Source organism: Nocardia sp. NPDC049935 (assembly GCF_055586645.1).
This window is the reverse complement of sequence record NZ_JBVJHV010000009.1, coordinates 111,622-168,918: the sequence shown is the minus strand read 5'-3', so window position 1 is coordinate 168,918 and position 57,297 is coordinate 111,622. Positions and strand designations below refer to the sequence as shown.

Here is a 57,297-nt window from a genome sequence, read left to right as displayed (position 1 = left end):
CACTGAATCCGACCAGCAGGAACGCACCCAGCAGTACCGCGATGGGTTCACGATGCCAGGGCGACCAGCGCACCCTCGAGCGGCGCTCCTTCAGCCCCTGGGCCACATTCCGCAATTCGATCTCCAGCGCCGTATCGCGCGCGTCCTCGGTATCCGACGATTTCACCACTACGTCCTGGGCCCGCTGGATCTGGTCGGCGACCATCTGCCGGGCCACCGGGTCGTGGATCGCCGACTCGGCCACATGCCGGATCCGGGAGAGTTCGTCACGCGCCGTGGCATTGCGCGACTCGGCCTGCAGTTCCCTGCGGACCTCCGCGAGCCGGCGCAGCATGAATTCCTCGCCGACCACGTCGGTCGCCCCGCGGCTGTCGGTGATGTCGAAGGGCCGCCGGTTCTGCCGGGGGACGAGATCGATCATGTTCTCGACCCGCGACAGCCACGCCGCGAAGTCGTCCGGGACGGCATCGTCGAGAGTGGGAGGGATGCCCAGTTCTTCCTTGATATTGTTCCGGATGGCTTCCCGGTTCTCCGGCGAACCATCTCGTTCTTCCCGCGACTCTCTGCGGCCCAACGCATTCCTCCCACACTGACCGGTGCTTGCCGGACCAGAGTACGGGCTCCGCGGCGCCACGGCGACGGGATCCTCACTCGCGCAGCAACTCCCAGGCCACCGCCGCGGGCCACGATGTGTCGTGGCCCGCGGGTCACACCCGGGCCGAGGTCCGCGCCCGCACCGGTCGCAGCGTTTTGCGCAGGTCGGTGCGCAGTACCGCGGCCGAGTCGAGGAGGTAGTTCTGCCGGACCTTCCAGGGGTGGCGGTCGCCCTGACGCGGGAACGCGCCGATCGAACGCTGGACGTACCCGGATGTCAGGTCCAGCAACGGCCGCTCACCCAGCGCGCCCCGGGCCTCCGGGACCAGCGCCGGATGGCCCCGCTCGTCCATGAAGTTCAGCACCTTGCAGACCAGGCGGGAGGTGAGATCGGCGCGCAGCGTCCACGACGAGTTCGTGTAGCCGATACAGACGGCGAAGTTGGGCACTCCGGTCAGCATGGCGCCCTGCCAGACGAACTGTTCGGGCAGGGCGACCTTCGCACCGTCCACCGACGGTTCGATCCCGCCGAAGGCGAGCAGTTCGAGACCGGTCGCCGTGACGATGACATCGGCGGGCAGCACCCGGCCCGATCGCAGCCGGATCCCCTCGGGTACGAACCGATCGACGGTATCGGTCACGACCTCGGCCCGGCCCTTCTTCATGGCGCGGAAGAAATCGGCGTTCGGTACCGCGCAGAGCCGCTGGTCCCAGGGGTCGTAGCTGGGGGTGAAATGTTCGGCGACCAGTTTCTCGTCGCCGAGGATGCGAGTGGTGAGACCGGTGAGGAATTTGCGGGCGGCCGCGGGACGCCGGCGGCAGTACTGGTAGAAGCCGATGGAGAACAGGATGTTCTTGGTGCGGATCACCCGGTGCGCCAGGTTCGGCGGCAGCAGCGCGCGCAACCGGTCGGCGATCTTGTCGCGGCCGGGTACGGCGCTGATCCAGGTGGGGCTGCGCTGCAGCATGGTGACGTGTTCGGCGTCCTCGGCCATGGCCGGCACCAGGGTCACGGCGGTGGCGCCGCTGCCGATCACCACCACCCGTTCCCCGCGGTAATCGAAACCCTCCGGCCAGAATTGAGGATGCACCACCGTACCGGCGAAATCCTCGGCGCCCGGGAATTCCGGGGAATGGCCGTGGTCGTAGTTGTAGTAGCCGGCGCAGCTGTAGAGGAAACCGCACGTCATCGTCGACCGGGTGACGGCGCCCGTGCCGTCGCGGTGTTCGAGGGTGAGGGTCCAGCGCAGGGTCTCCGACGACCAGTCCGCGCCGAGCAGCGTCGTCCGGTAGCGGATTCGGCGATCGATGCCGTGCTCGCGGGCGGTCTCGGTGATGTACCGGAGAATCGACGGACCGTCGGCGATGGACTTCGCCTCCCGCCACGGTTTGAACGGATACCCGAGGGTGAACATATCCGAGTCGGAACGGACACCGGGATAGCGGAACAGGTCCCAGGTGCCACCGAGCGCGTCGCGGGCCTCGAGGATCGCGTAGCTCTTGCCGGGGCATTCGGTCTGTAAACGGTAGGCGGCGCCGATACCGGAAAGTCCGGCGCCGACGATCACCACGTCGACGTGTTCCGGTGTGGCGCCGAGATCCAAGCCATCGCTCATAGGGCTATTCTGCCCAGCGTTCCGGCTGCGCTCTTGATTTTTCACGACAAAGATTTGATTCTGGACGACATGTCCGTGATTCGCTCCGCCGGCCTGCGCGGATTCCGGGCCACCGTGGCCGAGCTGGGGGGCGATGCCGAAGCGCTGGCAACGTCCGCCGGCCTGCCCACGGCCGCCTTGGACACCGACGATCTGCTGGTACCGGACCACGCCGTCGCCGCCGTGCTCGAACTGGCCGCGTACCGGCTCGGCTGCCCCGATCTCGGATTGCGGATCTCGGCACGGCAGGACCTGGATATGCTCGGCCCGCTCGCCCTGGCCATCCGCAATTCGCCGACCCTGGCCGAGGTGATGGAGTGCACGGCGCGGTACCTGTTCGTGCACGCGCCGTCCCTGAACATCGGTCTGGCGCCGGACCCCTACGACGACGCGAACGTGGTCGCGCTGCGCTACGAGGTGCGCTCGGGTGACAGGCCCACCCCGCTGCAGAGCACCGATCTCGGGCTCGGATTCGTCCATCGGGCGATCCAGCGGCTGGTGGGTGAACGCTACGGGCTGCGGTCGGTGGAGCTGCCGTACCGGCCGCCCGCCGCGACGGCGGTCTACGAACGGTTCTTCGGCGCCCCCGTACGCGTGGGGCGGCCCGCCGCGGTGCTGCGGGTTCCGCGCGAACTGCAGACCCGGTCGCTGACCGGCGGTGACGAGACCCTGCACCGTCTGGCCATGGCATTCCTGGCCGCGCAGACCGCGGGCGACGGCCGGGCGACGGCACCGCGCGTGCGGACCACTCTGCGACAACTGCTGGGCACTCTCCCGCCCGATATCGCGACGGTGGCCGAACTGCTCACCGTCCACCCCCGGACACTGCAGCGCAGGCTCGCGGTGGAGGGAACGAGCTTCGCCGCGATCCTCGACGAGGTCCGCCGCGAGCGGGCGCACCACTACCTCACCACCACGACGATGCCGCTCGCTCAGATCACCTCGCTGCTCGGCCTGGCCGAACAGGCCACGCTCACCCGCTGCTGCCGGCGGTGGTGGAACGAGACCCCCAGCACCCGGCGCCGGAGATCCGGCGAGGTCCCGCCGTGACGTGCGCGGACAGGTCGCTCAGGCGACGAGCAGGACACCGGCGAGCGCCAGCCCCGCGACCCAGACGGTGGACAGGGCGGCCAGCACGATCGGGCGCGGCCCCACCGAACGCAGCAGTGCCACCCGGACGCCCAGTCCCAGGGCGAACATCGCCGTGGTGAGCAGTGCGGTCTGCAGTATCTGGGCCTGGTCGATCACGACCTGCGGCAACAGTCCCGACGACCGCAGCGCGACGCACGCGAGGAACCCCAGGACGAAGACCGGGACGAGCGGCGGCCGCGCGCCGGCCGTATCGCCGGTGTTCATCCGACGCCGGCGCGCGCCCAGGTAGGCCATCACCGGAGCAAGCATCAGCACCCTCGCCAGTTTCACCACCGTGGCGACGGCGAGTGCCCCGCCGCCGATGATGCCGCCGGCCGCCACCGCCTGCGCCACTTCGTGGATCGAACCGCCGGCCCACATTCCCGCCGCCCGCTCGGGCAGGCCCAGCACACCGGCGAGCAACGGGACGGCCGGGATCATCAGCGTCCCGAACACGACCACCAGCGCGACCGCGGTGAGCAATTCCTCCTCGTCGGCGTCGATCACCCCGTCGGCCGCCGCGACCGCCGCGGCGCCGCAGATCGAGAAGCCGCACGCGATCAGCACCCGCTGCGTCCACGACAGTCCCAGCAGCTTGCCCGCGTACATGGTGCCCGCGATGCCCAGGACCACGATGGCCACGACGACCGCGATCACCCCCCAGCCGAGACCGACGACATCACTGAACATCAATCGCAGCCCGAGCAGCGCCACGCCCACCCGGAGCAACCGCTTGGACGAGAAATCCAGCCCCGGCCGCAGCCGGCCGGGCACGGTGACGAGATTGGCCAGCAGCGCCCCGCACACGATGGCGATCAGCAGCGGGCTCACCGCGGGCACGAAATGCCCGATCACCATCGCGACGGCCGCGCCGGCCGCGCACAGTCCGATCCCGGCCGCGAGGCCCGCGCCCCGGGCGTGTTCCGGCCGGGCGGTGCGCTGCTGCGGTGGATCGGCGACCTGTCGGACATCACTGGGCATACCCGGAACTCTGCTGCCCCGGCCCCGCCTCCGGTAGCGGGCAATCCGCTATCACCACATATCACTCTGATATGTCTCAGGCCCAGGTCATATAATCTGCGCATGTTCACTCGATGGCCGGAGCTCGGGGTGCTGGAACTTCTCGTCGGAGTCGACGATCACGGAAGTCTGGGCGCGGCAAGCAGAATCGCCGGTATCGCCCAGCCGAACGCCAGCCGGGCGATCAAACGCCTCGAGGCACAGGTCGGCACACCGCTGCTGCAGCGCAGGACCACCGGTTCGACACTCACCCCGGAGGGCACGGTGATCGCCCACTGGTCCCGCAAGGTCCTCGAGGACGCCCGGCGGCTGCTCGACGTCGCCGCGGGTATGCGGGAGAAGCGCGCCGCCGAGCTCACCGTGAGCGCGAGTATGACCGTCGCCGAACATCTGATGCCCGCGTGGCTGGGGCAGTTCCGGCGGACGGCTCCCGATGTCACCATTCACCTGCAGGTCCGTAATTCCCTGCAGGTATGCGACGACGTCACCGCCGGGCACTGTGATGTCGGGTTCGTCGAATCACCGGCGGTGCCCGCGGCACTGCACAGTGTCGCGGTCGCCCGCGACCGGCTGGTGGTCGTGGTCGATCCGCGCCATCCCTGGACGCGCCGCAGGCGGCCCTTGACCGTCGCCGAACTCGCGCGGACCCCCCTGGTGGTGCGTGAACCCGGATCCGGCACCCGGACCACACTCGACCTGGCGCTGCAGGAGTACGAGCGGGCGGCGCCACTGCTCGAACTCGGCAGCGGCGCCGCCATCCGGACCAGTGTGCTCGGCGGCGTCGGACCGGCGGTCCTGAGCACCCTCGCGGTCTCGGCCCAGGTGGACTCGGGTGAGCTGAAGGTGGTCGAGGTGGAGGATCTGCACCTCGACCGCACTCTGCGCGCCGTCTGGCGCCCGCCGCGCCAACTGGAAGGACCGGCCGGCGACCTCGTCAGGCTCGTGCGGCGGGTTCGCGCGTGAGAACCTTCCCGAACGGCCCCGGGTTCACTTCCGGCTGTCGCACAGGTCGCCGACTTTCAGCGGCGCCGCCGTGACCGCGCGCACGAACTCCGGCGTCACACCCGGTGCGCATTCACGCAATACCAGGCCGTCTCCGGTGACGTCGACGACGGCGAGGTCGGTGATGATGCGGTGCACCACCGCCTGCCCGGTCAGCGGCAGGGTGCAGGTCCGCACGATCTTGGGCGCACCGGATCGGTCCGTGTGCTCCATCAGCACGATGACCCGGCGGGCGCCGTGCACGAGATCCATCGCCCCGCCCATCCCCTTGACCATCGCGCCCGGCACCATCCAGTTCGCCAGATCCCCGGACTCCGACACCTGCATCCCGCCCAGCACCGCGGTATCGATATGCCCGCCCCGGATCATTCCGAACGAGAGCGCCGAATCGAAGAAGGAGGCTCCGGGGTCGACCGTGACGGTTTCCTTGCCCGCGTTGATCAGATCCGCGTCCACGTGGTCCTCGTCCGGGTACGCCCCGGTGCCGAGGATGCCGTTCTCGCTGTGCAGCACCACATCGAGGCCGGGTCGCAGCTGGTCGGGGATCAGCGTCGGCAACCCGATCCCGAGATTGACGTACTCACCCGGAGACAGTTCGGCCGCGGCCCGCGCCGCCATCCGATCCCGGGTCCATCCGATCGCTTCCCCGCGTGCCGAGGTCATGCCGGAACTCCCTTCGCGGCCAGGGTGCGCTTCTCGATCTGCTTGTCCTGGGTGCCGGTGCAGACGACACGGTCGACGAAGATCCCGGGCAGCTGGACCGTCCCCGGATCCAGCGTTCCCGGTCGCACCAGGGTCTCGACCTGCGCGATACAGACCCGGCCCGCCATCGCGGCCAGGGGGTTGAAGTTCCGCGCGGACAGATTGAACACCAGGTTGCCGTCGGTATCACCGAGTGCCGCGTGGACCAGCGCGAAATCCGTGCGGATCGCCTCCTCCAGCACGTACCGCCGGCCCGCGTACTCGCGGATCTCCTTCGCTGGGGAGGACACCGCGACCGATCCGTCCGGCGCGTACCGCCACGGCAGCCCGCCTTCGGCGACCAGGGTGCCGACACCGGCGGGCGTGAAGAACGCGGGAATCCCGGCACCGCCCGCGCGCAATCGCTCGGCCAGGGTGCCCTGCGGCGACAGCTCCACCTCGAGTTCCCCGGCCAGATACCGACGCGCGAATTCCTTGTTCTCGCCGACATAGGAGGCGATCACCCGGCGTATCCTCCCGTCTCGCAGCAGAATCCCCAGTCCGTGCGAATCGGTCCCGCAGTTGTTCGAGACCACCTCTAGCCCGGTGGCCGGACCGGCGGCGATCGCCTCGATCAGCGCGTCCGGGATACCGCACAGCCCGAACCCGCCGACCGCGATCGAGGCCCCATCCGGGATATCGGCGACCGCGGCGACCGCCGAGCCGAACACCCGGGTCACGACGCCACTCGTCCGGCTACCGGGATCAGCTCCCGCACCAGCTCTTCGGCGCGCGGCCAGTACCCGTATCCGGATGCCGGATTCAGATGACCGACCGCGCCCAGCTCGGCCACCCGGCTGCCCCAGGTCTCCGCCATACCGGCGATCCGCCGGTGGGAGCCCAGCGGGTCGTCGCTGCTGGCCGCGACGATGCTCGGGAACGGCAACCGGCGGCGCGGAATGGGATTCCACCCGCCGCGTTCGAGCTCCGCCGTCGTCGGATAGCCTTCGGGCAGCGGGCTTTCCAGATCCGCCGGTGTCGCGAGCACAGCCCCCAGGATCGGACGGGACGGGCGCTGCGCCCAGTGCACGGTGGTGATCACGCCCGCACTGTGGGCGACCAGGACGACGGGTCCGTCGATCTCGGTGAGTACGGCGTCGAGCGCCGCGACCCGGGCCCGGCGGCTCAGTTTCTCGTGCTCGAGCGGCGGCACGGTGCGGACTAGGGTCAGCCGGTCGGCGAGCAGGGTCTGCCAGTGCTGCGCGACGTGATCGCGGAGTCCGGGCACGATCACCACGGTCGGGTCGGCGGTGCTGTTCATGGGTCTCCTAGGCCGGAGTCGGAATGCTGAAAGTGCCACGGACGCGACGGGGCACGACGTGTCACCGCCGTGCCCCGCGCCGGCGCCCTCGGATCAGGCGTGCTGGGTGAATCCGACCTGGCCGGGCCGGCGATTCGGGGCGTATCCGAGCGCCGCCAGAGTTTCGCCGGCACCGGCGTAGGTCGTCCCGATCCGGTAGATCTCGCGGGCCTCCTTACCGGAGGCGACCTCCCGGCCGAGCTCGCCGGCCAGCCGGACCAGCTGCCGGATCTGCTGTACCGAGGTCATCTTCTCGACCTTACGCCCCCACAGCGTGTCCTCGTTACCGCACCGGGTGTGCAGACCCATCGCGACCGCCATCGCGTTCACCGGAAGTACGCTGCGCATCAGGGTTTCGAGGGTCAGGCACGCACCGTCGGGCACCCGCTGGACGAAGTTCATGATGTTGTACGGATTCGGCCCGTCGAAGCCGCCGCCGATCCCCACCCACGTCAGGTTCAGCGGTCCCGTGTACACGCCACGGCGGATCAACCGCTCGACCGTCTCGAGCTGCGGAATGGACGACAGCTGGAAATGCGGCTGGATCCCCGCCGCCTGCAACCGGCGCAGATGTTCGGCCACCCATTCCGGGCCGGCCGGCACCGTCATCTCCCGGTAGGCGGCCGCCAGTTCGGGGCGCTCCATCGACGTCCCCGCGATATCGTCGGGGGTCATCAACTCCATGATGTTCATCTGGCTGGTGTTGATCGCGATCGTCACCTGGTCCGGTTTCGGATCGAGTTCGGCCAGCATATGGCGGGTATCGTCGGACAGCCATTTCGCGTCCGACCCCTCGCCTTCCGGCGCGAACGAGATCGACCCGCCGACCTGCAGGATCATCTCCGGTACCGCCTCACGCAGGCCCGCGAGCAGTTCGTTGAACTTCGACAGCCGCTTACTGCCCTTGCCGTCCAGCTCGCGGACGTGGATATGCAGGACCGTCGCCCCGGCCTCGTAACAGTCCACCGCCTGCTGGATGTGCTCCTCCATCGTCAGCGGCAGATCCTCGCGGAAATCGTCCGGCTCCCACTCGGGTCCGTACGGGGCGCAGGTGATGACCAGTTTCTCCTGGTTCTCGGGGAAGAGCGCATCGTCGTGGAAATGCATGGGTGACTCCGTTTCTCGATCGATGATGAATTCGCGGAATGGGAAACAGCGAGAGTGGGTTTCAGAAGGGCCGGTCGCCGACGATCCCGGCGCGCTCCATCTTCCGGACGGCCGGCCAGTAGTCCTGGACGGCGTAATGCTGGGTCGACCTGTTGTCCCAGATCGCCACACTGCCGGGCGTCCACCGCCATCGCACCTGGTACTCCGGGATGGTCGCCTGACTCATCAGGTAGCGCAGCAGATCACCCGCGCCGGGCGCGTAATCGATTCCGCAGCGCACGTTCTCCGCGGTGTGATAGTTGGTCAGATGCGTCGCGAAGCTGTTGACGAACAGGATTTTCTCGCCGGTCTCCGGATGGGTGCGGACCACCGGGTGTTCCGCGTCCGGGAATCGTTCGGCGAGGTCGAGACGCTGCGCGATCGGCATCCGCGCACCGAACGAGGCCTCGATACTGTGCCGCGCGCGGAGACCCTCGATCTGCGCTTTCACACCTTCTGGCAACTTCTCGTAGGCCAGAGCCATATTCACCCAGACGGTGTCGCCGCCCACCGCGGGACCCTCGACGCAGCGCAGCACGCATCCCATCGGCGGATTCACCCGCCAGGTCGCATCGCAGTGATAGGAGTTCTCGAACTGTTCGGGCGGACTGTCGAGGTCCTTGTAGATCCGGACCAGTCCCGGATGGTCGGGATCGCTGCCGAGCGCCGGATGATCCTCCAGCGGGCCGAAGCGTTCGGCGAGGGCCACATGCTCGGCGCGGCTCATGTCCTGGTCGCGGAAGAAGAGCACCTTGTACCGGAGCAGCAGCGATTTCAGCTCTGCGAACAGCGCGTCGTCGCGCGCCACTCCGGCGAGATCGACGCCGTGCAACTCCGCGCCGATACTGCAGGTCAGCGGCCGGGCATCCATCGGCGTCCAGGTGCGGGTCCTACCGCGGCCCGGGGCGAGATCGGCGGTGGTGGTCATAGCAGCCTCCTTCGAGGAGTGGGTGGGACGGATCAGAGCGCGAACACCGACGAGCCGACGCTGATCCCGGATTCCAGGTCGCGATGGGCCTTCTCGGCCTCGTCCAGCGCGTACCGCTGATTGATCTCGATGGTGATGCGGCCCGCCGCGACATGGCCGAACAGTTCGGCGGCGAGTTCGGCGCGTTCGGCCGGATCGGCGATGTAGTCCGCCAGCGCCGGCCGGGTCACGAACAGCGAGCCCTTGACCGCGAGTTCCATGGCATCGATCGGCGGGATGGGCCCGGACGCGGTGCCGAACGCGACGAGCAGGCCCCGGCGGGCCAGCGAGTCCAGCGACGACCGGAAGGTCGACGCGCCGATGCTGTCGTAGACCACCGGTACCCCCGCGTCCCCGGTGAGTTCGCGGACCCGCTCGGCGACGTCCTCCCGGGTGTAGACGATGACCTCGGCACAGCCGTGGGCACGCGCGACCGCCGCTTTCTCATCGGTCGACACCGTTCCGATCACCCGGACACCGAGCAGTGCCGCCCACTGGCAGAAGATCAGCCCGACACCGCCCGCCGCCGCGTGCAGCAGCACCGTATCGCCGGCCCGCAGCGGGTGGATCCGGCGCAGCAGATACGCGGTGGTCAGGCCGCGCATGGTCATGGCGGCGGCGGTTTCGAGGGTGATCCCGCCGGGCACCGCGATGAGGTGTTCGGCCGGCATCACCCGCTCGGTGCTGTACGCGCCCAGCGGGCTGCCGGTGTAGGTGACCCGGTCACCCTCGCGGAACCCGGTGACACCGGCGCCGATCGCCTCGACGACGCCCGCGGCCTCCACTCCCATTCCCGCGGGCAGCGGCGCCGGATACAGGCCGGTGCGGAAATAGGTATCGGCGAAGTTCAGCCCGACCGCCTCGTGCCGGACCCGGACCTCGCCCGGCCCGGGATCGCCGACGGTCACCGGCTCCCATTTCAGGACTTCCGGACCACCGGTCTCGTGGAATCGGATCGCTTGTGCCATTGCGTTCTCCCTGGATGCGGTCGTCCCGGGGTGCTCACCGGGCGATATGGGACGAGATATCCGTCGAGCCACAGTGCGTAGTCGCAAGCGCTGCGGTGTGACTCCGGTTACTCGACCGTAGCCAAGGCGTCACGCCTATACTTACCGCCACGGGACAGATTTATTACCTTTTCGGGACAGGTGGACGTCGTGGCCAGACCCCTCGCGCGGTACGCGTCGCTGACCGGATATATCGAGCTGAGCCGCTCACTCGACCTGGACCCCATCCGGCTGCTGCGCAGTGTCGATATCGATCCCGCGAGCCTCGACCTGCCGGACCGATTGATCCCCGCGTCCGCGGTGGTCCGGCTGCTCGAGGTGTCGGCCGCCGAGTCCGGTCGCCAGGATTTCGCCCTCCTGCTCGCCGAACGCCGGCGGCTGTCGACCCTCGGCCCGCTCAGTGTGAGCATCCGCGAAGAACCCGACGCCCGCAGCGCCGTCCGGATGCTCATCCGCTACCAGCACATGTACAACGAGTCCCTGCATCTGCAACTGTCGGAGCGCGACGGCCTGGCCACCCTCCGGACCAGCGTCGATCCCGGCGAGCCGATGATCGTGCGGCAGTCCGTCGAACTGGCGGTGACCGCGATGCACCAACTGCTCACCCATCTGCTGGGTGAGCGGTGGCATCCGGTGTCGGTGTGCTTCGAGCATTCCCGGCCCGCCGACGACACCACCCACCGCCGGACGTTCCGGGCGCCACTGGTCTTCGACGGCGAATACTCCGGGATCGTCGTCTACACCGGCGACCTGGACGAACCGAACCGGCTCTCCGACCCCCTGCTCCGGTCGTACGCACAGCAGTTCCTCGACACCCTCGCGGTGCCGGCGGAGTCCACGATCGTCTCCCGGGTGCGCGAGCTCATCGAGCTCCTGCTCCCGACCGGCCGGTGCTCGGTCGATCAGGTGGCACGCAGCCTCGGCGTCGACCGGCGGACCGTGCACCGGCACCTGAGCCGGGCGGGACTGACCTTCACCGCGGTGCTCGACTCGACCCGCGTGGAGCTCGCGAAGCGGATGGTCACCGGCCGCCGCTACTCGTTCACCGAGATCTCCGAACTACTCGCGTTCTCCACGCCGAGCAGCTTCTCCCGGTGGTTCCACCAGCAGTTCGGCATGAGTCCGCGCGAGTGGCGCAAACAGCTTGAGCGGTAGCGCGCGTCGTCCGAGTTCTCCGGACCGAGACGTACCGGCACCGCCGTGTGTCCCGAAATGGATAGAACTCGGTCCCGTCAGGGTAATTATCTGCGTCACAGTCCACATAAAGTGATGCACGCCACTTCCGGTTGCGCCGTCTTCCTCTCGGCCCGGAATCGCCCCGCACGTGAAACGAGTGCCGCATGACACACCCCGATCCGACCCCGACCATCGACCGGATGCGCAGCGACGGGAACTGGAACCCGCTGTGGGACACCCTGTCCCGCTGGGATCCGGAATGGACCGAGCAGTTCATGGCGATGAACGACATCCCGCTGCGGCGTGGAGGCAACCTCGGCGTGCCGATCCTCGCGGAGGAACTCGAGGCGTTCGAGGCGCGCCGCGCGGCCTCGTGACGCCGGCCGCTCCCACCGCACCCCCGCCGTCCCCTCCAGGAGTCTCCATGGGATTACCTCCCACCACGATCGGCACACCGCCCGGCGGGCCCGCCGGGCCGGGCACCACCGATCCCGGGGCCACTCGTCCCGGCCCGCGCCGCCGCTCGGCGATCTATCCGTGGGTCGTCTTCGCCCTCGCGTTCGGGCTGCTGCTCTCCGACTACATGTCCCGGCAGGTCCTCAGTGCGGTGTTCCCGTTCCTCGAATCCGAATGGGCCCTGACCGATTCCCAGCTCGCCTCCCTCACCAGCATCGTCGCGCTGATGGTCGGACTGCTCACCCTGCCGCTCTCCCTGCTGGCGGATCGCTGGGGCCGGGTGAGATCCCTGGCCCTGATGGCCGCCCTCTGGAGCACCGCGACGCTGTTGTGCGCGATCGCCGCCAACTACGAGCAACTGCTGGCCGCCCGCTTCTTCGTCGGCGTAGGCGAGGCCGCGTACGGGAGCGTCGGTATCGCGGTGGTGCTCAGTGTTTTCGCACCTCGCGTCCACTCCACACTCAGCGGCGCCTTCATGGCCGGCGGATCCTTCGGTTCGGTCGTGGGCGTCTCGGTCGGCGCGGTGATCGCGGTGCATCTGAGCTGGCGCTGGTCGTTCGCCGCGATGGCGGTGCTGGGTCTCATCCTGGTGGCCGCGTTCCGGGTGGTGGTCACCGAACGCCGTCTCGCCGACCACACCGCCGACCCGGTTCCCGATACGGCCGAACCCGGACTCGGCACTCCCCGCGCCCCCGTATCGAGCCTGTTCACCGACCCGGCCCTGTGGTGCGCCTATCTGGGTGGCGGACTGCAGATGTTCACCGCCGCGGTCATGCTGGCCTGGTCGCCCAGTTTCTTCAACCGCTACTACGAGATGGACCCCGACAAGGCCGGGACGATCGCCTCGGTCTTCGTGCTGCTGATCGCGATCGGCATGATCGTCTGCGGGATGATCACCGACCGGGTCGGCCGCGGTGATCCGGCCCGGAAATGGTCCGCCGCGATCACCTTCTGCGTGCTCTCGCTGATCGCCCTGGGCATCGGGTTCCGGCTCGAAGCCGGCGCTCCGCAATTGATTCTGATCGCGGTCGGCTGCTTCTTCGCCGCGGGCAGTTCGGGTCCCAGCGCCGCGATCGTGGCGTCGCTCACCCATCCCACGGTGCGATCGTCCGCACTCGGCACCCTCACTGTCGCCAACAATGTCCTGGGCCTGGCACTGGGCCCCTTCGTGATCGGCCTCCTCGCGGACCGGATCGGCCTGCTCGAAGCACTGCGGCTCGCCCCGCTCGTGTATCTCGCCGCGATCGTCGCCCTGTTCACCGGCAGGCGCCTGTACCCGTCCGGCATCGGCCGGTCGGAGGCGCCCGAGGTAGGCGAATCCGGCCGCGAACCCCTCGAGGTGCGTGGGCACTGATCCGGCGTCGATATACGCCGAGCGCTGCCGTCCCGGTTCCGGACGGCAGTGGGCGGGTCCTCGCGCGGATTCAGTACGCCCGCCAGTCGCCCTCCGCCGGTTCCCGGGCGAATGCCGCGACGTGGTCATCGACCCACTCCGCATAGGTTCGCGCCGGTCGGCCCAGCACCGCGGCCACATCATCGGTCAGCACCGCGTTTCCGCCGGCCGCCGCGAATGCCTGGCCGGCCAGCGCACCGTCGGCGAATTCCGGTGTGGCTCCGGCAGCGAGCATATGTTCGCGGGCGGTGTCCGCCCCGATATCGGTTACCTCGACCGGGTGCCCGAGCGCGGCCGCCAGGGTGGCGGCCTGGTCGTATGTGGTGAGCAGTTCGGGGCCGGTCAAGGTGTAGACGCGACCGGAGTGCGCGGCGGACAGCAGTGCCTCCGCCGCGACCGCGGAGACGTCACGGGGATCGACCACGCCCTGCGCGCCCGACCCGGTCAGGTTCGAGACGGGGCGGCCGGCCTGGATGGCAGGCGCCCAGCTGAGGGTGTTCGAGGCGAAGGAGCTGGGTCTCAGCACGGTCCAGTCGACACCGCTGTCCCGGACCGCTTCTTCCCCCGGCAGATGCCAGGTGCCGACCCGGCCCAGCCCGGGATCGCCGGTGCCGATCGCAGACAGTTTCACGATGCGGCGTGCCCCGGCATCCCGAGCGGCCCGGATCAGCGCCCGATCCGCGTCGATATACTCCGGGCCGAGCACGCCGAGGACGAACACTGCTTCGGCGCCCGCCAGCGCGACTTCCATTTCCCGGGCATCCGCGAGGTCTCCGCGCACGACGTCCACCCGGCCCGGGAACCGGGTCGCATCCGGATTCCGGGTCACGGCACGAACTTTCGCGCCGCGCATTGTCAGGATACGAACGAGTTCGCCGCCGATGGTGCCCGTGGCACCGGTTATCACGATCATCGCTGTATCGTGCCGTTCCCGCAGCCCGGGCCGATAGGAGATTTCGGCACAGCGCGATCGCCCTGACCTGCCTACAGTCGAAGAGTGACCATGCCGCGGCCCCAGTCGCCCGTGACGACCGATCTCGTCGAGACCACCGCACCAGCCCCCGCGACCCTGCGCCCCTGGCTCACCGAACTCGGCCGTATTCCGACCGTGCGCGACGCACGCCTGCCCTTCGCGCATATTCCCCAGGCCGTCACCATGATCGTGCTGCGCACCGAGGACCACGGCCCGCGCGACGCCCTCGTCCTGGGGCCCCGGACGAGAGCGACGTATGCGGCGGCGGAGAAACCGCTGGGCTGTCTGCGGCTACGGCTCGCTCCGGGCGCCACCGGCCCGCTGCTCGGGGTGGCCGCCGGAGATCTGACCGACCGGGTCGTCCGCCTGGCCGATTTGCCGGGGCCGGCCGCGCAGCTCGCCGCCGACCTGGTAGAGCTGGGTCCGGACGAGCTGTTCCCCTATCTCGAACAGCGGCTACCACAGCGCATCCGGGAGACGCCGACCCAGCGGCAGCACCGGCACCTGCTCCGGACCGCTGTCGATTCCGTATCGGCCCGACCGGGTGCCCCGAGTATTCCCACGCTGGCCCATGCCCTGGCGGTGAGCGAACGTCAGCTTCGAAACCTCTTCGGCGCCGGGATCGGTGTCTCGCCCAAGCACTACACCCGGATCGACCGGGTGCGGCGACTCGTAGCACGCCTCGGAACATCGCCGTCGTCGCACCTGGCAGCCGGTGCCGGCTACTACGACCAATCCCATATGAACGCCGAATTCCGCGCCCTGATGCGGGTGTCCCCCGGCTCGTTCCTCGGTGGCGCCCGGCTGCCGGTCGAACCGTGCAGGCCGTCGATGTACGCCTGACCGATTCCCCACCCTTCTACCGACAGGGTCCCCGGCCTTCGGCATTCGCGGCGTGGCGCGCGTGCGGGCCCCCCGAACCCGGTTAGCCTCGATCGTCCGGATCAGCCTTCCCACACTCTTGTCGTGAGCTGTCGGAGGACCGCAGATGACACGTGGTGAGCCGCGGCGATGGTGTTTCGCCGACCAGTTGGGCCCGCATTTCCTCGATTCCCCGGACCAGCCGGTCCTGCTCATCGAGTCCCGTGCCGTCTTCGGGCGCCGCCGCTTCCACCGGCGCAAGGCGCATCTGGTGCTGTCGGCACTGCGGCACCGCGCGGCCGAACTCGGTGACCAGGCGCTCTTCCTCCGCACCCATACCTACCGGGAGGCGCTCGACCGGGTTCCGGACCGGCTCACGGTATGCCGGCCGACATCCTGGGCGGCCGACCGGTTCGTACGATCGCTACCGGAGGTCGAGGTCCTGCCCGCCCGCGGTTTCGCCACCGACCACGCCACTTTCGAGGAATGGGCGCGTTCCCGGTCGGGTCTGCTCCTCGAGGACTTCTACCGGGACGCGCGACGCCGCTTCGACCTGCTGATGGACGGGGCACAACCCGCCGGGTCCCGATGGAATCTCGACACCGAGAACCGGGAACCGCCGCCGAAGTCGGTCCGGCTCGATGTACCACCACCGTGGTGGCCGGAAGAGGACGAGATCGACGACCGGGTACGCGCGGATCTGGACCGCTGGGAGCGCGACGGCGTCGTATCCTTCGTGGGCAACGACGGCCCGCGGGAATTCGCCGTCACCCGCGGCGAGGCGCGGGCGGCCCTGCGGCATTTCCTCCGGGAACGACTCCCGCACTTCGGCCCGCACGAGGACGCCATGCTGGCCGGCGATCCGTGGATGGCGCACAGCCTGCTCTCCGCGCCGATGAATCTGGGACTGCTCGACCCGCTGGAATGCGCGTACGCCGCGGAGGACGAGTATCGCGCCGGGCGGGTGCCACTGGCCGGCGCCGAGGGCTATATCCGGCAGTTGATCGGCTGGCGCGATTACATCTGGCATTCCTACTGGCATTTCGGCCGGCAGTATCGCCACCGCAACGAATTCGCGGCCCGCCGCCCGCTTCCCGGCTGGTTCGCCGATCTCGACGCGGACGCGGTGGAGGCCCGCTGCCTGCGCGGGGTACTGGCCGACGTCCGCGAGCACGGCTGGGTGCACCACATTCCCCGATTGATGGTTTTGTCGAGCTATGCCCTGCAACGCGGCTGGCGGCCCGCCGCGGTCGCCGACTGGTTCCATCGCTGTTTCGTCGACGGCTACGAGTGGGTGATGATCGGCAACGTTCTCGGCATGTCACAGCACGCCGACGGCGGGCTCCTCGCCACCAAGCCCTACACGTCCGGCGGCGCGTATATCGACCGGATGAGTGACTACTGTGGCGACTGCCGGTATCGCCCCGATCGGCGGGTCGGCCCGGACGCCTGCCCCTTCACCGCCGGCTACTGGTACTTCCTGTCGCGCAACGAAGACGCGTTGTCCGGTAACCGGCGAATGTCGCGGCCCCTGGCCGGCCTGCACCGGCTGACCGATCTGGACGAACTCGTCGCGCAACAGCGGAAACTCGGCGACACCCCGCCGTGAGCGGCTATCCCCTGGGCCGGGCGCCCCGGCCGAAGGTGATATCGGCGTGCTCGGAATCCCAGCGGTTGCGGAACACCACATCCGTCAGCGGCCGCCGCCGCACCGACCCGTGCCGTCCGCGCGGCCAGCCGACGACGATATGCCCGGCCAGGAACCACTCATCGGGAATACCGACCGATTCGCGCAGCACCTGCTCACCGCCGTACGACGCCCAGCTCGTCAAACAGGCGCCCAGCCCCTGCGCACGCGCCGCGAGATAGAAGTTCTGCAGGGCGGGATAGATCGACCCGCCCTGCAGGAACTCCGAGGAGAAATCGTTCTTGAACGCCGTGAACAGCACCGACGTGTACTCGCCGGCCCGGTCGTGCAACTCGTAGGTGGCCCGGTTGTTGCGTGCGGCGCGGCTGTGATCGTCGTCGGTGGGCCTGGTCATCCCGTAGATCGATTCGATCGATTCCAGGGCGATCCGGGCCGCCTCGGCGACAGCGGCGCGCTGCTCGGCCCCGTCCAGGACGATGAAACGCCACAGCTGCGCGTTCGCTCCGTTCGGAGCCCAGGTCGCGGCCTGCAGACAACGCTCGAGCGTGGCGTCGTCGACCGGTTCGTCGGTGAATCTGCGAATCGACCGTGCGGTCGACAGCACTTCCCAGACATCGTCACTCGATTGGGGCATTCTCTCGGTCTACTCGACGGGCCCGGAGATGTCGAGAGCCGTACCGCCGGTGGGCCCGCCCGTCCGTGCGCCGCCGCTACCCGCCGTCGTTGGCACCCAACGCGTCTGCGGCCCGGGGGTCCAGGTCCCGCAATCGAGCACAGCCCGGGCCGTCCTGGTTGAACTGGGTGAGTTCCGCCCGGCATTCGCTCGTCGCGCGATCGATATCGTCGGACAGCTTCTGTTCCTCGGGCGTCAGGCGTTGCGAACTGTACTGCGACATGCACGTGCGGAATGCGGAGTAGTCGACCGACTGCTCGGTGCATTCGAGAATCTGGCCGTTGTCCGGTGCGGCGAGCGCCGGTCCGGCGTACAGGAGTCCGGCCGATACCGCGATCGCACCGGCCGCGACCGCGCTGCGGAACACTGTCATCTCTCTCCCTCGATTGTCCACGCACTGAAATGGGCACCGTCCCGGGCGGTTCGGCACCGGGACGGCGCCACGGTAGACGCACGGCCCCGCGCAATCGGGATGTCCGGACAGGACGGCGATTCGGCGCGAGATACCCGGCCGCGGTCCCCGGTTGTCTCGAATCGGTCGCAGGTCGTCTCGATCGTGTGACGTAACACGGTAACTCGCCCGCGGCTGCGTAATCTGGGTACCTGACGCCGGTATAACGGCGCAGGTGAAGCCGCATATCACCGGGTGTCAGGCGGATCGATCTCGCACCCAGGGGCGTGTGCCATGAGATGTTTGCGTGCCGGCACTCTCGCGTTGTTGCTCATCGTGCCGTTGCTCACCGGCCCGGCCGCCGCCCAGCCCGCGCCCGGGATCCCGCTGCCCGGATTACCGGCGCTCCCCGCGGAGACGAGTGGTGCTGTGCTGCCCACCATTCAGCAGTGGATCGACCAGGTGCTTCCGCCGCCTGCGATCGCGCCGGTACCCGATCGGGCACCGGACGAGACCCACGATCTGGCACCAGAACTGGCGGCGTTGCGTCAGGCGGTGCTCCCCGCGCCGACCGGCGACCCGATATTCGATCTGTGGCCGCCGGACCTCGCCGGTCTGGTCCCGGGCGCGGTGATCGAGGTCCGCGATATCACCGCGTCGGCCGCGCCGCTGGTCGTCGTACCGATCCGGCAGGCGGTGCTGTTGAAATTCCGGACCACCGACGCGCACGGCCGGCCGTCCTTCGCCACGGCGACCCTGGTGATTCCGGCGACCGCCGCACCGGCGCCCGGAGCCCGGCCGGTAGTGGTCAACAACCTCCCGATCGATGCGCTCGGCCGGCATTGCACCCCGAGTTACACACTGGCGCACGGTTTCTCGCTGGCCGACAGCGCGTTCACCGATTTCGTCCCACCCACCACCCACCTGGCCGCACTACGCGGCTACGCCGTGCTCATCCCGGATCACGAGGGCCCGCGGATGGCCTACGCCGAACCCTATGTCGCGGGCCACGCGGTGCTCGACGCCGTTCGCGCGGTGCGGAATTGGCGGTCCGGCGAATTCGGCGCGAGCAGGTTCGCGATGACCGGGTACTCCGGCGGCGCGATCGCCACCCACGGCGCGGTGAAACTGATCGAGAGCTACGCACCCGAGCTCGCGCCGTCAATGGCCGGCGCGGCGCTGGGCGGGGTGCCCGCCGACTACGAGATCCTGGCCGGCAGTATGAACGCGAATCTGGCCTCGGGGGTGTTCATGGGGGCCGTCCTCGGCATCGCGCGGGAGCGGCCCGAGATCCTGGCCCGGATGAACCACCTCGCCCAGTGGGTCTCCACCTCGCCGATGAAAGACCAGTGCATCAGCGTTTTCGCGCTACCCGGAATCCTGCTGCTGCCGATCGATATCGGCGCGAACATCGCCGACCCCCTGCGCTCGGCACTCGCTCGCGATATCTACGACGTGACCCGGATGACGGGCCTCGCCTCGGCGACGCCGCTCTACATCTACAACGGTGAGCAGGAGTTCTGGATTCCGGCGGAGGGGGCGCGCAACCTCTTCCGCGAGCAGTGCGCGCTCGGCGTCACCGCCGTCTACCGCAGCGTGCTCGGCGAGCACATCATCGCGGCGGGTCTCGGATACCCCGAGGCTGTGCTCTGGCTGGACGAACGACTGCGCGGAATCCCGGCGACCAGCGAATGCTGAGACCGGCGAACCGGCTTCCGACCGGCTCGCCGCGAGATGCCACGCTACTCCACGGCGCTTCCCGCATGTCCGGTAATCCCGCACCACCAGCATTCATGTTTATGGCTATTCTCACAACAATCGCCAACGCGCCCACCGTCGTCCCTTCCACAACCGCCCTGAATTCGTGGAGGACATACATCCGATCAACGAATAATCGCACTCACAGCGCCGTCGTTCACCAGATCTCCATTCGGCCTTCCAGGCCGAGTTCCCCCGAACCTACGCCAGATAAGTTAGTGTTGATTCTCGCCCGGCTGCGAACCGCCGGGCGATACTGTTTCGACTCGACGAGGAGCGCAGGACGATGGATCGACCCAATATGCCCAAGGTGCTGAAGACCGGTGTAGCCGCCACCTCGATCGCGGCCGCCTGCCTCCTGGGTACCGCCGCCGGCGCGACGGCCGCTCCCCAGGCCACGCCGGATGCCGTAGCCGAGACCGGGACCGGCTCGTCGATGCTGGACACCGGGTCGACCGCCGCGCAGTCGGCCGTCGGGGCCATCCAGCGGGGCGATATCTTCGGGATCCTCGCGCTCCTCGTGATCACCCCCTTCCAGGCGCTCACCAGCGGGGTCTGCGACCTCGCCTCCGGATCGGCGATCCCGAACCCCTGCACTCCGGTCTACTGACACGCACCGTCACGCCACCGGGCCCGTCGGAGAGCCGCATCACCCGGTGGCGTGGCAGGGCGGGGAGACCACGACCACGACAGCCCGGATCGCTTTTCTTAAGGGATGCTAAGTTTCCTCACAGCAGGGAACACCGGTGCGAATCCGGGGCTGTCCCGCAACTGTGACCGAGTAGCAGACCTTCATCCGATGGCCACGACCTCCCTGGGTTGGAAGGCCGGAGGCGAGTGTTGATCCGGGAGCCAGGACACCTGCCCCGCAGTTCAGGACCGAGTTTCACGAGGATGAAGATGCGAGTGCTCACTCGCCGCGCCCGGCGTCGTGCCGAGCGGCTACCCGACCATGCCCCCGTACCGCGCCGGCATCGTTTCTCCCGGATGGGCGTACTGGCTACCGCGGTGGCCGCCGCGATGGTCTTCACCGGATGCGCGGCCGACGACACGGGCGAGGACGCGGCGGCGGTCGCGCACCAGTTGCGAGAGTCCGGCGACGGCATCCTGACCATCTACAACTCGTACAAGATCGCGGGTCTCGATCCGATCGGGACCGGCACGAACTGGCTGTTCGACTGGGGCGTCGCCGAGAACCTGCTGCAGGTCGGCGAATCGGGAACCGTGGAGCCCTGGCTGGCGCGCGACGTTTCGCGCGACGGGGACACCCGCTGGGTGGTGAGTCTGCGCGAGGGCGTGACCTTCCAGAACGGCAAACCGGTGGACGCGGCGGCCGTCGCGGCGGCACTGACCCGGCAGATCTCCCGGTCCAAGGCCGCCCAGGTCTATCTGGATCCGGCGACGACGGCGAAGGCCGAGGGCGACAAGGTGGTGATCACCACGCCGCGGCCGAACGCGATGGTCCCGGCGGCGCTCGCGGCCCGGGACAACTCGCTGCAGATCTACGATGTCGCCGCCGTGGAGGCCGCGGGCGGTGATTCGGCGAAGATCGTCGGCGCGGGCGCCTACTCCGGCCCTTATGCGATCAGCGAGTGGACGCCCGACAACCTGGTTCTCGACCCCTACGCGGGACATTGGGAGGGCGTCCCGCCGTTGCGGGGCATCACGGTCCGCGTCGTTCCCGATGAGCAGGCCCGGCTCGCCGGGGTGCGCAGCGGGGAGGCGGATATGGCGTTCTATCCGTCCACCTCGGCGCAGCTCGAGCTGCAGGGCAATCCCGATACGCATATCCTGTCGTCGGATTCGGCCCTGCAGTCGCTGCTGGTGGAGATGAATCTGAAGGCCGGAATCTTCACCGATGCCGCGGTGCGCAAGGCGTTCACCGCCGCCATCGACTACGCGGGAATCGCCGCCGATGTCGGTAACGGCCAGTTCGAGGCGGCCGCCGGCCTGTACCCCCGGGAGATGTCGTTCGCGGTGGACAACCAGGTGCACGACCTCGACACCGCGAACCGGCTCCTGGACGCGGCCGGCTGGGTCCGTGGCGGCGACGGAGTACGGGAGAAGGACGGGCGCAAGCTCGTGGTCCGGTTCATCACCCAGGCCCAGGGCCCCGAAACCAACGATGTGGCCATCGCGATGCAGGACCAGGTGGCGAAGGCCGGGTTCGAGCTGCGGATCGTCAACGCGGAGGATTCCGCCGAGGTGAAGAGCGACCCCGCGGCGTGGGAATCCTCGGTCGCCCTGAGCGGGTCGCTGTCCGGCACGGCCGATCCGATCCAGCCGTATCTGGTGCGGTGGACCACCGGGGGCTCGTCGAACGCGCAGGGCGTCGCGAATCCGGAGATCGACGCGATCGGCCGACAGTTGCGCAGTGAGTTCGATCCCGGGCGCCGTGACAAGCTCCTCGAACGCGCGCAGCAGATCCTGGTGGCGGACCAGGCCTATGTCGTCGCGGGCACCTTCAAGTACTTCACGGTGGTGACCGGGCCGGAGTGGGCCGATTACCCGGTGTCGAATGTGCGCCGGCACATCACCAGCCGCACCGGCAGGTAGTCGCGGTCGTGCGTGTGGCAGCGCTCGCCCGCCGCAGGGTGACCGAGGCCGTGATCACCCTGCTCGGGGCGAGTGTGCTCATCTGGATGCTGATGCCGCTCGCTCCGGGTGACCCCGCCCGGATGATCCTCGTGGCGCAGGGAATCCCCGAACCGACTCCCGCGCAGCTCGGCGAACTCGAACAGCGGTTGCATCTCGACCGGCCCCTGCCCGCCCAGTACGCGCACTGGTTGTGGGGCCTGCTACGAGGCGATTTCGGAATCTCCTTCGCCTCCGGACGCCCCGTGGCCGAGGAACTCATCGACCGATTGCCGGCCACGCTGATCCTGGCGACGGTGGCGCTGCTGCTCGCGTTCGTGCTGGCAGCCGCACTCGGCATCGCCGCCGCGCAGTTCGCCCGACGGTGGCCCGACCACGGGACACGCGGCCTCGCGCTGTTGTTCGCGTCGGTGCCCGGGTTCGTGGTCGCGCTGCTGCTGATCCAAGTCTTCGTGGTGGGATTCGGCATCGGCAAGGCAGCACTCGACGGTAGCTGGCGGCAGGTGTGGATGCCCGCGATCTGTCTGGCCGTCGGGTTGGCCGATACCTGGTCGCGGCTGTTACGGGCCGAGCTGCTCGCGTTCCTGGACAGCCCGGCCGCCCAGGTGCTGCGTGCTCGTGGCGCCGGCCGGTGGCGGCTCCTGTGGCGGCACGGGCTGCCCAACAGTGCCGTCCCGTCGTTGCACGCGCTCGCCGTCGGAGTCGCGGTGCTGGTGGGCGGTGCGACCGTGGTGGAAACGGTGTTCACGTGGCCGGGGCTGGGGAGCTATGTGGTCGAGTCGGTGAGGAACCGGGATCTGCCGGTGATCCAGGCGTTCACCGTGTTCGCGGCGGCGACCTACGTCGTGACCAGTGTCGGCGCCGACCTGATCTCCTCGGTGATCGACCGGCGGATCGCGGTGGACCTATGACCCGCGCGGGCGCGGTGGTGCTCGGACTTCTGGTGCTGCTCGCGGTGGCCGGCCCACTGGTGGCCCAGTACCCGCCGAACGAACCGCATTACCTGGACAAGCTGGTCGCGCCGGGCACACAGTACTGGCTCGGCACCGATCAGTACGGCCGCGACCAGTTCTCGCGGATCGTGCACGGTCTGCGGCTGTCGATGCTGTCGGCCTTTCTCGTCCTGGCGGGTTCGGCCACCATCAGCCTGCTCGCCGGCGTGTGCTGCGGGATCTACGGCGGTCGGCTCGACCGGGCCGCCACCCGGCTGATCGATATCGTCCTCGCCATCCCGGGCTTGGTGCTGGCCCTGGCCGTCGTCGGCCTGTTCGGGCCCGGTTATGTCAACCTGCTGGTCGCGCTGGTGATCTCGAGCTGGGCCGCCGACGCCAGGATCGCGCGGGCGCTGACCCTGGAAACCCGAACCCGCCCGTCTGTGATCGCGGCCCGGGTCGCGGGAGTGAGCAGGCCCGCGATCGTCTTCCGTCACCTGTTGCCCGCGGTCCTGCCGCCGTTCGCGATCGTCACCACGCTCCGGCTCGGCGGGATCGTGGTCTCGCTCGCCGGACTGTCGTTCCTCGGGCTCGGAGTGCAGATGCCGGAAGCCGAACTCGGCGCCATGCTGGGCGATGCCCGCCGCTTCCTGACCGCCGCACCGTGGTTGCTCGCGGCCCCTTCGGTCGCGATCCTGGCGATGGCCGCCGCCGCCAACCTCATCGCCGAAGGACTGCGCGGCCGCGGGAGCCCGGGAGCGGTCCGGTGAGTATCCCGATCGTGGAGGTCAGCGGCCTCACCGTCGCCTACGGTGACGACGCGCCGGTACTGCGTGATATCACGCTCACCGTGGGCCGCGGCGAGACGGTGGCCGTCGTGGGTCCCAGCGGTAGCGGCAAGACCACCCTCCTGCGCGCCCTGCTGGGCATGCTCGACACCGCCCGTGTCGAGGGCACGATCCGGATCGACGGGGTCGATATGTCCGGTCGCACCGAACGCGATTTCCGGCGCCTGCGCGGTAGCGTTGTCGGCTATATCGGCCAGGACCCGTTCGGCGCCGTGGACCCCCTGCTGAGTGTCGGGGCGAATATCGCGCAGGGCTGGCGGATCCGGCGCCGCCCGGTGCCCCCCGGCCGAATCGCCGCGGACCTCACCGCCCTCGGCATCACCGATCCGGAGCCACGGCTGCGCCGGCGCCCGTTCACCTGGTCCGGCGGAATGTTGCAACGCGCCTCGGTGACCACCGCCCGCGCTCTGACGCCGCCGTTGCTCTTGGCCGACGAACCGACCCACGCCCTGGACGAAACCAACACGCACCGCGTCATGGCGGCGCTCACGGCGGGTGACACCGCGGTGCTGATCGTCAGTCACGACCGCGCACTGGTCGAGCGCTACGCGGACCGCGTCTATGTGGCCACGGGCGGCACCCTGGTGGAGTCGGCGGCCGCACCCCCGCCGGAACCCGTCGCCGCCCCGGTCTCGAAACCGCCCGGCGGCGACCCGATCCTGCGCGCCGAGCAGATCAGCAGGCGCTATCCCGCCGGCGGTGGACTGGCGCCGACCGATCTCGAGGTTCGGCGTGGCGAGATCGTCGGCGTGGCAGGACCCTCGGGGGCGGGCAAGAGCACGCTGCTGCGCCTGCTCGCGGGAATCGAACCCCCCGGCGCCGGATCGGTGCGGTGGGACGGGGCGAGCGGGCCGCCGCCACCGGGGCAGGCCGGTATCGTCTTCCAGGACGCCGTCGGCAGCCTCGCCCCGCACCGCGCGATCTACCGCAGCCTCACCGAACCGCTGGTACCCCGCCTGCGCGACCGGCTGCCCGACGCCGAGGCCCGGGCGATCGCCCGAACCGCACTGCAGCGGGTGGGGCTCGGCGAGCTACCGGTCACCCGCCGGCCTCGGGAGTTGTCCGGCGGCCAGGCGCAGCGGGTCGCGATCGCGCGGGCCGTGGTGGGCGATGTCCGGCTGCTGCTGGCCGACGAACCCACCGGGTCGCTCGACGAGGACACAGCGGACCGGATACTCGGCCTGCTCCGCGATCTCGCCGACGCGGGCCTGGCGATCGTGCTGGTCTCGCACGCGGAACGCAGCCTGCGCCGCATCGCGGACACCGTGGTCAGGATCGGAGAGGATCGGGCCACGCCGGAATAACGATCTCCGCGAACAGCCGCAGGCTTTCGCGCACGGCCACCGCATCCGGCGCCGCGGGCTGCACATTGCACAGGAAATCCGTCGCGGCCGGGGCGACCGCGTCACCGGCGACCATTCCCGCGACCTCGGCGCCGGAGCCCAGATAGCAATGCCCCAGATCGACATAGTCGCGGGCGGAGAAACCGGCCGGGAAGCGCCCGGCGTCGGCCGCGACCCGCACCCAGCGCTCGATCCCGGGCCGCATATGCCCGAACGCCTCGGCCGCGCTACCCGCGCACAGCACCGACCGCGAAACACCCACCCGTGGCGCCCGTCCCCGCGCGACCTGGGCCGCGCGGTACTCCGCTACCCGGGCGGCGGCGATCTCGTCCCGCGGCCCCCGCGGTGACGAGGTCCGGCCGGCCAGTACGCCCATATCGTGTTCGGCGGCCAGTGCGAACCCCGATTGCGAGGCGGTGCCGATCCAGAGCCGGTCCCGCAGACCCGGTGCGGGCGGTACCAGGCCGCTGCCGGAATCGAGCAGTTCCCGCAGCCGGTGCAGCGTGTCACCGAACCGCTCGTGCCGGCCGGCGTGATCGCGGCCGAACAGCCGGGCCGTGGCTTCGTCGGCCCCGGCGCCCAGACCCAGTTCGAGACGTCCGCCGCTCAACGCGTCGACAGTGGCGGCGTCCTCGGCCAGCCGGATCGGGTCCTCCAGCGAGCCCACGACGACTGCGGTGCCCAAGCGGATCCGGGTCGTGTGCTGCGCGATCGCCGCGAGCAGTACCAGCGGTGACGGGCAGTGCGCGTGCTGCGTGCCGAAATGGTGCTGCGCGACCCAGAAGGAATCGAAACCCAGTTCCTCGGCGTAGACGGCGAAATCGACCGTGTCCCGGAGGGCGTTCGCCGAGTCGGTATCGCCGACCACATGCGAGATGAACCCGAATCTCATACTCCTCCGGCCTGTCGATCGCGGCATCCCGCCGGGGGCAGCGGCTGCTGTATCCGGCCGGATCCGGCACGGCCGCGCCCACAGCGGGCGGCGGGCGCTCACAGGATATGTGCCCGGGGGTCGGATACGTCAGATGATGCCCACCCCGCGCAACTCATCGATTTCCGAACCGTCGAGGCCGAGCAACTCGCCGTAGACATAGTCGTTGTCTTCGCCGAGGCCGCGCCCGGTGTGCTCGACAACCGCCGGGGTCTTCGTCAATCGTGGCACCGGGGCCTGCAACCGCATCGTCCCGAGATCGGGATCTTGCACGGGCACATAGGTTTCGCGCGCCACCAGATGCGGATCGGCGAGGAGCCGGGGTGCGTCGTAGACCGGGGCGGCGGCGACGTCCTCCGCCTCGAAGACGGCCATGGCTTCGTCGAGGGTCCGGTCGGCGATCCACTCGGCGACCGCGGCATCCACGGCATCGGCGTTCTTCAGGCGTTCCTGCGGATCCCCGAAATTCGGATGGTCGGACAGATCAGGGCGGCCGATCGCCTTGAAGATGCGTTTGGCAACGGTCGGCGCGCTGCCGGAGACCGCGATCCACTCGTCGTCTCTGGTCCGGTAGGTGTTGCGGGGCGCGCTGATATCCCATTTGTTACCGAATCGGGCCTGCACCACCCCGAGCTGATCGTAGGTGAGCACCGACTGCTCGATCAGGCGCGCCAGCGGTTCGATCAGGTTCAGATCGATCAACTGCCCGGTGCCGTTGTGGAGGTCACGATGGTAGAGGGCGGCGAGGACCGCGTAGGTGCCGTTCAGCGCGGCGACCCCGTCCGCGAGCATGAACGAGGGCAGGGTCGGCGGTCCGTCCTTCTCGCCGGTGGTGTGGGCGAATCCGCTGATCGCCTCGCCCAGAGTCCCGAACCCGGGACGGTCGCTGTCGGGTCCGCCGGCTCCGAACCCGGTGACGTGCAGCATCACCAGGCCCGGGTTCTCCTGGGCGAGGGACTCATAGGTGAGACCCCATTTCGCGAGCGTCGACGGCCGGGTGTTGACAATGATGACATCGGCTTTCGCGGCGAGTTTGCGCAACAGTTCCTGACCGGCGGCCCGGCGCATATCGAGGGTCGCGGTGCGCTTGTTGCGCCCGACGCTCTTCCACATCAGGCCCTGCCCGTCCTTCTGCGCACCCCATTTGCGGATGGCATCGCCCGTGCCCGGCTGCTCGACCTTGATCACCTCGGCGCCCAATTCGCCCAGATAGGTCGCCACCAGCGGACCGGCGGCCAATGAGGCCGCGTCGATCACGCGGATCCCCTCGAGTGAACGCGTCATCTCGATACTCCTCTGCGCGACCTGTTCACCGCTGGGCGGCGCTGATGATGCGGCGGGCACGGTCGTAGATCGGGTAGTCCACGAGGCGTCCGTCGACCACGATGGCGGCCGCGCCTTCGGCCTCGGCCGCGGTGAACTGATCGACGATCGTCTGCGCGGTGGCGACCTCTTCGTCCGAAGGCGCGAATCCGAGATGGCTCAGCGCCACCTGGCTCGGGTGGATGAGCATCTTGCCGCGGAAACCCATGCGACGGGCCTGGCGGCACATGGCGACGAACTCGTCGCTCTTGCGGAAGGCGATGAACGGTCCGTCCAGCGGTGCCGACACCCGGGCGGCACGAGCGGCGATGACCAGCGCGGACCGCGCGTACAGCAGTTCCTCCGCACCGTCGGAATGATCCAGCCCGTCGATACCGAGATCGAGCATGAAGTCGTGGGCCCCGAACACCGCTGTTTCGATACGGGGGCTGGCCTGCAGGATCTGCCGGGCGTCGGCGATGCCGAGGGCACTCTCGATGAGCACCAGCAACCGGGTGGAACCCGCGGCCACCCCGTGCTCCTGTTCGGCGGCGGTCAGCCATTCGTCCGCGGCGCGCACCGTCTCGACATCTTCCACTTTCGGCAGCACGATGCCGTCGAGAGCGGGCTGGACGACGGCTTCGATATCTCCCTGGGTGCGGCCCGTGGACGGGTGGTTCACCCGGACGTAGGAGCGGACGGCGGCGATCTCGGCGATTCCGGCGCGCGCCTGTTCCCGGGCGGCGGTCTTGTTGTCGTCGGCGACCGCGTCCTCGAGATCCAGGGCCGCCGCGTCCGGCGCGAGGTCGAGCATCTTGCGCACGTTGCGCATCGAAGTGGCCGGGCAGAACAGCAGGGAGCGCAGCGGCGCGATGGTTTCCGAAGCGACGGATGTCGATGTCATGGGTTCCTCTTCGATGATCGCCGTGGACGAGCCGGGCCGCCGGGCGTGCGGCTTCCGTATTGCTCCCACTCCCATTTTGGATACAATCGACAGTATTCGCGCAGTCGCCGGGTCGCGTCAAGACGTCCCGTCGTGGACATCCCGGTCCGGTACTGCCGCCCGAGAGAAAGCCGAGTTCGTATGCCACGTCCGCTCCGACCCCGCCGATCGGCGCTCTACCTGCCCGGCAACAACACCCGGGCGATGGACAAGGCCCGCACGCTCGCGGCCGACGTCCTCATCTTCGATCTCGAAGACGCCGTCGGCCCCGACGCGAAAGCACCGTCGAGGACACGGGTGTGCGAAGCGGTCGCCGCCCGCGCCTACGGTCCGCGCGAAGTCGTCGTGCGGATCAACGGTCTCGGCACCGAATGGCACGACGAGGATCTCGCCGCCGTGGCACGCTCCGGCGCCGACGGCGTGCTGGTACCGAAAGTGGAGACGGCACAGCAGGTCCGGGACCTCTCCGCGGCGCTGGATGCGCTCGGCGCGCCACCGGAGCTGACGCTGTGGGCGATGGTCGAGACGCCCGGCGCCTTCCTTCGGGCCGAGGAGATCGCGGCGGCCCACGACCGCCTGGCCGTTCTCGTCATCGGCACCAACGATCTGGTGAACGACCTGCACGGCCGGCATGTGCCCGGACGTGCACCCGTCCTGGCCGCGCTGTCGCTGGCCGTCCTGGGAGCCCGGTCGGCGGGGAAGGTGATCCTCGACGGTGTATTCAACGCGATCGCCGATGCGGCCGGTTTCGCGGCGGAGGCGAGCCAGGGCCGCGATATGGGCTTCGACGGGAAGACGGTGATCCATCCCTCGCAGATCGGGCCGGCCAACGACTGCTTCGGGCCGTCGGCGGACGAAGTGAGCTACGCCGAATCCGTGGTCGACGCCTATACGCGGGCCGTCGCGGCAGGTGAGAGCGTGATCGTGGTCGACGGCCGGATGATCGAGAGCCTGCACGTCCGCGACGCCGAGCGGATCCTCACCCTGCACAAGCTGATCGAGGAGGGCCGGGTCCATGCCTGACACCCGCACCGCGGAAAAGGCGACCCGCCATCTGCGCCCCGGCGGCCCCTATTTCGACGATCTCGCCGTCGGTCAGCGCTTCGATTCACCCGGGATCACCCTGTCCAGCGGCTTGGCCGCGACACATCGCGCGATCCTCGGTGACCGCAGTGTCCTGGCCCTCGACGCGGAGATGGCGGCCACGGCGGTGGGCGCCGCCGGCCCGCTGGCACATCCCGGTCTGGTGTGGGATGTGGCGATCGGCCAGTCGACGCAGTTCAGCCAGCGCGCGAAAGCCAACCTGTTCTATCGCGGGCTGCAACTACACCGGCTGCCCGAACTCGGCGACACCCTCTACACCGGCACCGAGGTCATCGGGTTGCGCGAGAACTCGCGGAAGGAAGGCCGCTACCCGACCGGCATGATGGCACTGCGCATCAGGACCACCGACCAGCACGGCCGCACGGTACTGGACTTCGCGCGCTGCGCCATGATCCCGATGAGCGATGCCGAGGTGACCACCGGTCACAGCGACGACCTCACCGCGATCTCCGGCGCGGTGGACCTCGCCCGCGCACGGGCCCTGGTGGCCGAGTGGGATCTGACAGGACTGCCCACCGGCACGGCCCCGGAAGCCGGCGATCGATTCACCGCGGCCGCCGCCGATGTGGTCACCTCGGCCCCGGAACTGGCCCGGCTGACCTTGAATCTCGCGGCCGTGCACCATGACCGGCGGGCCGCGGGCGGCCGCCGGCTCGTCTACGGCGGGCACACCATCGGCCTGGCCGCGGCCCAGCTGTCGAAAGCGATGCCCCATCTCGTCGCCGTCCTCGGCTGGAACAGCTGCGACCATCTCGGCCCCGTCCACGAGGACGACACCGTCTACAGCACGATCGAGGTCGAATCCACCGAATCGCTCGGCGGCGGTGCCCGGCTCGTGCAGCTGCGGTCCCGGGTGTTCACGGTCGGCGGCACCGAGCAGGAGGACGGCGCGGTGCTGGACTGGCGGCTGGTCGGGGTACTGGCGTGAGCGCCGGAGTCCTCGACGGGATGCGGATAGTCGAAGGGTCCGCGTTCGTCGCCGCGCCCCTCGGCGGTATGACCCTGGCGCAGTTGGGCGCCGATGTCATCCGGTTCGACCAGATCGGCGGCGGTCTGGATTATCGGCGCAGGCCGGTCACCGATACCGGGCACAGTCTGTTCTGGGCCGGGCTCAACAAGGGCAAACGGTCCATTCAGGTGGACTTGCGGTCGGCGGAAGGCCGGGAACTGGTGCAGGCCCTCGTCACCGCGCCCGGTGCCGACGGCGGAATATTCCTCACCAACTTCCCCGCCACCGGCTGGCTGGACTACCAACGCCTGCGCGAACGCCGTCCCGATCTGATCATGATGGCGCTGTCCGGTAACTACGACGGCACCAGCGAGGTGGACTACACCGTCCACCCTGCCACCGGGTTCCCGCTCATCACCGGCCCCGCCGACAACCCGGACCCGGTGAACAGCGTGCTGCCCGCCTGGGATATCGCGCTGGGCAGCCTGGCCGCCACCGGAATACTGGCCGCCGAACGTCACCGTTCCCGGACCGGCGCGGGCCGGCTGGTCCGGGCCGCACTGTCGGATGTCGCCTTCGCGATGGTCGGCAATCTCGGTCGTCTCGCCCAGGCCGCACTCGGCGGCGATATCGCCGGCACTGCCGCCCCGGACGGCAACTATCTGTACGGTGCGTTCGGCGCACCGTTCCGCACCGGCGACAACCGCTTGATCATGGTGGTGGCCCTGACCCCGCGGCAGTGGTCGGCACTGGAAACCACCACCGGCCTGGCCGCGCACCGTGAGAGCATCACGCGATCGACCGGCGCCGACCTCGATACCGAGGGCGGACGTTATCTGGCTCGCGAACAACTCGCGCGATACCTGCGGGACTGGTTCGCCGGTCGATCCTTCCCGTCGGCCACCGCGGACCTGGACCGGGGCGGGGTGACGTGGGGTCCGTACCAGAGTTTCACCGAACTTCTCGACGATCCCCGGCTCTCGTCCGCCAATCCGCTGTTCTCCCGGGTCGAGCATCCGGGTGTGGGCACCTATCCGATGCCCGCCTCCCCGCTGGATTTCGGTGCTACCGACCGTGTGCCGGTCCGGCGTGCGCCGATACTCGGCGAGCACACCGATGAAGTGCTCTCCGGTGTACTCGGGCTGAGCGACCGCGAGATCGGCCACCTGCACGATCGCGGCCTGGTCGCCGGAACGGGGGAAACCGGATGAGTTCCGGCGCTCGATTAGCATTGCATCCAGTCGATTGAATACCGGGAGGAGTAATGGCGGGGTCGCTGAACCTCGATTCTCGGTCACTGGTCACCCAAATCGCGGATACGCTGCGCGAGCAGATCATCACCGGACAGCTCGAACCGGGTTCCCGGATCAGGCAGGACGCCTACGCCGAGGCGTTCGGCGTGAGCCGGACACCGCTGCGTGAGGCATTCCGCCTGCTCGAGGCCGAAGGATGGATCACCACCCGTCCACGGTCCGGAGCCGAGGTGGGTCGCTTCACCGCGGCGGAGGTCCAGGACATCATCACCATGCGGTTATTGCTCGAACCGCTGGCCGTCCGGGTATCGGCGACAGCGCACACCGCGCGGGACGAATCGGTACTCCGCGAACTACACGAACGTTCACGAGGAACAACCGACGCGGATGAATACGCGACCCTGAATCAGGAATTCCACTTCACCCTGTACGGAATGACAGCCGATAACAACCGGAACACTCTCCAGGCCGGGATCCACGGATACTGGGAGCGCTATTCACGCTATCGGCGAGTGTATTTCGGGCGCACCGCGGATTCGATCAGACACTCGACCGACGACCACGCGACCCTGCTCGAAGCCTGGTCGGCACGAGACGCCGATCGCACCGAAGTCGCTCTGGCCCACCATATTCTGGATGCCGGAAAAGCGCTGACGCACTCCCTCGCCGACAGCGGTACGCCAACCTTCGCACCCCAGCTCGCGGAGCTCGCCAAACGCTACAACTGGACCCAGTGATATATCATTTCTGATTGATATATTGCCCGGGCGGCCACCGTCGTCCGAAGAAAGGGGTCCCAGTGTCGGAATCGGGAGAAGCATGGCCGGTCGCCGGCGCGCCGATGGCACCCTCCGGCGCGGGAACCAACCGCGAGCGGGTCGCCCGGATCCTGCGGGAGCGCATACTCACCGGAGTCCTCCAGCCCGGCACCCGGATCGACCTGGACGAGACCGCCACCGAATTCGCAACGAGCCGGACCCCCGTCCGGGAGGCGTGCCTGGAATTGACCCACGACGGCCTGGTCCGCGTCGCGCCCCGCAGCGGAATCATCGTGCTGGGCGTCTCACCCGAATCCATTCTCGAGAATTTCGCCGTCATGGCCGCCCTGGCGGGAGTGGCGGCCGAATGGGCGGCCGAGCGCATCACACCCGAGGAGTTGAGCCGGGTCCGCGAACTCGAGGTCGAAGTCGCGATCGCCGCCCGCGCCGGTCGCGATGCCTCCGTACCGAACCGCATGTTCCACCGGGCCGTCAACAAGGCCTGCGCATCCCCGCGACTGCTGAGCATGCTCGGTATGGCAGGCCGGATGATTCCCGCGGGATTCCTCGAGGCCTTCCCCGAGCACACCCCCTGCAGCCTCGACGAACACGCGGCTCTCGTCGAAGCGCTGGCCCGGCGCGACGGCGCCGGTGCCCGCGCCATCAGCGAGAAGCATCTGCAGAACGCGGCCGAACTGCTCAGCAGCCGGGTCGCGAACCTGCCCGGGACGCCGGGCTCGGGCGCCTGACAGCCGGCCTGCGGGTTTCGTTCACACCGCGCCGCGGGTCGCCGGGATTCGAGCGACGCCGGGCAGCAGCCGAAACCACCGCCCGGCACACCGGTGCGAATCCGGATCAGCTCATCCGCGCCGGGCGGTCGAGACCCAGGTTCTCGCGCAGCGTCTTTCCGGCGTACTCCGAACGGAAGATCCCGCGCTTGCGCAGCTCCGGAACCACGAGCCGGACGAAATCCTCGAAAGCGCCGGGCAGGTGGGTGGCGGCGATCACGAAACCGTCGCAGGAACGGGATTCGAACCAGTCCTGCATCTGTTCGGCGACCTGTTCGCCGGTCCCGACGAAACGCGGGCCCTGCAGCAGGGTCGCCCGGTGCTTCGCCAGCTCCCGCAGCGTCAGCGTGCCCTGGACATGCTGTTTGACGCCCTGTACGAGACCGCGGATACCCGATACCGAATCGATCAGCTCATCGGTGACCTCGTCGTCGAGGGAGTGCCCGGAGAAGTCGTAGTTGGTGACCTCCGAGAGCAGCGCGAGCGAAGCCTGCGGATGCACCAGCTGGTTGAGGAAGATCTCTTCCTTCTCCTTGGCCATCGACTCGGTCTCGCCCACGATCGTGTACGCCATCGGCAGAACCCGGACCGCGTTCTCGTCGCGTCCGTGCTGGGTGATGATCTCCTTCTGATCGCGGTAGTGCGCGGTGGCAATATCGCGGGTGGGGTCGCCGGTGAAGATCAGATCGGCCCATTTACCGGCGAACTGGCGGCCGCGCCCGGATTGGCCTGCCTGGATGATCGGCAACCGGCCCTGCGGCGGGCGCGGGACCGTCAGCGGCCCCTGGACGTTGAAATACTTTCCCTGGTGGGCGAGTTCGTGGACCTTCTCCGGGTCGGCGAAGATCCCGCCGGCACGATCCATGAGGATCGCGTCGTCTTCCCAGGAATCCCACAGTTTCGCCACGACCTCGATGAACTCCTCGGCCCGGTCGTAGCGCTCGTCGTGACCCAGATGCTGTTCCACACCGAAGTTGCGGGCCTCGGAGTCGTTCACCGACGTGACGACGTTCCAGGCGGCCCGGCCGCCGCTGAGATGGTCGAGCGTCGCGAAGGATCGCGCCACATGGAAAGGCGGGTAATAGGTGGTCGAATAGGTCGCACCGAGACCGAGATGGGTCGTCGCGGCGGCCGCGGCGCCCAGGACCGACATGAGGTCCATCTTGATCGGCCGCGCGCCGTAGCGCACGGCGTCGGCATGCGACCCGCCGTAGATCGACGGCATCGCCAGCCGGTCGTCGAAGAACATGAGATCGAAGGTGCCCTCTTCGAGCACTCGCGCGACCCGCTGGTAGTAGCGCAGGTCGAGGAAGTCCGGCGCGGCGCTCGGATACCGCCACGAGCCCGAGTACACGGTCACGTTCGAGGCCTGCATGAATGCGACCAGGGTCATCTGGTCGTCCCGTTTCGCCGCCATTGGCGCTCCTTTCGATATGCCAACCGCAGCTGACACATTAACTGTATATTGATATATCTAGCATTGATCGCGCTGGTAGAGGTCCCGATCCGCGGATTCATGCGTCCAGCAACCCCGGCCCAGACCGCTACGGCCGCCGGTCAGGCTCCGACGTGGAGCGCGTGGAAGCCGCGCCGGAAGTAGACCGAGGGGATTTCGGCGCCGACCGCGGTCTTGTCCACGCGCCCGAGCAGAATCATGTGATCACCCCCGTCCGGCTTACCGTGCGCGGTGCAGTGCAGAACCGCACTGGCCTCGGTGAGCACCGGAAGCCCGTCCTCGGACAGCCGGAAATCACCGCCCGCGAACTTGTCGGCGCCCTTGGTGGCGAACCGATAGGCCAGATCGGTGTGTCCGGCGTGCACGAAATGAATCACCCACCGGTCGGCTCGCTCGAACGCTTCGTAGCACTGGGCCGTCTTCGCCAGGCACGTCAGCACCAACGGCGGGGCCAGCGAGACGGAACAGAAGGAACTGGCCGTGAAACCCCACCAGCGCCCGCTCTCGTCCGCGGTGGTCACGATCGTCGCACCGCTCGGATACGACGCCATCGCCGCCTTGAAGCGGTCCGCCTCCGGCCCGTCCGCCATGGATGAGACCACATCGACCTCCCGAATATATCAACTTCCAATTGATATATTAGATGCCCGCGGCTCTCGGTCAAGGGTTCGACTGCTCTGAGATTTCAAGAACACGTCTGTCAATCAGGTTTGGCACCAAGCGCCCCGTCCACCGGTATGCCCGCCCGGCGGCCCGCGGCTGCGCCGGATAGCCTGTGCCCGTGGTATCGAGGGGAACTGGTCCGGGCACCGCGCGGCGCCCGGCCGCCGCGCTGGCCGCGGTCACCGCCGTAGTGTTCGTGACATTCCTGGACACCACGGTGGTCAGCGTCGCGCTCGGCGATATCCGCAGCGATCTGAAAACCGATGTGACCTCCCTGCAGTGGGTCGTCAACGGTTACACCCTGGTTTTCGCGTGCCTCATGCTCGCGGGCGGATCATTGGGTGATCGCTGGGGGCGCAAGCGGGTGATGATCGCCGGTCTGGTGATCTTCTGCGCCGGGTCGGTGGTTTCGGCGCTGGCGGCCAGTGTGCCGGTGCTGATCGCCGGCCGGATGATCATGGGTGTGGGCGCGGCCGCCTCGGAGCCGGGCACATTGTCGGTGCTGCGGCATATCTTCCCCGGAGAGAAGTCCCGGGCGAAGGCGCTCGGGGTGTGGGCGGCCGCGTCGGGTCTCGCGCTGGCGGCCGGGCCGGTACTGGGTGGAGTGCTGGTGCACGCGTACGGGTGGCGCTCGATTTTCTGGGTCAACCTGGTGATCGGAGCGGTGGCGCTCGTGGTCGCCGTCTGGTCGGTGCCGGAGAGCGCCGATCCGCGGCCCGAACCGATCGACTGGGCCGGCGCGCTCCTCGGCGCCGCCTTCCTCGGCGCGGTGATCTACGCGGCGACCAGCGGTGAAGAGGTCGGCTACACCGCCCCTTCGGTGATCGCGCTGTTCGTCCTCGGCGCGATCGCGCTGATCGCTTTCGTCGCCGTCGAACGCCGGGCCCGCGCACCGATTCTCGATTTCCGCTACCTGCGGTTGCCGGCGGTGCGCGGTGCCCTGGTGGTCGCCTTCGCCGTGTACTTCGGAATCTTCTCGATCTTCTTCTTCACCGCGCTGTATCTCCAGGTGATGCATTCCTATTCGGGTGCGCGCACCGCGACCGTTTTCGCGCCCATGGCCGCCGCGATCATTGTCGGGTCGCTGGGCGCGGGTTACTGGGTGGCGCGGCGCGGCGCCCGGATCCCCCTGATCGTCGGTTGCGTACTCGGTGCGAGCGGCATCCTGCTGACCCGGCTCGCGCTCGCCGGGCCGATCCAGGATCTCCCGCTCTCGGGCGCGATGGCGCTGGCGGGTGCCGGCTTCGGGATCGCGGTGGTGCCGTTGACCTCGGCCGTGATGTCCGGGGTGCCCGCCGAACATTCGGGTATGGCCGCCGCCGTCACCAATACGATGCGCCAGGTCGGTGCGGCGTTCGGGGTGGCGATCCTCGGCGCGCTGGTGAATTCCCTGCTCACCGGGGATCTGCGGCAGCGGATGACCGAACTGGGCCTACCGTCGGAACTACAGCCCGGTGCGGTCGAGGCCGTCGAACGCGGCGGTATTCCCGAAGGGATGAATATCGGCCCGTATTTCCCGTATCTGGGCAAACTCAACGAGGTGATAGAGACCGGCAAGACCGCGTTCCATCACGGCCTCGACGTGGCATTGCTGGTCTCCGCGATCATGATTCTGGCGGCTGCCGCGTTCACCGCCCTGGATACCGCCAGACACCCCGCCGGGAAGTAGCAGATCCTCTCGGAGGCACCGGATTCTCGCCCGCGTCGGATTCGTGGCCGAAACCCGGTGCCTCAGCTTCCACAATCCCTATCCCTGCTCGTTCGAGTGCGTCGAGCACGTCCTCGGCCGTTTCAGGGAGCAACGTGCCGTTGGTATGTCGCGATCCAGCGTGACCGGCGCGGAGAGGGCTCCCTGGGCGGCGTTCAGGGCGTGAGCACGATTCGGCCGAAGACCACGCCTTGATCCATGCGGCGATGCGCTTCGGCGGCCGATCCCAGCGGAAGGACCTCATGAACGACGGCGTGCAGTTCGCCGCGTGCGGCGGCGGCGAACTGTTCGGCCCGGACGGCGTCCCTGGCCGGTATCCCGACGGTGTCCAGGCTGAAGGTGGCGACGGACCGGGAATGCCGGAACGCGCCGAGCAGGCGGACGCCGAAGTCGGCCGGCGGCAGCCCGGCCACCGCACCCACCACGACATAGCGGCCGTTGGGGGCCAGCCGGTCGAGGAACGCGGGCATCCCGGCGCCGCCGGCGATATCGATTATCACGTCGAAGGATGACGGTGCGGCCGGATCACCCGCGCCCGCCCGGTCGAGGACATGGGTCGCTCCGAGGGCGCGGAGCCGGTCGCCGCGTTCGGGTGACGACGTCGTGACCGCGACCGCGGCCGCACCCGCCCGCACCGCGACTTCCACCGTCGCGATGCCGATACTGCCGGCCGCACCGCGCACGAGTACGGACTCCCCCGGTGTGAAATGCGCGTGAGCAAGCGCGAAATGGGCGACCGGGGCGGCACTGCCGATGGTGACAGCGTCGATCGGCGACAGTCCAGCGGGAAGTGCGACCACGTCACCGATCGGCGCGACGGCCTGTTCGGCGTAGCCGCCACCGAGGCCGGTGAACGCCCAGACCCGTCGTCCCACCCACGATTCGGCCACGCCTGCCCCGGTCGCGATCACTCGCCCGGCGATCTCACTCCCGGGGATCAGCCCTGCGGCGAATCCGAAGTCGCCGAGCGTCCCACGGCGGATCACAGCGTCGACACCGCCGACTCCGATCGCCTCCGTCCGAATCACCACCTGCCCGGTGTCCGGGGCCGGGGCCGGGGCCTCGATCACCGCCATACCACTCGGTTCGCCGAATTCCCGGATCGCCACTGCGCGCACGACTACCTGCCTCTCAGTCCGTTCTGCGGTACGTTGGCGACGGTAGTGGACGCCCCCGTCCGTTTTATCGAAGTGAGACTCATGACCGATCGATTGCCTCGGATACTGCGCGGCGACGCGCAGGACAACCACGACCGCATCCTCCGGGTCGCACGGGCGCTGTTCGCGGAACGCGGAATCGACTTCACCATGCGCGAGATCGCACGCCGCGCCGAGGTGGGGCCGGCGACCCTCTACCGGCGCTTCCCGACCAAACAGATACTGGTCGACGCCGCCTTCGCCGACGAGATGCGGTCGTGCCACGGGATCGTGGCGGACGGTTGCGCCGATTCCGACCCGTGGCGTGGGTTCTGCTCTGTTATCGAACGGATCAGTGTGCTCAACTCGCACAACCGGGGGTTCGTGGATGCGTTCCTCGCGGCGAACCCGGAAACCGATAGTTTCGCCGCGCACCGCGCGACCCTTTTCCGGATGCTCGGTGAGCTGGCCCGGCGCGCCCAGGCCGCCGGTGGACTGCGATCCGACTTCGCCATCGACGACCTCGTACTGGTCCTGCTGGCCGCGCGCGGGCCCACCACGATTCCGATACCCGCCCGGGAAGCCGCCGCGCGCCGCTTCGCCGCCCTGGCCATCGATGCCTTCCGGGAGTCGGAGGCGAACTCCGGTCTGCCGCCCGCCCCCGCACTGTTCCACAGGGGCGCGGTCCGCTGACCGGGGTCTGCTACAGCGGCGTCACGTAGGCGCCGCTGATGCCGCCGTCGACCAGGAACTGGGACGCGGTGATGAACGAGGAATCGTCACTGGCGAGGAATGCGACGGCCGCGGCGATCTCCTCCGGTTCCGCGAAGCGTCCGACCGGCACGTGGACCAGCCGGCGGGCGGCGCGTTCGGGGTCCTTGGCGAACAGTTCACGCAGCAGCGGTGTGTTCACCGGGCCCGGGCACAGGGCATTGACCCGAATACCGTCGCGGGCGAACTGCACGCCGAGTTCGCGGCTCATCGACAGCACTCCGCCTTTGGAGGCGGTGTAGGAGATCTGCGAGGTGGCCGCGCCCATGACCGCCACGAACGAGGCGGTATTGATCACCGAACCCTTGCCGCGCTTGAGCATCCGCGCGATCGCGTACTTGCTGCACAGGTACACCGAGGTGAGGTTGACCTCCTGCACGCGGCGCCACGCATCGATGCCGGTGGTCAGGATCGAATCGTCGTCCGGGGGTGAGATACCGGCGTTGTTGAACGCGATATCCAACCCGCCGTAGGTATCCACCGCGCTCTGGAACAGTGCCTCGACCTGCGCTTCGTCCGTGACATCCACCTGGACGTACAGGCCGCCGACCTCCTCGGCGGCGGCCCGCCCGGTATCGGCGTCGATATCGGCGACGACCACCTTCGCCCCTTCCGCGGCGAACCGGCGGACCGTGGCCAGGCCGATTCCGCTCCCGCCACCGGTGACGACGGCTACTCGATCCTGTAGACGCTGCACTGTATCTCCTGTCGAATGTGCTGGCCGGCTGCCTTCCGCTGGAAGCCGGCTACGTGGCGAGGAAGACGTTCTTGGTGTCGGTGAACGCGAGTGCGGCATCGGGTCCGAGTTCGCGGCCGAGCCCGGACTGTTTGAATCCTCCGAACGGAGTCCAATACCGCACCGAGGAATGCGAATTCACCGACAGATTGCCGGCCTCGACTCCGCGCGCCATCCGCAGCGCCCGGCCGACATCGCCGGTCCAGATCGAGCCGGACAGGCCGTAGGTCGTATCGTTGGCGATCCGCAGCGCGTCGGCCTCGTCGTCGAAGGGCAGCACCGCGACCACCGGTCCGAAGATTTCCTCCGTCAGCACCCGGTCGGACGCCGATCCGGGAAGCACCACGGTCGGGGGATACCAGAATCCGGGGCCGTCGGGTGCGCTGCCAGTGAACGCCACCGTGGTCGAGGGCTGCACGAATTCGGCGACGCGCGCCCGGTGCGCGGCGGAGATCAGCGGCCCCATCTCGGTGGACTCGTCGGCCGGATCCCCCACCCGGACGCCCTGGACCGCCGGTTCCAGCAGCTCGAGGAAGCGATCGAAAACACTGCGCTGCACCAGAATGCGTGACCTGGCGCAGCAATCCTGGCCGGCGTTGTCGAACACCCCGTAGGGCGCTGTCGCCGCGGCCTGTTCCAGGTCGGCGTCGGCGAAGACGATATTCGCGCTCTTGCCGCCGAGTTCCAGGGTCACCCGTTTCACCTGCTGTGCGCAGCCGGCCATGATCTGCTTGCCCACCTCGGTGGATCCGGTGAACACCACCTTGCGGACCGCGGGATGGGTGACGAAGCGCTGCCCCACCACCGAACCCGCACCCGCCACCACCTGAAACACTCCCTCCGGCAAACCCGCCTCGAGGGCGAGTTCGCCGAGCCGCAGCGCGGTGAGCGGCGTGAGTTCGGCGGGTTTGAGGACCACGGTGTTGCCTGCCGCGAGCGCGGGCGCGAAACCCCAGGCCGCGATCGGCATCGGAAAGTTCCACGGCACGATCACCCCGACCACGCCGAGCGGTTCGTGGAAGGTGATGTTCACGCCCCCGGCCACCGGGATCTGCGCGCCCAGCAACCGCTCCGGCATCCCGGCGGCGTAGTGCAGCAGATCGCGGACATTGCCCGCCTCCCAGCGCGCGTTACCGAGGGTGTGCCCGGAGTTGGTCACCTCGAGCCGCGCCAGGTTCTCCAGGTCGGCGTCGACCGCTTCGGCGAACCGCCGCAGTAGCCGGGCACGGTCGCCGGGCGCCACCTCCCGCCAGGTGAGCCACGCCCGCTGGGCCGCGGCGACGGCGGCGTCGGTTTCCGCTTCGCCGGCCAGTTCGACGGTCGTGACGACCTGTTCGGTCGCCGGGTTGACCACCTGCGCTGTCGTCACGAGTCACGTTCCTCTCGGTAGCTGTCCGCTGCTTCGACCAAGGCCCGGATGATCCGGAGATCGGCGGGGTCGGTTTCGGGATGCCATTGCACCCCCACCAGGAACGAACCGTCGGTCGCCTCCGCGGCCTCGATTGTGCCGTCGACGGCGTGAGCGGTGGCGGTCAGGCCCGCGGCGATCCGGTCGAGAGCCTGGTGATGATGGCAGTTGACCTTCAGTTCGGCACCCACCAGTGCCGCGACCCGGCTGCCGTCGACGGTCCGCACCCGGATGGGTGTGAAACCGCCCGGTGTGCCGGAATGCTCGTCGTGGCCGACGATATCGGGCAGATGGGGGATCAGTGTGCCGCCGAGTGCCACGTTCGCCAACTGCAGGCCGCGGCATACCGCGAGGATCGGCATCCCGGCTGCCCTGGCCAGCTCGAACAGGCCGAACTCCGATTCGTCGCGGTCGGCCCGGGTATAGCCGGGCGCTCCCGCCGGGCCGCCGTAGCGGGCGGGATCGATATCTGCGCCGCCGGTGAGCACCAGCCCGTCGAGCCGGCCGATCAGCTCGCGGCGCGCGACGCCCGCCGGTGGTAGCAGAACCGGGATTCCGCCCGCGGCCACCACCATCTCGACGTAGGAGTGGGGCAGCACCGCGCCCGGCAGATCCCATGCGTTGAAGCGCGTCCGCTCCACATACGTCGGCAACCCGATCACCGGACAGGACACGGGTGGGTGCGGGAGGGTGTGCACACCCGGACTCGTATCCCGACCTGTGGCTAGCGGCGGCGCGGAATCAGAGCCGTTCGAATCCACGGATCCGCTCCCAGTCGGTAACGGCCGCGTCGTAGGCGTCCAACTCGACGCGTGCCGCGTTGCCGTAGTGGTCGACGACTTCGTCACCGAAAGCCGCGCGCGCTACGGTGCTGTTCCCGAACAGCTGTGCCGCCTCGCGCAGCGTATGCGGAACGCGCGGCCGATCGCTGCGATAGGCATTACCCCGGAACTCCGGTTCCAGCGGCAGCTGCCGATCGATGCCGTGAAGTCCGGCCGCGATCAGGGCCGCCACGGCCAGATACGGATTCACATCACCGCCGGGTACGCGGTTCTCCATCCGCAGCGAGAGCTCCTCACCGACCACGCGAATCGCACAGGTCCGGTTGTCCCATCCCCATACCGCCGCGGTCGGAGCGAAACTACCGTCGGCGAATCTCTTGTACGAATTGATATTCGGCGCCAGCAGGTACGTGAATTCCCGCAGGCAATCCAGCTGGCCGGCGATGAAATGTCGCATCAGCGCCGACAACCCGCTGGCGCTGTCTCCGGCGAATACCGGTTCACCCGCTTCGCTGCGCAAGCTGAGGTGAATATGACACGAATTACCTTCGCGTTCATTGTATTTCGCCATGAATGTGAGACTGCGACCCTCCTGTGCCGCGATCTCCTTGGCCCCGGTTTTGTAGATGCTGTGATTATCGCATGTCACCAGCGCCTCGTCGTACCGGAACGCGATCTCGTGCTGGCCGGGATTGCATTCACCCTTGGCCGATTCGACATACAGTCCGGCGCCGCTCATCTCCTTCCGGATGCGGCGCAGCAGCGGCTCGACCCGACCGGTTCCGAGCATCGAATAGTCCACGTTGTACTGGTTGGCCGGTGTCAGTCCGCGATACCCGGAATTCCAGGCCGCCTCGTAGCTGTCGTCGAACACCATGAACTCGAGTTCGGTCCCGGCGAACGCGCGCAGGCCCCGCTCGGCGAGCCGGTCCAGTTGCTTGCGCAGCACCTGGCGCGGCGATACGGCGACGGGCCGCCCCCGCGGCGTCACATGCTCCACATCGCACAGCAGCAGCGCGGTGCCCGGCCACCACGGCGCCCACCGCAGAGTGTCCAGGTCCGGCCGCAGCACCACATCCCCGTACCCGGTATCCCAGGACGACAGCGCGTAACCGTCGACGGTCGCCATATCCACATCCACCGCGAGCAGATAGTCGCAGGCCTCGGTGGCGTGCTCGACCACCTCGTCCAGAAAATACCGGGCCGCGCAGCGCTTGCCCTGCAATCGGCCCTGCATATCGGTCATCGCGACGAGCACCGTATCGATCTCGCCCTCGTCGACCCGGTCGCGCAACTGCGCCACACTCAACATTCCGCTACGCATCCACGACCCCTCTCGGCCCACCGTGCTCACGCTAGAGCACCACGGACCTGCCCGGTCGGCAACTCGACGAGGCCTCGGGCACCGAGTACCTTTCGCGGTCCGGCGGCAAGGCGCCTATCGCCGAGCAGGCGGGTAGTAACCGAGATGGTCGTCCTCCTCACCTCCTATCCGACGAGGGCCGCCGGCCCACCGCGCTGATGGGCCACGCCGGAGGGATCAGGCGTGCTCGTGCAGGGCGCCCCACTCGGGGAAAGGGTCGGCGTACCTCTCCCACGCCTTCGCGCCTTCCGCGTATTCGACGTCGGTCAGCAGCGCGTCCTCGAGTTGCGCCCGCAGCCCGTCGCGGTCCAGTTTCACCCCGATGAACACCACCTCCTGACCGGGCGCCATATCGAGCGCGGACCACCACCCGGTCGGTTCGAAGGTCAGATTCGGGCCCGCCTGCGACCACAGCGCCGCCACCTCGGACCGGGTAGCGATCCAGCAGAACCCTTTGCTACGCAGCACCCTTCGCAATCCACCGAGCACATCCGCAAGACGCCGCGGGTGGAAGGGACGATCGGCGGTGAAGGTCAGACTGCTGATGCCGTATTCCTCGGTTTCGGGAATATGCGTCCCGGCCAGCTCGTCCTGCCAGCCCTCGGCCGTCGCCGCGGCGACCGGATCGTAGCGACCCGTCCCCAGCACCTTGTCCAGCGCGACGACCCCGTTCCGGATGCGGATGACCTCGGCGCGGGGATTCATCCGGCGCACCATGGTCTCGACCGCGCCCGCCAGCGGTTCGCCGACCAGATCGGTTTTGTTGATCAGTACGACATCGGCGAACTCCACCTGATCCGAGAGCAGATCGGCGATACCGCGTTCATCGCCCTCGCCGGCCTGCAGATCGCGCGAGGCCAGCGATTCGCCCTTGGAAACCTCGGTGAGGAAGGTGGAGGCGTCCACCACGGTCACCATGGTGTCCAACCGGGCCAGTTCACCGAGCGAGAAGCCGTCCTCGAATTCCCATTCGAAGGTCGCCGCCACCGGCATGGGCTCGGAGATCCCGGTGGATTCGATCACCAGTTGGTCGAATCGGTTCTCCCGGGCCAGGCGCCCGACGGCCTCGATCAGATCTTCGCGCAGGGTGCAGCAGATACATCCGTTGGTCAGTTCGACCAGTTTCTCCTGCGTCCGGTCGAGATGTCCCTGCCCGGCCACGAGCGCGGCGTCGATATTGACCTCGCTCATATCGTTCACGATCACCGCGACCCGGCGTCCCTCCCGGTTGGCGAGGATGTGATTGAGCAGGGTCGTCTTTCCGGCGCCGAGGAAACCGGAGAGCACGGTCACGGGCAGCTGGGACGCTACGGTGGCAGTCATACGCAAATGATAACCGTTTTCATTAGTGCCCTGTCATCGGGCTCTCACGGTCTCTTCGCCACTCCCCTGCTCACCCGAATCGGCGACGCCTCCAAGAAATTCCAGGCCGCCACCACGAACTTCGTCAGTGTGTTCGTCCAGGCCGTACCGTTCCTGGTGCTCGGCGTGCTGGTGAGCGGGGCGATCGCCGCGTTCGTCTCGCCCGCCCTGCTGCAGCGGATGCTGCTTGCACGCCATCTCGGGCGTCCACGCCGAGCGCTCCCGGCTCGATTTTCCCGATCAACGGGAGCCGGCAGCAACCGGTCGCCGGACAGCCCGGACGGAGGGCTGCCCATACCTCCGGCGGCCATCCGGATTCACCGGGCATCGCCCTCGTCACACTTCGGCGTCGTCCTCGTCGTGAATCCGGAACTCCGGCGAGGTACCGCTGATCGGAACACTGTCGCTACCGAACCGCACGGCGTCGCCGAAGTAGCGGATCCGGTAGCGGCCGGGCGTCGCGTCCGGGGGGCTGTGCCAGGTGACGGTGACCCGCGAACTCGAGGCGGGCCCACGCGCCCAGGCGAAAGTGGTCGACCAGTCGCCGTCGTCGGCGATGGTCCGCCAGCGCTGTTCGTCGTGGCGCTGCACCATGAGATACGTGCTGCCGCGATGGAGGTTGTGGTTGGGATGCGCGCCGGCGAACTCGACCTCCACCTTCTCCCCCGCGCGATAGGACGAAGCGGGCTCGGTGAGCACGTCACCGAAATCGCACCCGGGGGGCGGGAAGTCCGGCGGGACAGGCGTTGTCGCGGACTCCCACAACTCCGACAGATCCGGCGCCTCGACCTCGGAGGCGACCGGAACCTCGTCACGCATCGCGGTCGCGAGCCCGGCCGCGATCTGCTGCAGGGCCGGCAGCGCCCATCGGCCGAACAGGCTGCTCGCGCCCTCATAGCGCTGTTCGTCGTACTCTTCGGGGGTCGTGACGTAATGGATGTAGGCATTGCTGTATCCGGCGACCAGCACGTTCACCGGCTCTACGCCCAGGACGGCGGCCACCGTCCGCCGCAGCCGCAGGCCGGCCGTGATCGTCACCTCGCCCGGAATACCCAGGAGATACAGCTCGCCGATCTGGAGCAGCTGCACCGGCACGATCTCCGCGACGAGCGGCCCGAACCGGTCGAGCAGTCCGCCCGGGGCGACAATGGCCTTGGGCGCCTGGGCATCCCGCAGCGACGGCGAGAATCGGTACGCGATTCGCGACAGCAGCCCCCAGCCCGGATTGCGGCCTTCGCGAAAGGTCTTCCAGCCGGTGGGCCCGTCGAAGCCCGCGCCGGCGAAGGCGGCCGCACCGCCCGCGGGCCGTCCGGTGCGGTGCTCACGGTCGTCTCCGGTGAATTCCGCGGAGACGGTGATCGCGGACAGATCCACATTCACGGAACGGTGATCGATCCTGCCGGCCATCCGGGGCATGTAATCCGCGGCGAGTTTCGCCGCCGCCTCGTACTGACGCAGCCCGACGATCCGGGTGTTCTCGAACTCGTCACCGGTCGGGCCGGTACCCGGCTTTCCGGCCAGGTTGGGCGACATATCACCGGTGTTGGTCTGCGCGAACGCCGCGACGAAGTCGGGATCCGGGTCCGCCAGATAGTTCACACCTTCGACCTCGTGCTCCCAGTGATAGGCCGCGTATCCCTTGTTGTCGCCACTGATCAGTGTGTTCCGGTTCGTCATCGACGTACCGTGGGTGGCGAACCAGTTGACGGCGCCGATCGGTTCGCCGTCACGGTCGATGCGGAGCAGGGTCGTCTGCGGGTCGATGGCATCGGGAAAGAACTCTCGTTCCTCCTGCGGGTTCCGGTCGAACGCCGCCCGCGCGCGGTTCACGCTGGCATCGCGCAGTTCGCCGTGCGCCAATCGCAGGGTGGCCGGCCCGATGTCCTCGTGCGCCCGCTCGACCGCTTCGAGGATGCCGTCCACGATCGCCGCGAAGGTATCGGGCCGGAATCCGCCGGGGCGGTTGTACAACCGGTGATGTGAATAGCCGCCCGGTCCGCAATGGGTATGCGTCGCGGTGAGCATCACATTCGACTCGGTGTAGGTGTCGCCGAACCGCTGGGCCAGGCGGCGCAGTACCTCCTGGGTGACGCCGGAGAAGATCAACGGCAGCTCGTTGACGATCAGCAGCACCCGCCGATCGACGATCGGATCGGCGAAGACGAAAGCGCGCGAACGCAATCGGAGATGGATACCGGCGGTCAATTGCTCTGCCCGGCCGTAACCGAGCATGCCGGCCTCGGCCGCTTCCCCGGTGATGTCGGCGATGGCGCGCCCGACCAGGTGGCGGTCGGACGAGTATTTCGGTTCCGGCATCGACCTCTACTTCTGTTCTGTTGGAATAGGCCCGCGAGAGCGGTTCGGATACACGGACAAACTAGCAAGGACCCGGTCCGGGTCGCATGGTGTGAACTCCGGCGCCGGTCCACAGGTGCGCCCGAGCCCGGGTGCGGCTCCCGTCGCCGACACGGTCGACCGTGGTACCCGGCGTGTCGGTATCCCTGGGTAGCGTCTTGTCCGTGGAAGCCGGTGAACGTATTCAAGAGCTCGCGGACCGTATCGTGGCGCTGCGCGACGCCTATTATCGGGGGTCGCCGCTGGTCGCGGATGCCGAGTACGACGCGATCGAGGACGAGCTACGCGGTCTGATCGCGACGCACCCCACGCTGGCGCCGGATCCGAACCCGCTGGACCAGGTCGGCGCACCCGCGGTGCTGCACGCCCCGATCCGGCATTCGAGGCCGATGCTCTCGCTGGAGAAGGCGACCACACCCGAGCAGGTCGCGGGCTTCTTCGACCGCTTCCCGGGCCAGCCCGTGGTGGTGATGCCCAAGCTCGACGGCCTGTCGCTGGCGCTGGTCTTCGAGGACGGACGGCTGCTGCGGGCGGTGACCCGCGGCGACGGCACCACCGGTGACGATGTGACCGTGCTGGTCCGTGCCCTGGTCGACGGCGTGCCCGACCGCATCGCCGCGACAGGACGGGTGGAGGTGCGCGGGGAAGCGGTGATGCTGCGGTCGACCTTCCTCGCCTACAACACCGCGCACCCGGACAAGCCGCTGATCAACCCACGTAACGCCGCCGCCGGCACGCTGCGGGCCAAGGACGCGGCCACGGTGGCCGAGCGGCGCCTGCGGTTCTTCGGCTTCGATCTGGACGCCGCGGACGGGGACGCCGCGGTCGATCTCGAAGAGGGCCTGCGGGCCCTGGGGATCGCGGGTGCGCGGATGCGATTGTGCGCCGATGCCGAGCAGGCGCAGGCGGCGATCACCGCGATCGAGCAGGGTCGCAACGACCTCGACTACGATATCGACGGGGCGGTGCTGCGGCTGGCCGACCGCGGGGCCTACGCCGCCGCCGGGACCCGGTCGAATTCCCCGCGCGGCGCGCTGGCCTTCAAATTCGCCGCCGAGGAGAAGACCACCCTGCTCGACGATGTGGTCTGGGATGTCGGCAAAACCGGCAAGATCGTCCCCGTGGCCCGGCTGGAACCGGTGTTCGTGGGCGGGACCACGGTCACGAAGGCGACCCTGGCCAACCAGCAGGTCATCCGGGCCCGCGATATCAAGATCGGCGATACCGTGCTGGTGCGCCGCGCGGGCGATGTGATCCCCTTCGTGGCCGGTGTCCTCGACGCCTCGAAACGCACGGGCGACGAGCGCGAGATAATCGCACCGGCCGAATGCCCGTCGTGCGCCCAGCCGGTGATCGAGCAGGGCAACAGCCGGGAGCTGTTCTGCACCAACGTTTCCTGTCCGGCGCAGACGGTGCGCCGCCTCATCCACTGGGCATCGCGTCCGGCGGCCGATATCGACGCCTTCGGCCAGGTCTGGATAGAACGCCTGGCCGAGGCGGGAATCCTGGAACGCCCGTCGGATTTCTACACGCTCACCAAGGAACGCCTGCTCGAATTCGAGCGGATCGGTGAGGTCTCGGCCACCCGCATGATCGATTCGATCGAGGCCGGCCGCCGGGTGGGGTTGCGGCGCGCGCTGATCGGACTGGCCATCCCGATGGCGTCGGACGGGACCGCCGCCCGGCTCGCCCGGGCGGGTTTCCGGTCGCTGGAGGAAGTGGCCGACGCCGGAGCGGAACGGCTGGTGGCGGTCGAGGATATCGGTCCGAAGGTAGCCGCCTCGCTGGTCGAGCACCTGACGCGGCTCCGGCCGGAGCTGCAGCGGTTGCGCGAGTACGGCGTCTGCCTGGACGTGCTCGAGGAGGACCTTCCCCCGGTGGTCGCGGCCGGGGCACCGCTGGAAGGCAAAACGGTGGTGATCACCGGTGCGATCAGCGATCCCCGGTCCGGGGAGAAGGTCGCCCGCCCGACATTCCAGCGCCTGTGTGAGAGGGCGGGCGCCACCGCGGCGTCCTCGGTATCGGCGAATACCGATCTGCTCATCACCGGCGCGGGAGTCGGCGACAGCAAACTGGCGAAGGCGGAGAAACTCGGGGTCGAGGTCGTCGATCAGGGCGAGATCTGGACGCTGCTGATCACCGCGGGAGTCGTCTGACCCGGTCGCCCGAGGGCGCCGGGAGCGGAAGGGGGGACCTGCCCCGCCGCCTCAGGCCCCGAGAACGACGGGCAGTCCGCGTAGCCCGTGCAGCGCCCGGGATTGCAGCAGGGAGATCCTTCCCGCTGTCCGGGCATCCGGATACCTCTCGAAGAATCGCTGGACAGCGACGACAGCCTCGGCGCGGGCCAGTGCGGAGCCGATACAGAAATGAATACCGGCGCCGAAGGTGAGGTGGCGATGAGGTTCGCGCCGCCGGGGATCGAACACATGCGGGTCGGTGAAGATCTCCGGATCCCGGTTCGCGGCGGCGAGCAGCACCACGATCGGCGTGCCCGCGGTGATGATCCGGTCGGCGAGCGCGGTATCGGTCCTGGCCACCCGGACGACGTACCGGACCGGGGTGTCGTAGCGCAGGGATTCCTCGATCACCGCCGAATAGTCACCGTCGGCGGGCCGCAGGTCCGGCCGGCGCAGCAGCGTGTGCAGGGTGTTGCCGAGCAGATGTGTGGCGGTACCGAAACCTCCGACCAGCAGCATGCTGCAGGTGGCGATCGCCTCGCGCAGGTTCAGCTGTTCCGGGCATTGCCGCGCCAGTTCGGCGATGAGCCCGTCGCCCTGCGGATCGGCATGCTCCAGGCGATCCCGGAAGTACGCGGTCATCTCGGTGACGAGCGCACGGGATCGCTGCCGTTCCTCCGCCGTCCTGGCGCCGTCGAGCAACGACGCGAGCACGTTTCCCCATGCGGCGAATCGCGGAGCCTCCGTATCCGGTAGCCCGAGAATATGGGAGATCATCGCCATGGGAACGGCTTCGGCGTAGTTCGTGATCAGATCGGTGACGCGACCGCGGGGAAGTTCGTTCAGCCGGTGCCCGACGATCTTCTCGATCCGTGGCCCGAGATCCGCGAGCGCGCGCCGGTGGAAGGTGGACGCGACGAGGGATCGCAGCTCCGTATGACGGGGTGGATCCCTCTTCAGGAAGGAATCGTCGACCGGATGCACGAGCGTCACGTCGCCGGTTTCGTGACGGCGGCGGGCCGACGCGCCGATGGGCGCCGGCCCGAAATCGCCACTGGTGAGGACCTGGTGACCCACCGAGTGGGAAGCCGTGAACAGCAGACCGCGACGGCTGACGGCCAGCGGCCCGCGGGCGCGGATCTTCTCGTAGTGCCGATGCCGGTCGGCCCCGGGTGGGGCCCAGAGGATCCGGGCCCCCGGGTCACCGCGGAGGACATCGGAGAAGAGCCGCGCCTTCTCCAGAGACGGTAGCGCCATATCGAAATCCCGGCGCTAGGCGCCGACCGCCGATTCCGCGGGCGCCTGCCGGGCCGGGTGGTAGCTGGACCAGTAGTACTGGCGGTAGAAGTTCTCGGCCAGCGTCACCCAGGTGTCCAGTTGTTCCACGTCGCCGAGGAAGCGGTGCATATTGACCAGCAACCAGCTCCAGACCGCCTGACTGTCCCGGCAGTTGTCGCAGTCTCCGGTGGTGGCGCAGTACTGCACGCTGTGGTCGGTCCGGTAGGCGTTGAAGCGGCCGACGATCGGGTGGCCTTCGGTGAGGCGCGCGGTATGCGCGGGATGGTCGTTGCTGATGCTGGGGCAGGTCTCGCGGCCGAAGGTGCCCCAGTGCGTACGGCCGGTGACCAGAGTCCGGTAGTAGTAGGGGTCGCCGATGACGGTGTCGGGGTAGGTTTCGCGCATCCGGGTCATTTCCTGGATCGCGCGTTCCTCATTGGCCAGGCGCGCGGTGGGATCGGTGCCGTTGTCGCTGTAGTAGCCGAAGTTGATCTGGTTACCGTTGGCGGCGATGGCCTCGACGGTTCGTTCGAGGTAGGGCATCCCGGCCTCGCTGAGGGTATAGACCCAGGTGGCCCGGGGATCGCCGGCGTAGGTGCGCAGCGCCTTACCGAACAATCCGCTGATCCGCCGGCCGTTGGGCCCGTGGCCACGTAGCTCGTCGTCGATGGGACCGCCGCCCCACAGGGATACCGCGATGGCCAGATCCTCCAGCCCGTCGTAGGGTATCGGCCGCGTCCCGTTCGTCACCACCGTGACATGGCGGATCGTCTCCGCGAACACCCGGACCCGATCCAGAACCAATGCCGGTTCACCGCCGATCAGCAGTGTGCTGGTGATCTTCTTGGTATCGCGCAGATCCTCGGCGAACGCGCGAATGGTATCGAGGTCACGAATCTCGATGCTCTGCTTGTCCATATCGTGTTCGAAGAACCAGCAGCCCTTACACCGCAGGTTGCACGCGTCGGTAACCCACACCTCCACCGTGCGAATACCTCTGGCTACTTCGTTGACGCGCATCAAACGTTCGCCCAGCGCCGGATCCTCTTGCGCGAGCTCGAATGCTCGGGTTAATATGCGTTCCTTACTTGGCCTGACGTCCAAGAAAACAGGCTGAGGCACGACATCCTCCTCGGTGCGATGCGGCAAGATTTGCGCGATGCTGGATGTCACCGGCGGAGTCGGTATGTCCGACGATGCTGCCGATGCGCTGCCGAATCAACGGATCGGCAGGTGGGTTGGCGAGAAGCGGATACGGATCGGTCCTACGATACTGAACTCGTTAGCGCTAGAAAACAGTCTAGGACAGACCCTGGTACAGCGCGATCCCTCCGGGCTATCACTGACCCTTTTAGGGATTCAGCCCATCATTTCCGGACTTATTCCGGCCCAACATAATTCGACGCGCAAATCCTACGCCACCCAAAACGGCAGGCTTCGCACACCGGACATACCGCCGAGCCCCACCGCGGGCACGGCTCGCCCGGCGCACGGCGACGGGGATTCGCTCGCAACGCTATTCGTGGTGACGGTGCGGCCGCACCTCGCTACACCGCCACGACGTCACAGACCGAGCGGCGGAGAAGGCGGGAAACGCACCGGCATGGCCGACAGCGCGCGGTGGAAAGGTCCCGGCCGCCAATGCAGTTGGTCCGCCGGGACGGCAAGGCGCATTTCGGGGAGCGCGTCCAGCAGCTGATCGATCGCGTTCTGGGCAACCATGTAGGCAATCGACCGCGCGGGGCAGGCGTGCGGGCCCGAACCCCATGCCAGATGCGCGTTGTTGTCGGTGTACTCGCCCGCGTGGATCGCCGGATCGTTGTTGCAGGCCGACATGCCGATGATGACCGGCTGATCGGCGGGAAGCCACACCCCGTCCAGCATGATCGGCTGCCTCGGGTAGCTGAGGCAGTAGTTCGCCATCGGCGGATCGGTATACAGCAACTCGTTGAGCGCGTCCTGAGTGGTCGGCGCCGCGCCGGGCGCCGGTGTGCCGGTGAACCGCGGGTCGGTGATCATGAGCAGCAGGGTGTTGACCGTGAGATTGGTCAGCGGCTCGATCCCCGCCCCGTAGAGCACGGCCAGCTGGTGCACCATCTCCGAGTCCCCGAGCTGCGCCGAATGGGCCAGCAGCCGAGAGGTGATATCGCGACCGGGTTCGGTGCGTTTGAGCCGGACCAGCTCGAAGAGCGCTTCGTTGATCCTGGCGTCCGCTTCGGTCGCGGCCCCGCCGCCTTCGAACATCGCGGCCATCCCGGCCGCGATCTGCTGCCCCAGATCGGGTGGGCACCCCAGCATGGCGTTGAGCACATGGAAGGTCAGCGGGAATGCGTACTGGCCGATGAGCTCGGCCTCGCCGTCCATACAGAAGCCGTTGATCAGCGGCGCGGCAATCGATTCGACGTTCTGGTGCATGGAGAACAGATCGACACCGTCGAGGGCGGCCGTGATCGCCTGCCGGTACCGCGAGTGCTCGCGACCCGTACTGCGCATCACATTCGGCCGCCATCCCATCATCGGCATGAGCGGGTGGTCGGCGGGAACGGACTTCTCCCACGAACGCGCGTCCGCCGGGAAGTGTTCGGGGTCGTTGTAGATCCGGATCGCGGTGTGGTAGCCGATCACCAGGGTGGCCGGAATCCCCGGGGCGAGTTCCACCGGTGCGAGAGTTTTGTGCCGCTGCCGCATTCGGGCGAAGAAGCCGTGCGGATCGGCGGCATATTCCTCGGTGTACAGAGCATCACGATGTGGAGCATCGGTCCGGCCGGGAGAGGAGTACGGGCATCCGGCGGCGCCGGTTTCGGGCAAGGGTAGAGACTTGGTCAAAGCCTGGAACTCCAATGAAAGCCAACTGCGACATATCCGAGAAGTTGTCCATTTCGGGACATCTCCTGTGTCGGAACAGTATTGGTGTCACGGATCGGCCGCAAGCGGGCGAATCGTGCGATCGGCCACTATGAGCCGCGCCCTGCCCCCCACGACGCGGGCCGGCGCGCGCTTGTGACGGGTTCGGACGACATCGCGGGGCCGTGGTGAAAAGTCCGGACCCGCTGCCGCGGCAGCCCGGCGACGCTGTGAAACGTATAGGGTTCGGTTACCCGAACCGGCGTGCGTACCAAGGTGTTTCGTCCACAGCGGATGGTAGGCGCGCGGCGGGCTTCTGCGTGTCTTCGATGGCGATGACCCGAAGGCATACTCGTCGATCTCGAGAGGTATCTCTATGAATTGGGTTCGTGCGCGGACAGGTCTCGTGCGGGTGCTGACCGGCGTGGCCACTGTGTGCTGCCTGACCCTTGCGGGACAACCGGCGCCCGCCGTCGCGCAGGTACCGGAGACGCCGGAACCCTCCGGCCTGCAACGCGGTATCGACGACGCCATCCCCCCGCCGCCCCTTCCGGCCGCGCCCACCCCGCCCATCGGTGCGCTCGCGCCCGAGCAGGCAGCGCTGTGGCACGCGGTGCAGTCCCCGCCCACCGGTGACCCGGTCTTCGACGCGTGGCCGGCCGGGTTGGATCGGATGAACGCCGGCGCGCTGATCGAACAGCGTGATATCACCACCGTTGCCGCACCGCTCGTCGCGGCCCCGGTCGGGCGCGTCGTCTTGATGAAGTACCGGTCGACGTCGGCGGCGGGGGCGCCTTCCTTCGGCACGGCCACCCTGGTGGTTCCGGCGGCGGGGTGGACGGGCCCGGGTACCCGGCCGGTGCTGGTGGACAATAAACCGATCAATTCCCTGGGCCTGCGGTGCACCCCCGGCTACGCGATGGCGCACGGGCAGAACGGCTCGAGCAGCAGCGCCATCGATACGTTGACGCCGACGACCGCGGAGGCGGTGAACCGCGGCTACGCGGTGCTGATCCCCGATCACGAGGGGCCGTTCATGTCCTATGCCGAACCGAACGTCGCCGCCCACGTGATCCTCGACGGCATCCGTGCGATGCGCGCGCTGCCCGGATCCGAATTCGCCGCCAGCCGCTTCGCGCTGACCGGTTACTCCGGGGGCGCGATCGCCTCGTACGCGGCGGCCATGCTGCTCGGTGAGTACGCCCCGGAACTGACCGGGGTGGTAGTGGGTGCGTCGATGGGCGGACTCGTTACCGACAACAGGGTCGTCGCGAACAGTTTCGACGGCAGATTCGCCTCCGGAGTGCTGCTGGCGGTGGTCCTCGCCTACGCCCGCGAACATCCGGAGATCCTGGACCGCATGAACCATCTGGCCCAGTGGGTGGCGACATCGCCGGTGCGTGATGTCTGCGGCGAGGCACTCGGACCGCTGGGCGTGGTCGGGATTCCGCTCGAAATCGCCGCGAACATCCCCCATCCGCTCGACAGCGCCCTCGCCGACGAGATCTTCGCACGCACGGACCTCGGCGACCGGACCTCGGCGGTCCCGCTGTACATCTACCACTCCGTCCATGACCTCTGGATCCCGCTGGAGGGCGCACAGCGGCTGTATCGCGATCAGTGCGCACGCGGTGTCTCCGCCGTGTTCCGCCCCGAACCCGGCGAACATGTCTCCGGCCTGGCCATCGGATTTCCCGGCGCCTTCGACTGGCTGACGGCGCGCCTGCGGGGTGAGCCGGCCCCGGACGAATGCCGCTGAATCGCTATCGCCCGACCGGCGCCGTCTCCGGATCACGGCGCCGGGTCCGGGCGAACAGGAAGGCGGCCACCGCGGCGGGAATATTCATCAGGAACCCGTACAGCCCGGCCGGAACCGCCATCTCCTCGTTTCCGAGCACGGTGACCGCGACCGTGATCGCCAGTGCGGCATTGTGCACGCCGATCTCCATACCCGCCGCGATGGCGTCCGCCCGCACCACCCCGAACGCCCGTGGCACCAGGTAGCCGACGAGCAGACTGCATACGCACAGCAGCAGCGCGATCACACCCAGTTCACCGAGATGCTCCGCCACCGAGTCGAACGAGGTGACCAGGGCGGCCGTCACCACCAGCACCAGTACCAGCACCGCGGCGATCTTCACCGTCGGCTGCATACGCTCGGCCCGTCCCGGGAAGCGGTGCCGGACTGCCATACCCGCGACAACCGGGATCAGCACCACGGCGAACACCTGGACGAACTTGGCGGGCTGCAGTGGTATCGACGTGCCGTCGTCGAGGAACATCGCATACGAGAGCGCGACCACCACCGGCAGCGTGAACACCGCGAGGACCGAGTTGATCGCCGTCAGCGTGACGTTGAGCGCGACATTACCGCCGGCGATATGGCTGAACAGATTCGCCGACGTTCCGCCCGGCGAGGCGACCAGCAGCATCATTCCCACCGCCGGCACCCCGTCGAGACCGAAGGCCAGGATCAATCCCACACAGATGAGCGGCAGGACGAGCAGCTGGCAGGCCAGTGCGATCAGCGTGGCCTCGGGATATTTCAGCACGCGGAGGAAATCGCCGGCGGTCAGGGTCAGCCCGAGGCCGAACATGACGATACCGAGCGCTACCGGCAGAGCGACCGCGAAAAGCGTTGAACCCACACATCATCCTTTCCGGAGGCACCCGGATCACAGGGCCGACAACGCGTCGACCGGGGCGGCGGCCAGCACACCGGCCGTCGCCGTCACCATGACGATATGGGTCCGGCGGTAGTGGGTGGTGAGTACGGCCACGAATTCCCGGAGAAAGGCGGCGGGCACGAAATAGCGCGCCGTTCGCGCTCCGACGACCCGGGCGTCGATCCCGAGACGCCGGGTGAGCGCGGCGGCGCGCAGCACATGGAAGTTACTCGTGACCACGGTGATTCGTATCGCGGCGGGATCCAGTCCGGTATCGGTGAGGACACGCAGGCTGTTGCGCAGGTTCTCCTCGGTGTTTCGGGAACTCCGCTCGCGCACGATCGCCGGTTCGGCGAGGCCGGCCGTGATGAGGTAGGCCGCCATGGCATCCGCTTCGCTGACGGCCTCGTCACCACCCTTCCCGCCGGAGGTCACGACCAGCGGCGACCGGCCCCGGGCCGTTTCGGCCCGGTATACCCGCAGCGCCCGGTCGAGCCGGGCGGCGAGCAACGGCGTGACCTTGTTCCGGTGCAGGCCACATCCCAGGACCACGACGGCGTCCACGTCCTCCTCGTCCGCGATCCTGCCGTACGCGACGGCGTAGCCGGCGAACGCGAGCAGATGCGCCAGGAGGTAGATACCCACCAGGGTCGCCGCGGCCGCGATCACTATCAGCCAATGCGGAACAGTCTGACTCCGCAACAGCACGATCGCCGCGGCCCCGGGTAGCACCAGCAGCCCCACACCCGCCAGCACCGGGGTGGAGGTCGTGGGCCGCACCCCTTCCCGCCGGAGAACGGCGATCCCGTTGACGAGCAGACCCAGCCCGGCGACGACGGTCACCATCAGCGACAACGCCGCCACCAGGGCCACCGCCGAGCCCCACGGGGACGGATCGGCGAGCCGTGACATCGCCGTCCCCACTCCGGCGACCACGAGCGCGACGGCGGCCAG

At 68.4% G+C, this 57,297-nt stretch carries 51 protein-coding genes and 1 riboswitch (2 of these 52 cut by a window edge); of the genes, 22 read left to right on the top strand and 29 right to left on the bottom strand.

Annotated elements, in window-relative coordinates; translation table 11 throughout:
- Both ACZ6SF_RS29355 and ACZ6SF_RS29350 read right to left on the bottom strand, forming a co-directional pair.
- Positions 1 to 574, bottom strand: partial view of a hypothetical protein gene (locus tag ACZ6SF_RS29355; RefSeq protein ID WP_466066427.1) — the 5' portion only. 131 nt of this gene lie to the left of the window's left edge; the window shows 574 of its 705 coding nt (coding positions 1-574); its start codon is at positions 572 to 574; its stop codon lies off the left edge, out of view.
- 133 nt (positions 575 to 707) lie between these two features.
- Positions 708 to 2,210: a flavin-containing monooxygenase gene (locus tag ACZ6SF_RS29350; protein ID WP_466066426.1), complete on the bottom strand. Its 1,503-nt coding sequence runs from the start codon at positions 2,208 to 2,210 to the stop codon at positions 708 to 710.
- A gap of 69 nt (positions 2,211 to 2,279) precedes the next feature.
- Between ACZ6SF_RS29350 and ACZ6SF_RS29345 the strand changes: the two genes are divergently transcribed.
- Positions 2,280 to 3,299 carry an AraC family transcriptional regulator gene (locus tag ACZ6SF_RS29345; protein WP_466066424.1) on the top strand — a complete coding sequence of 340 codons (1,020 nt, stop codon included), beginning with the start codon at positions 2,280 to 2,282 and terminating at the stop codon, positions 3,297 to 3,299.
- An 18-nt stretch (positions 3,300 to 3,317) separates the two neighbouring features.
- On the opposite strand, the gene ACZ6SF_RS29340 is transcribed toward ACZ6SF_RS29345, so the two are convergent.
- Positions 3,318 to 4,361: a YeiH family protein gene (locus ACZ6SF_RS29340; RefSeq protein ID WP_466066422.1), complete on the bottom strand. Its 1,044-nt coding sequence runs from the start codon at positions 4,359 to 4,361 to the stop codon at positions 3,318 to 3,320.
- A 102-nt stretch (positions 4,362 to 4,463) separates the two neighbouring features.
- Here ACZ6SF_RS29340 and ACZ6SF_RS29335 point away from each other — a divergent pair, with 102 nt between their 5' ends.
- Positions 4,464 to 5,363: a LysR family transcriptional regulator gene (locus tag ACZ6SF_RS29335; RefSeq protein ID WP_466066421.1), complete on the top strand. Its 900-nt coding sequence runs from the start codon at positions 4,464 to 4,466 to the stop codon at positions 5,361 to 5,363.
- A gap of 24 nt (positions 5,364 to 5,387) precedes the next feature.
- Here the strand turns inward: ACZ6SF_RS29335 and ACZ6SF_RS29330 are convergent, their stop codons facing one another.
- From ACZ6SF_RS29330 to ACZ6SF_RS29305, 6 genes are all read right to left on the bottom strand, one after another.
- Positions 5,388 to 6,065, bottom strand: coding sequence for a 3-oxoacid CoA-transferase subunit B (locus ACZ6SF_RS29330; RefSeq protein ID WP_466066420.1), 678 nt, complete (start codon positions 6,063 to 6,065; stop codon positions 5,388 to 5,390).
- Entirely contained in the window at positions 6,062 to 6,823 is a 762-nt protein-coding gene (locus ACZ6SF_RS29325; RefSeq protein WP_466066418.1) for a CoA transferase subunit A, read from the bottom strand. Before ACZ6SF_RS29325 ends, ACZ6SF_RS29330 begins: the two co-directional genes overlap by 4 nt.
- On the bottom strand, positions 6,820 to 7,404 hold the full coding sequence (locus tag ACZ6SF_RS29320; RefSeq protein WP_466066416.1) for an RBBP9/YdeN family alpha/beta hydrolase: 585 nt from the start codon (positions 7,402 to 7,404) through the stop codon (positions 6,820 to 6,822). The genes ACZ6SF_RS29325 and ACZ6SF_RS29320 overlap by 4 nt, the downstream gene beginning before the upstream one ends.
- A gap of 93 nt (positions 7,405 to 7,497) precedes the next feature.
- Positions 7,498 to 8,550 (bottom strand): beta-keto acid cleavage family enzyme, encoded by a 1,053-nt coding sequence (locus tag ACZ6SF_RS29315; RefSeq protein ID WP_466066414.1) that lies wholly within the window; start codon positions 8,548 to 8,550, stop codon positions 7,498 to 7,500.
- Positions 8,551 to 8,611: 61 nt separating this feature from the next.
- Positions 8,612 to 9,517, bottom strand: coding sequence for a TauD/TfdA dioxygenase family protein (locus ACZ6SF_RS29310; protein WP_466066413.1), 906 nt, complete (start codon positions 9,515 to 9,517; stop codon positions 8,612 to 8,614).
- Between the two features lie 32 nt (positions 9,518 to 9,549).
- The gene (locus tag ACZ6SF_RS29305) at positions 9,550 to 10,524 is read right to left on the bottom strand and encodes a quinone oxidoreductase family protein (protein WP_466066412.1); all 975 of its coding nucleotides are present in this window, start codon (positions 10,522 to 10,524) and stop codon (positions 9,550 to 9,552) included.
- A 189-nt stretch (positions 10,525 to 10,713) separates the two neighbouring features.
- On the opposite strand from ACZ6SF_RS29305, the gene ACZ6SF_RS29300 reads away from it, so the two are divergent.
- From ACZ6SF_RS29300 to ACZ6SF_RS29290, 3 genes are all read left to right on the top strand, one after another.
- Positions 10,714 to 11,718: an AraC family transcriptional regulator gene (locus tag ACZ6SF_RS29300; protein ID WP_466066410.1), complete on the top strand. Its 1,005-nt coding sequence runs from the start codon at positions 10,714 to 10,716 to the stop codon at positions 11,716 to 11,718.
- Positions 11,719 to 11,903: 185 nt separating this feature from the next.
- Positions 11,904 to 12,116: a hypothetical protein gene (locus ACZ6SF_RS29295; protein ID WP_466066409.1), complete on the top strand. Its 213-nt coding sequence runs from the start codon at positions 11,904 to 11,906 to the stop codon at positions 12,114 to 12,116.
- A gap of 47 nt (positions 12,117 to 12,163) precedes the next feature.
- Positions 12,164 to 13,549: an MFS transporter gene (locus tag ACZ6SF_RS29290; protein WP_466066407.1), complete on the top strand. Its 1,386-nt coding sequence runs from the start codon at positions 12,164 to 12,166 to the stop codon at positions 13,547 to 13,549.
- Positions 13,550 to 13,619: 70 nt separating this feature from the next.
- Here the strand turns inward: ACZ6SF_RS29290 and ACZ6SF_RS29285 are convergent, their stop codons facing one another.
- Positions 13,620 to 14,501: an NAD(P)H-binding protein gene (locus ACZ6SF_RS29285; protein WP_466066405.1), complete on the bottom strand. Its 882-nt coding sequence runs from the start codon at positions 14,499 to 14,501 to the stop codon at positions 13,620 to 13,622.
- A gap of 90 nt (positions 14,502 to 14,591) precedes the next feature.
- Here ACZ6SF_RS29285 and ACZ6SF_RS29280 point away from each other — a divergent pair, with 90 nt between their 5' ends.
- Both ACZ6SF_RS29280 and ACZ6SF_RS29275 read left to right on the top strand, forming a co-directional pair.
- Positions 14,592 to 15,404 (top strand): AraC family transcriptional regulator, encoded by an 813-nt coding sequence (locus ACZ6SF_RS29280; protein WP_466066554.1) that lies wholly within the window; start codon positions 14,592 to 14,594, stop codon positions 15,402 to 15,404.
- Positions 15,405 to 15,549: 145 nt separating this feature from the next.
- The gene (locus ACZ6SF_RS29275; protein ID WP_466066404.1) at positions 15,550 to 17,031 is read left to right on the top strand and encodes a cryptochrome/photolyase family protein; all 1,482 of its coding nucleotides are present in this window, start codon (positions 15,550 to 15,552) and stop codon (positions 17,029 to 17,031) included.
- A gap of 4 nt (positions 17,032 to 17,035) precedes the next feature.
- Here the strand turns inward: ACZ6SF_RS29275 and ACZ6SF_RS29270 are convergent, their stop codons facing one another.
- Positions 17,036 to 17,704, bottom strand: coding sequence for a nitroreductase family protein (locus tag ACZ6SF_RS29270; RefSeq protein ID WP_466066402.1), 669 nt, complete (start codon positions 17,702 to 17,704; stop codon positions 17,036 to 17,038).
- A 76-nt stretch (positions 17,705 to 17,780) separates the two neighbouring features.
- The gene (locus tag ACZ6SF_RS29265) at positions 17,781 to 18,116 is read right to left on the bottom strand and encodes a hypothetical protein (protein ID WP_466066400.1); all 336 of its coding nucleotides are present in this window, start codon (positions 18,114 to 18,116) and stop codon (positions 17,781 to 17,783) included.
- Positions 18,117 to 18,428: 312 nt separating this feature from the next.
- On the opposite strand from ACZ6SF_RS29265, the gene ACZ6SF_RS29260 reads away from it, so the two are divergent.
- From ACZ6SF_RS29260 to ACZ6SF_RS29235, 6 genes are all read left to right on the top strand, one after another.
- Positions 18,429 to 19,832, top strand: coding sequence for a lipase family protein (locus ACZ6SF_RS29260; protein ID WP_466066398.1), 1,404 nt, complete (start codon positions 18,429 to 18,431; stop codon positions 19,830 to 19,832).
- A gap of 346 nt (positions 19,833 to 20,178) precedes the next feature.
- Complete coding sequence (locus ACZ6SF_RS29255) at positions 20,179 to 20,502, top strand: hypothetical protein (protein ID WP_466066396.1); 324 nt, start codon at positions 20,179 to 20,181, stop codon at positions 20,500 to 20,502.
- A 93-nt stretch (positions 20,503 to 20,595) separates the two neighbouring features.
- Positions 20,596 to 20,775: riboswitch (cobalamin riboswitch) on the top strand.
- Between the two features lie 17 nt (positions 20,776 to 20,792).
- Positions 20,793 to 22,448 (top strand): ABC transporter substrate-binding protein, encoded by a 1,656-nt coding sequence (locus tag ACZ6SF_RS29250; protein WP_466066395.1) that lies wholly within the window; start codon positions 20,793 to 20,795, stop codon positions 22,446 to 22,448.
- 8 nt (positions 22,449 to 22,456) lie between these two features.
- On the top strand, positions 22,457 to 23,398 hold the full coding sequence (locus tag ACZ6SF_RS29245) for an ABC transporter permease (protein WP_466066393.1): 942 nt from the start codon (positions 22,457 to 22,459) through the stop codon (positions 23,396 to 23,398).
- On the top strand, positions 23,395 to 24,189 hold the full coding sequence (locus ACZ6SF_RS29240; protein ID WP_466066391.1) for an ABC transporter permease: 795 nt from the start codon (positions 23,395 to 23,397) through the stop codon (positions 24,187 to 24,189). Before ACZ6SF_RS29245 ends, ACZ6SF_RS29240 begins: the two co-directional genes overlap by 4 nt.
- Positions 24,186 to 25,571: an ABC transporter ATP-binding protein gene (locus ACZ6SF_RS29235; RefSeq protein ID WP_466066390.1), complete on the top strand. Its 1,386-nt coding sequence runs from the start codon at positions 24,186 to 24,188 to the stop codon at positions 25,569 to 25,571. The genes ACZ6SF_RS29240 and ACZ6SF_RS29235 overlap by 4 nt, the downstream gene beginning before the upstream one ends.
- Here the strand turns inward: ACZ6SF_RS29235 and ACZ6SF_RS29230 are convergent.
- The 3 genes from ACZ6SF_RS29230 to ACZ6SF_RS29220 form a co-directional block, all read right to left on the bottom strand.
- Positions 25,537 to 26,502, bottom strand: a complete 966-nt coding sequence (locus tag ACZ6SF_RS29230; RefSeq protein WP_466066389.1) for an LLM class flavin-dependent oxidoreductase — start codon at positions 26,500 to 26,502, stop codon at positions 25,537 to 25,539. The two genes, ACZ6SF_RS29235 and ACZ6SF_RS29230, sit on opposite strands and share 35 nt — an antisense overlap.
- A gap of 129 nt (positions 26,503 to 26,631) precedes the next feature.
- Positions 26,632 to 27,825 (bottom strand): CaiB/BaiF CoA transferase family protein, encoded by a 1,194-nt coding sequence (locus ACZ6SF_RS29225; RefSeq protein WP_466066387.1) that lies wholly within the window; start codon positions 27,823 to 27,825, stop codon positions 26,632 to 26,634.
- 25 nt (positions 27,826 to 27,850) lie between these two features.
- Positions 27,851 to 28,747: an HpcH/HpaI aldolase/citrate lyase family protein gene (locus ACZ6SF_RS29220; protein ID WP_466066386.1), complete on the bottom strand. Its 897-nt coding sequence runs from the start codon at positions 28,745 to 28,747 to the stop codon at positions 27,851 to 27,853.
- Between the two features lie 180 nt (positions 28,748 to 28,927).
- On the opposite strand from ACZ6SF_RS29220, the gene ACZ6SF_RS29215 reads away from it, so the two are divergent.
- From ACZ6SF_RS29215 to ACZ6SF_RS29195, 5 genes are all read left to right on the top strand, one after another.
- A complete protein-coding gene (locus ACZ6SF_RS29215; protein WP_466066384.1) occupies positions 28,928 to 29,809 on the top strand; it encodes an HpcH/HpaI aldolase/citrate lyase family protein in 882 nt (293 codons plus the stop codon).
- On the top strand, positions 29,802 to 30,818 hold the full coding sequence (locus ACZ6SF_RS29210) for a MaoC family dehydratase (RefSeq protein WP_466066383.1): 1,017 nt from the start codon (positions 29,802 to 29,804) through the stop codon (positions 30,816 to 30,818). Before ACZ6SF_RS29215 ends, ACZ6SF_RS29210 begins: the two co-directional genes overlap by 8 nt.
- The gene (locus tag ACZ6SF_RS29205; protein WP_466066381.1) at positions 30,815 to 32,050 is read left to right on the top strand and encodes a CoA transferase; all 1,236 of its coding nucleotides are present in this window, start codon (positions 30,815 to 30,817) and stop codon (positions 32,048 to 32,050) included. The genes ACZ6SF_RS29210 and ACZ6SF_RS29205 overlap by 4 nt, the downstream gene beginning before the upstream one ends.
- A 53-nt stretch (positions 32,051 to 32,103) precedes the next feature.
- Positions 32,104 to 32,829, top strand: coding sequence for a GntR family transcriptional regulator (locus tag ACZ6SF_RS29200; RefSeq protein WP_466066380.1), 726 nt, complete (start codon positions 32,104 to 32,106; stop codon positions 32,827 to 32,829).
- A 104-nt stretch (positions 32,830 to 32,933) separates the two neighbouring features.
- Positions 32,934 to 33,599, top strand: a complete 666-nt coding sequence (locus tag ACZ6SF_RS29195; RefSeq protein WP_466066552.1) for a GntR family transcriptional regulator — start codon at positions 32,934 to 32,936, stop codon at positions 33,597 to 33,599.
- A gap of 106 nt (positions 33,600 to 33,705) precedes the next feature.
- Here ACZ6SF_RS29195 and ACZ6SF_RS29190 read toward each other — a convergent pair whose 3' ends face one another.
- Positions 33,706 to 35,055 carry an LLM class flavin-dependent oxidoreductase gene (locus ACZ6SF_RS29190; RefSeq protein WP_466066379.1) on the bottom strand — a complete coding sequence of 450 codons (1,350 nt, stop codon included), beginning with the start codon at positions 35,053 to 35,055 and terminating at the stop codon, positions 33,706 to 33,708.
- 140 nt (positions 35,056 to 35,195) lie between these two features.
- Positions 35,196 to 35,696 carry a flavin reductase family protein gene (locus tag ACZ6SF_RS29185; RefSeq protein ID WP_466066378.1) on the bottom strand — a complete coding sequence of 167 codons (501 nt, stop codon included), beginning with the start codon at positions 35,694 to 35,696 and terminating at the stop codon, positions 35,196 to 35,198.
- Positions 35,697 to 35,875: 179 nt separating this feature from the next.
- On the opposite strand from ACZ6SF_RS29185, the gene ACZ6SF_RS29180 reads away from it, so the two are divergent.
- Positions 35,876 to 37,426 carry an MFS transporter gene (locus tag ACZ6SF_RS29180; protein WP_466066377.1) on the top strand — a complete coding sequence of 517 codons (1,551 nt, stop codon included), beginning with the start codon at positions 35,876 to 35,878 and terminating at the stop codon, positions 37,424 to 37,426.
- Between the two features lie 194 nt (positions 37,427 to 37,620).
- Here the strand turns inward: ACZ6SF_RS29180 and ACZ6SF_RS29175 are convergent, their stop codons facing one another.
- Entirely contained in the window at positions 37,621 to 38,583 is a 963-nt protein-coding gene (locus ACZ6SF_RS29175) for a zinc-binding dehydrogenase (RefSeq protein WP_466066376.1), read from the bottom strand.
- 81 nt (positions 38,584 to 38,664) lie between these two features.
- On the opposite strand from ACZ6SF_RS29175, the gene ACZ6SF_RS29170 reads away from it, so the two are divergent.
- Positions 38,665 to 39,294, top strand: a complete 630-nt coding sequence (locus tag ACZ6SF_RS29170) for a TetR/AcrR family transcriptional regulator (RefSeq protein ID WP_466066374.1) — start codon at positions 38,665 to 38,667, stop codon at positions 39,292 to 39,294.
- A 10-nt stretch (positions 39,295 to 39,304) separates the two neighbouring features.
- Here the strand turns inward: ACZ6SF_RS29170 and ACZ6SF_RS29165 are convergent, their stop codons facing one another.
- The 6 genes from ACZ6SF_RS29165 to ACZ6SF_RS29140 form a co-directional block, all read right to left on the bottom strand.
- Entirely contained in the window at positions 39,305 to 40,069 is a 765-nt protein-coding gene (locus ACZ6SF_RS29165) for a 3-oxoacyl-ACP reductase (protein ID WP_466066372.1), read from the bottom strand.
- 49 nt (positions 40,070 to 40,118) lie between these two features.
- Positions 40,119 to 41,477 carry an aldehyde dehydrogenase family protein gene (locus ACZ6SF_RS29160; protein ID WP_466066370.1) on the bottom strand — a complete coding sequence of 453 codons (1,359 nt, stop codon included), beginning with the start codon at positions 41,475 to 41,477 and terminating at the stop codon, positions 40,119 to 40,121.
- A complete protein-coding gene (locus tag ACZ6SF_RS29155) occupies positions 41,474 to 42,178 on the bottom strand; it encodes a gamma-glutamyl-gamma-aminobutyrate hydrolase family protein (RefSeq protein WP_466066551.1) in 705 nt (234 codons plus the stop codon). Before ACZ6SF_RS29155 ends, ACZ6SF_RS29160 begins: the two co-directional genes overlap by 4 nt.
- Positions 42,179 to 42,257: 79 nt before the next feature.
- Positions 42,258 to 43,622, bottom strand: a complete 1,365-nt coding sequence (locus ACZ6SF_RS29150; RefSeq protein WP_466066368.1) for a glutamine synthetase family protein — start codon at positions 43,620 to 43,622, stop codon at positions 42,258 to 42,260.
- A gap of 216 nt (positions 43,623 to 43,838) precedes the next feature.
- Positions 43,839 to 44,984: a GTP-binding protein gene (locus tag ACZ6SF_RS29145; protein ID WP_466066367.1), complete on the bottom strand. Its 1,146-nt coding sequence runs from the start codon at positions 44,982 to 44,984 to the stop codon at positions 43,839 to 43,841.
- Positions 44,985 to 45,359: 375 nt separating this feature from the next.
- Positions 45,360 to 47,339 carry a neutral/alkaline non-lysosomal ceramidase N-terminal domain-containing protein gene (locus ACZ6SF_RS29140; protein ID WP_466066365.1) on the bottom strand — a complete coding sequence of 660 codons (1,980 nt, stop codon included), beginning with the start codon at positions 47,337 to 47,339 and terminating at the stop codon, positions 45,360 to 45,362.
- 203 nt (positions 47,340 to 47,542) lie between these two features.
- Between ACZ6SF_RS29140 and ligA the strand changes: the two genes are divergently transcribed.
- A complete protein-coding gene (gene ligA / locus ACZ6SF_RS29135; protein WP_466066364.1) occupies positions 47,543 to 49,534 on the top strand; it encodes an NAD-dependent DNA ligase LigA in 1,992 nt (663 codons plus the stop codon).
- Between the two features lie 51 nt (positions 49,535 to 49,585).
- On the opposite strand, the gene ACZ6SF_RS29130 is transcribed toward ligA, so the two are convergent.
- From ACZ6SF_RS29130 to ACZ6SF_RS29120, 3 genes are all read right to left on the bottom strand, one after another.
- Positions 49,586 to 50,812, bottom strand: a complete 1,227-nt coding sequence (locus tag ACZ6SF_RS29130; protein ID WP_466066362.1) for a cytochrome P450 — start codon at positions 50,810 to 50,812, stop codon at positions 49,586 to 49,588.
- Between the two features lie 15 nt (positions 50,813 to 50,827).
- Complete coding sequence (locus ACZ6SF_RS29125) at positions 50,828 to 51,817, bottom strand: radical SAM protein (RefSeq protein WP_466066360.1); 990 nt, start codon at positions 51,815 to 51,817, stop codon at positions 50,828 to 50,830.
- Between the two features lie 579 nt (positions 51,818 to 52,396).
- Complete coding sequence (locus ACZ6SF_RS29120; protein WP_466066358.1) at positions 52,397 to 53,641, bottom strand: cytochrome P450 family protein; 1,245 nt, start codon at positions 53,639 to 53,641, stop codon at positions 52,397 to 52,399.
- Positions 53,642 to 54,053: 412 nt separating this feature from the next.
- Between ACZ6SF_RS29120 and ACZ6SF_RS29115 the strand changes: the two genes are divergently transcribed.
- Entirely contained in the window at positions 54,054 to 55,436 is a 1,383-nt protein-coding gene (locus ACZ6SF_RS29115; RefSeq protein ID WP_466066356.1) for a lipase family protein, read from the top strand.
- 4 nt (positions 55,437 to 55,440) lie between these two features.
- On the opposite strand, the gene ACZ6SF_RS29110 is transcribed toward ACZ6SF_RS29115, so the two are convergent.
- Both ACZ6SF_RS29110 and ACZ6SF_RS29105 read right to left on the bottom strand, forming a co-directional pair.
- On the bottom strand, positions 55,441 to 56,325 hold the full coding sequence (locus tag ACZ6SF_RS29110) for a bile acid:sodium symporter family protein (protein ID WP_466066355.1): 885 nt from the start codon (positions 56,323 to 56,325) through the stop codon (positions 55,441 to 55,443).
- A gap of 27 nt (positions 56,326 to 56,352) precedes the next feature.
- Positions 56,353 to 57,297: the 3' portion of a YdcF family protein gene (locus ACZ6SF_RS29105; protein ID WP_466066354.1), read on the bottom strand. The gene runs 102 nt beyond the window's last position; the window shows 945 of its 1,047 coding nt (coding positions 103-1,047); its start codon lies beyond the right edge, outside the window; the stop codon is at positions 56,353 to 56,355.

Bases quoted from the DNA above. Each gene is read 5' to 3' on its own strand.
- ACZ6SF_RS29350 (WP_466066426.1), bottom strand. From the start codon at position 2,210: ATGAGCGATGGCTTGGATCTCGGCGCCACACCGGAACACGTCGACGTG.
- ACZ6SF_RS29345 (WP_466066424.1), top strand. From the start codon at position 2,280: ATGTCCGTGATTCGCTCCGCCGGCCTGCGCGGATTCCGGGCCACCGTG.
- ACZ6SF_RS29340 (WP_466066422.1), bottom strand. From the start codon at position 4,361: ATGCCCAGTGATGTCCGACAGGTCGCCGATCCACCGCAGCAGCGCACC.
- ACZ6SF_RS29335 (WP_466066421.1), top strand. From the start codon at position 4,464: ATGTTCACTCGATGGCCGGAGCTCGGGGTGCTGGAACTTCTCGTCGGA.
- ACZ6SF_RS29330 (WP_466066420.1), bottom strand. From the start codon at position 6,065: ATGACCTCGGCACGCGGGGAAGCGATCGGATGGACCCGGGATCGGATG.
- ACZ6SF_RS29320 (WP_466066416.1), bottom strand. From the start codon at position 7,404: ATGAACAGCACCGCCGACCCGACCGTGGTGATCGTGCCCGGACTCCGC.
- ACZ6SF_RS29315 (WP_466066414.1), bottom strand. From the start codon at position 8,550: ATGCATTTCCACGACGATGCGCTCTTCCCCGAGAACCAGGAGAAACTG.
- ACZ6SF_RS29310 (WP_466066413.1), bottom strand. From the start codon at position 9,517: ATGACCACCACCGCCGATCTCGCCCCGGGCCGCGGTAGGACCCGCACC.
- ACZ6SF_RS29305 (WP_466066412.1), bottom strand. From the start codon at position 10,524: ATGGCACAAGCGATCCGATTCCACGAGACCGGTGGTCCGGAAGTCCTG.
- ACZ6SF_RS29295 (WP_466066409.1), top strand. From the start codon at position 11,904: ATGACACACCCCGATCCGACCCCGACCATCGACCGGATGCGCAGCGAC.
- ACZ6SF_RS29290 (WP_466066407.1), top strand. From the start codon at position 12,164: ATGGGATTACCTCCCACCACGATCGGCACACCGCCCGGCGGGCCCGCC.
- ACZ6SF_RS29285 (WP_466066405.1), bottom strand. From the start codon at position 14,501: ATGATCGTGATAACCGGTGCCACGGGCACCATCGGCGGCGAACTCGTT.
- ACZ6SF_RS29280 (WP_466066554.1), top strand. From the start codon at position 14,592: ATGCCGCGGCCCCAGTCGCCCGTGACGACCGATCTCGTCGAGACCACC.
- ACZ6SF_RS29275 (WP_466066404.1), top strand. From the start codon at position 15,550: ATGACACGTGGTGAGCCGCGGCGATGGTGTTTCGCCGACCAGTTGGGC.
- ACZ6SF_RS29270 (WP_466066402.1), bottom strand. From the start codon at position 17,704: ATGCCCCAATCGAGTGACGATGTCTGGGAAGTGCTGTCGACCGCACGG.
- ACZ6SF_RS29265 (WP_466066400.1), bottom strand. From the start codon at position 18,116: ATGACAGTGTTCCGCAGCGCGGTCGCGGCCGGTGCGATCGCGGTATCG.
- ACZ6SF_RS29260 (WP_466066398.1), top strand. From the start codon at position 18,429: ATGAGATGTTTGCGTGCCGGCACTCTCGCGTTGTTGCTCATCGTGCCG.
- ACZ6SF_RS29255 (WP_466066396.1), top strand. From the start codon at position 20,179: ATGGATCGACCCAATATGCCCAAGGTGCTGAAGACCGGTGTAGCCGCC.
- ACZ6SF_RS29250 (WP_466066395.1), top strand. From the start codon at position 20,793: ATGCGAGTGCTCACTCGCCGCGCCCGGCGTCGTGCCGAGCGGCTACCC.
- ACZ6SF_RS29240 (WP_466066391.1), top strand. From the start codon at position 23,395: ATGACCCGCGCGGGCGCGGTGGTGCTCGGACTTCTGGTGCTGCTCGCG.
- ACZ6SF_RS29230 (WP_466066389.1), bottom strand. From the start codon at position 26,502: ATGAGATTCGGGTTCATCTCGCATGTGGTCGGCGATACCGACTCGGCG.
- ACZ6SF_RS29225 (WP_466066387.1), bottom strand. From the start codon at position 27,825: ATGACGCGTTCACTCGAGGGGATCCGCGTGATCGACGCGGCCTCATTG.
- ACZ6SF_RS29220 (WP_466066386.1), bottom strand. From the start codon at position 28,747: ATGACATCGACATCCGTCGCTTCGGAAACCATCGCGCCGCTGCGCTCC.
- ACZ6SF_RS29215 (WP_466066384.1), top strand. From the start codon at position 28,928: ATGCCACGTCCGCTCCGACCCCGCCGATCGGCGCTCTACCTGCCCGGC.
- ACZ6SF_RS29210 (WP_466066383.1), top strand. From the start codon at position 29,802: ATGCCTGACACCCGCACCGCGGAAAAGGCGACCCGCCATCTGCGCCCC.
- ACZ6SF_RS29200 (WP_466066380.1), top strand. From the start codon at position 32,104: ATGGCGGGGTCGCTGAACCTCGATTCTCGGTCACTGGTCACCCAAATC.
- ACZ6SF_RS29195 (WP_466066552.1), top strand. From the start codon at position 32,934: ATGGCACCCTCCGGCGCGGGAACCAACCGCGAGCGGGTCGCCCGGATC.
- ACZ6SF_RS29190 (WP_466066379.1), bottom strand. From the start codon at position 35,055: ATGGCGGCGAAACGGGACGACCAGATGACCCTGGTCGCATTCATGCAG.
- ACZ6SF_RS29170 (WP_466066374.1), top strand. From the start codon at position 38,665: ATGACCGATCGATTGCCTCGGATACTGCGCGGCGACGCGCAGGACAAC.
- ACZ6SF_RS29150 (WP_466066368.1), bottom strand. From the start codon at position 43,622: ATGCGTAGCGGAATGTTGAGTGTGGCGCAGTTGCGCGACCGGGTCGAC.
- ACZ6SF_RS29145 (WP_466066367.1), bottom strand. From the start codon at position 44,984: ATGACTGCCACCGTAGCGTCCCAGCTGCCCGTGACCGTGCTCTCCGGT.
- ACZ6SF_RS29140 (WP_466066365.1), bottom strand. From the start codon at position 47,339: ATGCCGGAACCGAAATACTCGTCCGACCGCCACCTGGTCGGGCGCGCC.
- ACZ6SF_RS29130 (WP_466066362.1), bottom strand. From the start codon at position 50,812: ATGGCGCTACCGTCTCTGGAGAAGGCGCGGCTCTTCTCCGATGTCCTC.
- ACZ6SF_RS29115 (WP_466066356.1), top strand. From the start codon at position 54,054: ATGAATTGGGTTCGTGCGCGGACAGGTCTCGTGCGGGTGCTGACCGGC.